At 45.6% G+C, this 50,441-nt stretch carries 38 protein-coding genes and 4 pseudogenes; 10 read left to right on the top strand and 32 right to left on the bottom strand.

Translation table 11 applies throughout. The features are described from left to right. On the top strand, positions 1–188 hold a 188-nt coding region (locus FGT79_RS31705), incomplete at its 5' end, for a hypothetical protein (RefSeq protein ID WP_212758659.1). A 271-nt stretch (positions 189–459) separates the two neighbouring features. On the opposite strand, the gene FGT79_RS29775 is transcribed toward FGT79_RS31705, so the two are convergent. From FGT79_RS29775 to FGT79_RS29735, 9 genes are all read right to left on the bottom strand, one after another. Continuing rightward, positions 460–921 (bottom strand): SMI1/KNR4 family protein, encoded by a 462-nt coding sequence (locus FGT79_RS29775; protein WP_138756446.1) that lies wholly within the window; start codon positions 919–921, stop codon positions 460–462. A gap of 600 nt (positions 922–1,521) precedes the next feature. Beyond that, positions 1,522–1,893 (bottom strand): hypothetical protein, encoded by a 372-nt coding sequence (locus FGT79_RS29770; protein ID WP_138756445.1) that lies wholly within the window; start codon positions 1,891–1,893, stop codon positions 1,522–1,524. Positions 1,894–2,113: 220 nt separating this feature from the next. Further along, complete coding sequence (locus FGT79_RS29765) at positions 2,114–3,727, bottom strand: ABC transporter substrate-binding protein (protein ID WP_138756444.1); 1,614 nt, start codon at positions 3,725–3,727, stop codon at positions 2,114–2,116. A gap of 38 nt (positions 3,728–3,765) precedes the next feature. Beyond that, positions 3,766–4,674 (bottom strand): carbohydrate ABC transporter permease, encoded by a 909-nt coding sequence (locus tag FGT79_RS29760; RefSeq protein ID WP_138756443.1) that lies wholly within the window; start codon positions 4,672–4,674, stop codon positions 3,766–3,768. Between the two features lie 19 nt (positions 4,675–4,693). Further along, positions 4,694–5,662, bottom strand: coding sequence for an ABC transporter permease (locus FGT79_RS29755; protein WP_138756442.1), 969 nt, complete (start codon positions 5,660–5,662; stop codon positions 4,694–4,696). A 166-nt stretch (positions 5,663–5,828) separates the two neighbouring features. After that, on the bottom strand, positions 5,829–9,095 hold the full coding sequence (locus FGT79_RS29750; protein WP_138756441.1) for a glycoside hydrolase family 9 protein: 3,267 nt from the start codon (positions 9,093–9,095) through the stop codon (positions 5,829–5,831). Positions 9,096–9,308: 213 nt separating this feature from the next. Further along, positions 9,309–10,733 (bottom strand): ABC transporter substrate-binding protein, encoded by a 1,425-nt coding sequence (locus FGT79_RS29745; protein ID WP_138756440.1) that lies wholly within the window; start codon positions 10,731–10,733, stop codon positions 9,309–9,311. Positions 10,734–10,783: 50 nt separating this feature from the next. Next, complete coding sequence (locus tag FGT79_RS29740; RefSeq protein ID WP_138756439.1) at positions 10,784–12,400, bottom strand: response regulator; 1,617 nt, start codon at positions 12,398–12,400, stop codon at positions 10,784–10,786. After that, positions 12,375–14,189, bottom strand: a complete 1,815-nt coding sequence (locus FGT79_RS29735) for a cache domain-containing sensor histidine kinase (protein WP_171056521.1) — start codon at positions 14,187–14,189, stop codon at positions 12,375–12,377. Before FGT79_RS29735 ends, FGT79_RS29740 begins: the two co-directional genes overlap by 26 nt. Positions 14,190–14,306: 117 nt before the next feature. Here FGT79_RS29735 and FGT79_RS29730 point away from each other — a divergent pair, with 117 nt between their 5' ends. Next, positions 14,307–15,089 carry a VOC family protein gene (locus tag FGT79_RS29730; RefSeq protein ID WP_138756437.1) on the top strand — a complete coding sequence of 261 codons (783 nt, stop codon included), beginning with the start codon at positions 14,307–14,309 and terminating at the stop codon, positions 15,087–15,089. 1,227 nt (positions 15,090–16,316) lie between these two features. Here FGT79_RS29730 and FGT79_RS29725 read toward each other — a convergent pair. The 3 genes and pseudogenes from FGT79_RS29725 to FGT79_RS32350 form a co-directional block, all read right to left on the bottom strand. Beyond that, the gene (locus FGT79_RS29725; protein ID WP_138756436.1) at positions 16,317–17,774 is read right to left on the bottom strand and encodes an MDR family MFS transporter; all 1,458 of its coding nucleotides are present in this window, start codon (positions 17,772–17,774) and stop codon (positions 16,317–16,319) included. Between the two features lie 311 nt (positions 17,775–18,085). Continuing rightward, the gene (locus FGT79_RS29720; protein WP_138756435.1) at positions 18,086–18,325 is read right to left on the bottom strand and encodes a hypothetical protein; all 240 of its coding nucleotides are present in this window, start codon (positions 18,323–18,325) and stop codon (positions 18,086–18,088) included. Positions 18,326–18,816: 491 nt separating this feature from the next. Beyond that, positions 18,817–19,276, bottom strand: a pseudogene (locus FGT79_RS32350) (IS66 family transposase); the annotation flags it as partial. Between FGT79_RS32350 and FGT79_RS32135 the strand changes: the two are divergent. Together FGT79_RS32135 and FGT79_RS31700 are read left to right on the top strand one after the other, a co-directional pair. After that, a pseudogene (locus tag FGT79_RS32135) lies at positions 19,236–19,634 on the top strand (NucA/NucB deoxyribonuclease domain-containing protein); the annotation flags it as partial. The pseudogenes FGT79_RS32350 and FGT79_RS32135 overlap by 41 nt on opposite strands. After that, entirely contained in the window at positions 19,620–19,919 is a 300-nt protein-coding gene (locus FGT79_RS31700) for an excalibur calcium-binding domain-containing protein (RefSeq protein ID WP_246096691.1), read from the top strand. The pseudogene FGT79_RS32135 and the gene FGT79_RS31700, both read left to right, overlap by 15 nt. 439 nt (positions 19,920–20,358) lie before the next feature. Here the strand turns inward: FGT79_RS31700 and FGT79_RS29705 are convergent, their stop codons facing one another. From FGT79_RS29705 to FGT79_RS29680, 6 genes are all read right to left on the bottom strand, one after another. Continuing rightward, positions 20,359–21,888: an extracellular solute-binding protein gene (locus tag FGT79_RS29705; protein ID WP_138756434.1), complete on the bottom strand. Its 1,530-nt coding sequence runs from the start codon at positions 21,886–21,888 to the stop codon at positions 20,359–20,361. A 37-nt stretch (positions 21,889–21,925) separates the two neighbouring features. After that, positions 21,926–22,804, bottom strand: a complete 879-nt coding sequence (locus FGT79_RS29700) for a carbohydrate ABC transporter permease (RefSeq protein WP_138756433.1) — start codon at positions 22,802–22,804, stop codon at positions 21,926–21,928. 13 nt (positions 22,805–22,817) lie between these two features. Next, positions 22,818–23,774 (bottom strand): ABC transporter permease, encoded by a 957-nt coding sequence (locus FGT79_RS29695; protein WP_246096689.1) that lies wholly within the window; start codon positions 23,772–23,774, stop codon positions 22,818–22,820. A gap of 349 nt (positions 23,775–24,123) precedes the next feature. Continuing rightward, positions 24,124–25,926, bottom strand: coding sequence for a cache domain-containing sensor histidine kinase (locus tag FGT79_RS29690; protein ID WP_138756432.1), 1,803 nt, complete (start codon positions 25,924–25,926; stop codon positions 24,124–24,126). Continuing rightward, positions 25,923–27,437 carry a response regulator gene (locus FGT79_RS29685; RefSeq protein WP_138756431.1) on the bottom strand — a complete coding sequence of 505 codons (1,515 nt, stop codon included), beginning with the start codon at positions 27,435–27,437 and terminating at the stop codon, positions 25,923–25,925. The genes FGT79_RS29690 and FGT79_RS29685 overlap by 4 nt, the downstream gene beginning before the upstream one ends. A gap of 142 nt (positions 27,438–27,579) precedes the next feature. Beyond that, the gene (locus FGT79_RS29680) at positions 27,580–28,347 is read right to left on the bottom strand and encodes a phytanoyl-CoA dioxygenase family protein (protein WP_171056520.1); all 768 of its coding nucleotides are present in this window, start codon (positions 28,345–28,347) and stop codon (positions 27,580–27,582) included. Between the two features lie 137 nt (positions 28,348–28,484). On the opposite strand from FGT79_RS29680, the gene FGT79_RS29675 reads away from it, so the two are divergent. Both FGT79_RS29675 and FGT79_RS29670 read left to right on the top strand, forming a co-directional pair. Then, entirely contained in the window at positions 28,485–29,366 is an 882-nt protein-coding gene (locus tag FGT79_RS29675) for a helix-turn-helix domain-containing protein (protein WP_171056519.1), read from the top strand. Positions 29,367–29,442: 76 nt separating this feature from the next. Then, a complete protein-coding gene (locus FGT79_RS29670) occupies positions 29,443–29,652 on the top strand; it encodes a hypothetical protein (protein ID WP_138756428.1) in 210 nt (69 codons plus the stop codon). A 369-nt stretch (positions 29,653–30,021) separates the two neighbouring features. Here FGT79_RS29670 and FGT79_RS29665 read toward each other — a convergent pair whose 3' ends face one another. The 7 genes from FGT79_RS29665 to FGT79_RS29635 form a co-directional block, all read right to left on the bottom strand. After that, positions 30,022–35,835, bottom strand: coding sequence for a golvesin C-terminal-like domain-containing protein (locus tag FGT79_RS29665; RefSeq protein ID WP_138756427.1), 5,814 nt, complete (start codon positions 35,833–35,835; stop codon positions 30,022–30,024). A 1,298-nt stretch (positions 35,836–37,133) separates the two neighbouring features. Continuing rightward, complete coding sequence (locus FGT79_RS29660) at positions 37,134–37,964, bottom strand: SDR family oxidoreductase (RefSeq protein ID WP_138756426.1); 831 nt, start codon at positions 37,962–37,964, stop codon at positions 37,134–37,136. Positions 37,965–38,148: 184 nt separating this feature from the next. Then, complete coding sequence (locus FGT79_RS29655; RefSeq protein ID WP_246096688.1) at positions 38,149–39,102, bottom strand: zinc-binding dehydrogenase; 954 nt, start codon at positions 39,100–39,102, stop codon at positions 38,149–38,151. Positions 39,103–39,136: 34 nt separating this feature from the next. After that, a complete protein-coding gene (locus FGT79_RS29650; RefSeq protein ID WP_138756425.1) occupies positions 39,137–40,117 on the bottom strand; it encodes an aldo/keto reductase in 981 nt (326 codons plus the stop codon). A gap of 12 nt (positions 40,118–40,129) precedes the next feature. Then, on the bottom strand, positions 40,130–40,525 hold the full coding sequence (locus FGT79_RS29645; protein WP_138756424.1) for a cupin domain-containing protein: 396 nt from the start codon (positions 40,523–40,525) through the stop codon (positions 40,130–40,132). 38 nt (positions 40,526–40,563) lie between these two features. Further along, positions 40,564–41,322, bottom strand: a complete 759-nt coding sequence (locus FGT79_RS29640; protein WP_138756423.1) for a carboxymuconolactone decarboxylase family protein — start codon at positions 41,320–41,322, stop codon at positions 40,564–40,566. 116 nt (positions 41,323–41,438) lie between these two features. Continuing rightward, positions 41,439–42,026: an NAD(P)H-binding protein gene (locus tag FGT79_RS29635; RefSeq protein WP_138756449.1), complete on the bottom strand. Its 588-nt coding sequence runs from the start codon at positions 42,024–42,026 to the stop codon at positions 41,439–41,441. Positions 42,027–42,234: 208 nt separating this feature from the next. On the opposite strand from FGT79_RS29635, the gene FGT79_RS29630 reads away from it, so the two are divergent. Both FGT79_RS29630 and FGT79_RS29625 read left to right on the top strand, forming a co-directional pair. After that, positions 42,235–42,783, top strand: a complete 549-nt coding sequence (locus tag FGT79_RS29630; RefSeq protein ID WP_138756448.1) for a TetR/AcrR family transcriptional regulator — start codon at positions 42,235–42,237, stop codon at positions 42,781–42,783. Between the two features lie 136 nt (positions 42,784–42,919). Then, positions 42,920–43,192 (top strand): annotated as a pseudogene (locus FGT79_RS29625) (Gfo/Idh/MocA family protein); the annotation flags it as partial. A gap of 140 nt (positions 43,193–43,332) precedes the next feature. Here the strand turns inward: FGT79_RS29625 and FGT79_RS29620 are convergent. The 4 genes from FGT79_RS29620 to FGT79_RS29605 form a co-directional block, all read right to left on the bottom strand. After that, complete coding sequence (locus FGT79_RS29620; RefSeq protein ID WP_138756421.1) at positions 43,333–44,496, bottom strand: MFS transporter; 1,164 nt, start codon at positions 44,494–44,496, stop codon at positions 43,333–43,335. A 54-nt stretch (positions 44,497–44,550) separates the two neighbouring features. Beyond that, a complete protein-coding gene (locus FGT79_RS29615) occupies positions 44,551–45,069 on the bottom strand; it encodes an FAD-dependent monooxygenase (protein WP_171056518.1) in 519 nt (172 codons plus the stop codon). Between the two features lie 71 nt (positions 45,070–45,140). Continuing rightward, complete coding sequence (locus tag FGT79_RS29610; RefSeq protein WP_171056517.1) at positions 45,141–45,434, bottom strand: FAD-dependent monooxygenase; 294 nt, start codon at positions 45,432–45,434, stop codon at positions 45,141–45,143. Positions 45,435–45,472: 38 nt separating this feature from the next. Further along, positions 45,473–45,610: an FAD-dependent monooxygenase gene (locus FGT79_RS29605; RefSeq protein WP_138756418.1), complete on the bottom strand. Its 138-nt coding sequence runs from the start codon at positions 45,608–45,610 to the stop codon at positions 45,473–45,475. A 179-nt stretch (positions 45,611–45,789) separates the two neighbouring features. Here FGT79_RS29605 and FGT79_RS29600 point away from each other — a divergent pair, with 179 nt between their 5' ends. Further along, positions 45,790–46,338, top strand: coding sequence for a TetR/AcrR family transcriptional regulator (locus FGT79_RS29600; RefSeq protein WP_138756417.1), 549 nt, complete (start codon positions 45,790–45,792; stop codon positions 46,336–46,338). Between the two features lie 1,302 nt (positions 46,339–47,640). Here the strand turns inward: FGT79_RS29600 and FGT79_RS32435 are convergent. Both FGT79_RS32435 and FGT79_RS29590 read right to left on the bottom strand, forming a co-directional pair. Next, a pseudogene (locus FGT79_RS32435) lies at positions 47,641–47,763 on the bottom strand (CPCC family cysteine-rich protein); the annotation flags it as partial. Positions 47,764–47,969: 206 nt separating this feature from the next. Beyond that, the gene (locus FGT79_RS29590) at positions 47,970–48,533 is read right to left on the bottom strand and encodes a polymorphic toxin-type HINT domain-containing protein (protein WP_246096690.1); all 564 of its coding nucleotides are present in this window, start codon (positions 48,531–48,533) and stop codon (positions 47,970–47,972) included. Here FGT79_RS29590 and FGT79_RS29585 point away from each other — a divergent pair. Beyond that, a complete protein-coding gene (locus FGT79_RS29585; RefSeq protein WP_138756415.1) occupies positions 48,513–49,706 on the top strand; it encodes an IS256 family transposase in 1,194 nt (397 codons plus the stop codon). The genes FGT79_RS29590 and FGT79_RS29585 overlap by 21 nt on opposite strands. Positions 49,707–49,772: 66 nt before the next feature. Here the strand turns inward: FGT79_RS29585 and FGT79_RS29580 are convergent, their stop codons facing one another. After that, the gene (locus tag FGT79_RS29580; protein WP_138756414.1) at positions 49,773–50,156 is read right to left on the bottom strand and encodes a DUF7674 family protein; all 384 of its coding nucleotides are present in this window, start codon (positions 50,154–50,156) and stop codon (positions 49,773–49,775) included. Positions 50,157–50,441: the final 285 nt, after the last annotated feature.

Raw genomic sequence — 50,441 nt, 5'->3', positions numbered from 1 at the left:
GCACGCGTTCTGGTTGCTATGGCACAGAGCGGCGAAGCTTACGAACCGAATCGAATCTTCCCTATGAAACAAGCTGCCTAACCGCTTCTCAATTAGCACGAATACTGGCTTATTCGCGGGATCTCAAGACTGCACGGAGTACCGGATTGCATGGAGCAAAAGGGCACAGACCCGTACCGTTAGGATAACCGGCCTCCACCCACCGGATAGGCGTAACGAAGGAATAAAAGGGCATCGACCCGTCGAGAAATGGGAGTGAAAGCCTCCGGAAATACGTGGAGAAGCGTGCAACAGAACAGTAAAAAAGGAGCGAAAACTCGCCCCTTCTGTTCCCGCATGCGCTTCCGTTGCCGAATTTGACGCTACACCCCTCTTCTATCCGAATAGCGATTTATCTATTGGGAGAGATCCTGCGAAAAAGCGAGCATTCGTGAGGAAACTACATTTTACCGTGGGAGTTCAATCAAGCCACTTTGTAGCTGCATGCTTATAAATTGAATCAGAAAGAAACTCTTCAAACGTATCAAAGATCGTAACTATCCCATTTTTGCTACCCTCGTACCATTCTAAAATTGGTGGATTATCCCCTGCTCTTAATTCAAAAAATCTAATTTCATAGCCCTGATGCATTGAGAATACAAAAGAACTCTCAGGCATCAATATCGGTTGATTATTCTCGTGCAATAATTCCTTGGTTGCGTATTGAAGTTCCTTTAATTGTGAAAACCCCATATCTGTGCCTTGAAACAATCTTCCCGAATTATGACCAACAGCAAGCAAGTAATGCCGATAAGATGCTGGTAACTTGATTGCCATTTCTTGCTCAAGTAACGTTATTTCTTTTTCGCTACACCCTTGAAATGGACGAACGGTATGTAATTTCTTATCATGTAGAAGTTTTAACAAATGATCACTTTTCATATATAAACCTGCTTCCTAGTGGTATAGCTCATAATTCGGGAAGAACTCCTATAATTCCTTCATTAACGTAAGCTGCCAGTTCGTAATAACGTTTAAATAAATCTTATTCTTAGCCTTCAGCAGACAAAACAATTCATGAGCAATAAAAAAAGCCACCCAACGGGTGGCTGCACTCAAAAAGAGTGCAAAAGTATAGATAGGAGTGGAGAGTCTTATCCTGAAACTGTAGATTTTATTCTTCTAAAAATGTAATTGGGGTTGTATCTTTAATTGAGTTCCTGAATTCATCGTTGCCAGTGATGACATGGGCATCTGATACCATAAATTTAAATCCGATGACTTTTCGCTTTCCGGTCCGTTTTGACACCGTGTATTGGTTGGTGACGAAGTTTGTTCCTATTTTGTCCCAATAGAATAATATTGTGTTTCCTCATACTACATGTGACGAGGTGACAGGGAGTACAATCAAAACATAGGAATGACATTTGCTCTTAAATTGGGAAGGGCGACTCGAAAGAGACGTCTCTCCTTGCTTTTATCAAGGGTCTCATCACTGGAATTTGAATTGATCCTCATCTGCTGTTCCTAATACGTGCCCTCTCAACCGCTCTTTATTTTCTTCGTCACTGAAAAAAAAGCTGCTAAAAAATTAAGACACCCCTTCTTACTCCTTCTCACTCTGTTTGACATTCCTAACAATTCACCGATTTGTTCAAGATCTATATTGTAGAACCCTTCCAAGTCGGGAGTATGTATTACTAGCTTTATCTCACTTTTAGCTTCAAACTCTTTAAGAAAGTGTGTTATAGCGGCTGCATGCTTTAGTGGGGTACCTTCTTCAACAGGAAGATCCTCATCAATAATAAAAACAACTTCTTTTCTTAATTTTATCAATAATTCCACAAAAAAGGGTATGAATGCCTTTCCATTCGGATTATATATTTCAATTGAGCGATCAAAGTCATTTTTCATAGATTGTGGCTCTTTCCATTAACATCGTGGCTAACAAGGTAGCTCTGACAGATTAACCGAGCGGCTCTACCGCACCGAAATATTCAACTTCGAGTATGACGATAAATTTCACCATGTAAGTCGACTTTCTTTTAATAAGAGCACCCTATCAAAAAGCAGGCTCCTACGCCCACGGAAGGAATGCGGCAGGAGCCTGCAAGTATTCAAAGCATCTCTCTCGTTACTGAGCAGCCAGCCACTCGTCGATCTGACGCTGTTTCTCGGCAATGATCTTGTCCAGCCCCGCCTTCTTCAGCTTGTCGATCAGCTTCGACAAGTTCTCGTCAGGGTCTACCGTACCTGTCGCGATGCTGGGCCATAGCTCATTCTTCACATTGATGACGGCGGCGATTTCCGTTTTGACAGGCTCCGCGTCAAAGTTAAAGCCCAGGATCTTGCTTGGTACGCCGGAATCGTTGTAAGCCTTGAATTGCTCCCACTTGGCGGTATTCTGCCCGACGCGGAAATAGTTCAGAAATTGGTTGCCGAATTCCCAGAAGGCATTCGGGTTATAGCCCGTATTCTGAGCATCGACGCCTGGCGCAAAATCGATGACGTTATCGCCCTTTTTCACGTAATGCACATTCTCTACGCCGTAGTTGAGCGTGTTGTTGACGAATGGATCGCTATTCACCAATTCCAGGAACATCAGCGCCCGTTCCGGATTTTTGGACGTCGTAGCCACGGCGTTCATGGAGCCTTGCGTATCGTTAGACGTAATGAAGGGCTTAGATACGGAAAATTGCTTCATTTGATAGCCGTAAGATGAGCCCAATTCCTCGTTGGCCAGCGGCTTGGTCACACCGGAAATGAGGAAAATCTTCTGTCCCTTCTTGAACGGGGATTCATCCTTGACTGAGATCGCATCCTGCCGGACATACCCTTCCTTGTAATATTTATGAACCGTCCGCAATAAGGCCAGATATTCCGGCGTCTCCAGTTCATTGATGACCTTCGTATCGCTGTTGGGATACAATTTGCCCGGGATATTCTGATCGCCCACCGGATCAAAATCGGTGAAAATCGCCGCATAATCCTGCGACACGCTACCGCCCAGCGGTGAGATGGAGGAATCCTGCTCCTTCACCTTTTTCAAAATTGGTTCCAAATCCTCCAACTTCGGCATTTGCGTTTCAAATTTCTGCAAATCCTCTGCAACGCCGAATTTCTCCGCCAGCTCCACGCTGTAACCGAATCCGTAAGTATGGGCAATTTCCTTGCTTGTCGGCAAAGCATAGAGCTTACCGTTCACGGTTGCTCCGTTCAGCAGCGGCTTGGGTAAATTGGCATACGTGTTCGGGGCATACTTCGGCAGCAGCTCAGTCAGATCGGTGAAAAACCCTCTGGCTACGCTTTGGGCGAACTGGCTCCAGCCCGCAGTGAACATAATATCCACGTTATCGCCCGAGGCCAGCAAGACGGGAAATTTATCCGACCAGCTGCCCCAATCAACCAGGTTCAGCTTGATCGTGGCGTTAATCTTGTCTTTCAGGTATTCATTCAAAGCTTGTTCCATCTGCTCGGTGTCCTTCTGCGGGGTCCCAGGCAAATACCAGTTTAATTCAACCGGTGGCAATTCGTCGACCGGTGTCGCCGCCTCGCTGGACTTTTCTTCGCTTGCCGTCTCCGATGCCGGAGGCGTTGTTACCGCCGTTTTTACGGCATTGTTCGTGCTGCATGCCGCCAGCGCCATAGCCAATACAGCCATTAAAATGACGGCCAATCCCGCACGTTTTCTCGTGCCCTTTTTCCCGATGCTGTTCATACTTGCCCCCCTAATTTTAAATTCTATCACTAACCGACCGCTCCGCCAGACAGGCAGACCGGATGGGATTAGCCCTTGATTGCGCCTATGGTCAAACCTTTGACAATATATTTCTGGAAAAACGGGTATGCCATAATGATCGGGCCGATAGCGATTACGCAAAGCGCCATTTGGGCACTTTGTCCGGGCAAATCCGCCATGCTCAGAGAGCCTTGTCCCGTCTGGGCCGAGATCTGAATCAGATAAGCCAGCGACGATTGCACCCGGAACAACAGAAACTGCAGAGGCATCAATTCATCGCTGGTGATATACATAAGTGCGGTAAACCAGTCATTCCAATAATGAAGCGTATTGAACAGGCCGATCGTTGCCAGCGCCGGCGTTGACAGGCGGATAATAATGGAGAAAAAGATTCTGAAATCGCCCGCCCCGTCTATTTTGGCCGATTCCACCAGCGAGTCGGGAATGCTGGTGGCGAAAAACGTCTTCATGATAATGACGTACATCGGCGTCATTAACGAAGGGAAGATCAGCATCCACAACGTATCGCTCCAGCCCAGCAGCTTCGTATAGACCAGAAAGGTCGGCACGAGCCCGCCGTTGAATAACATAGTGAAAAAGACAAGGAAGGAAAACCAGTTTCTGTATTTGAATTCCTTTCGCGAAAGCGTATAAGCATACAACGAAATGATAAGCAGGCTGAGCAGCGTTCCAGCAATCGTAACGAACAGCGACACCCCATAAGATTGAAAGATCTGGTTCATGTCGCTCAAAATATATCGGTAAGCGAGGAAGCTGAACTTCTCCGGGAAGAAGCTGTAACCGTTCACGCCCAACGTTTGCTCATCCGTAATGGACACCATCACAACCAATATAAGCGGGCTGATGCATAGCAAAACAATAACGATAAACATCAGATTAAATGTGGCATTGGCTCCTGATGAGATTTGATTTTTCATTTTTCCCGAATGCAACATCGGCTCTAACCTCGCTTTGCTAAAATAACACATGATCCGAATTGATTTTTTTGACCACCCAGTTGGCGGTCAGCACCAGTACCAATCCCACCACGGCCTGATAAAGTCCGACGGCCGTGGACATACTCGTATCCCCCGTTACTTTAAGCGCGTTGTAAACATAAGTATCGATGACAAGCGTTACCGGATACAAGGTTCCCGAGTTTTGCGTAACCTGATAAAACAACCCGAAATCCGCGTTGAAGATTCTGCCCAAGGACAGAAGCGTCAAAATGATCATCAGGGGCATCAGCATTGGAATCGTGATGCTAATCGTTTGCTTCCATTTGCCCGCGCCGTCTATGACTGCCGCTTCGTACAGCTCCACGTCGATATTGGATATTCCGGCAATGTAGATGATCGTATTATACCCGAGCGACTTCCAGATACTGACCAGCGGCAGGATGAAAATCCAGTATTCAGGATGGGTATACCATTGGATAGATTCAAAACCGAGCGGATTCATAATAAAGCGGTTTATGAAGCCGGCGTCAACGCTGAAGAAAGCAAAAGCGAGAAACGCGACAACGACCCATGACAAAAACTGCGGGAAAAACATCGCGGTTTGGTACATCTTGGCCAGCCGGCGGTTTTTCAGCTCGTTTAGAACGATGGCAGCTGGAACCGCGGTCACTAACGTTAGTACAATAAAGAGCAAATTAAACAGAATCGTGTTGCGCGTAATTTGAAAGCCGTATGAGGAATCCATGAAGAATTTGAAATTTTCCCACCCCACCCATTCGCTTGTAAACAGGCTGTTTATAAAGCTGCTGGACGACATTTTGAAATCCTTGAACGCCAGCACCACCCCGAACATCGGCAGGTAGTTGTTAAGGAGCAGCACCACCAGCCCGGGAACGAGCATGAGAAACAGCGTTCTGTTCTTTATTAATTCATGTAATAACGGCCGTGATTTCAATCGGCTTTGCAGGCTGCTAATTGTGATCATTCCTCCCCTCGTTTGTACCTTTATTATCTTTCATAGCCTTAATAGGGTAAATGGACTGATCTATACTCAGGTGTAAAATTCTATGCACATTGAAGTCAGGATCTACTGCACATTAAAACGGCAAAAGCCCGCCGCAGCTACCGGCGGGCTTTTGCCGCAGTCAAGGTTACTGGACGTGAATATAGTCCAGATTAACGCCTCCGACATCGCCGGAATCGTATTGATATTTGATCGTATTGCTGCCGGCATTCAAAGAGACGGTTTCATTGGCGGCATCTGCGTACACATTCCAGCTTCCCGTGCTTGCGTAGCTTTTTTGGCTGATTTTAACCCCGTTGACATAAAGGCTCATCGTCCTAGCGGTACCATTGGCGTTCGAATAGTGCGTCTTGAGCGTATAGCTGCCTGCGGCAGGCACGCTTACCGTCGAGGTTACGCTGTCGCCAACAGCATTAAATCCCGCGGCGTATCCGGTGCCGGAGAATCCGCTGCCGCCGCCTGCCGCCCATGCGCCGCCTGTACGCGTTCCATGCTCCGACTCGTACCTGATCCCGGCGGTATTGCTGACCGACGGCCCAGACACGCTGGACGTCGTAACTTCGTTCGAAGTCGTATCCGTGGTGCGGAAGTAATAGACATGCGTCCCTGCAGGCAGGTAGGTGGAATAGGCGTAGCTTTTTCCGTCCGAATAGACGGTATCTGCCGCGTTCACTTCTGTCATATCCTTGATAACGCCATCGATCACGACCTGCATTCTGTACGGCTTTTCATTATTCGCATCCGTATAATCGGCCGTATACGTAAACAACGTTCCCGGAGTGCCGCTGGAAGCGGACACCGCGTTATTACTGATGACAGGCGCGCTTCCGCTGGCCGTATTCACCGCCTGGATATCATCCACATACATTTCCCCGTACACCCCTGTCGCCTGCTTCAGCCAGATGACCAGATGTATTTTCTTCTTGTTTATTCCGGGAATCGCATTGAGATCAAAACTGTAATCGGTATAAACCGTCGGCACGTTCAGAAAACCGCCGCCCAAATCGCGGGTTAAAGTGCCGTCATTGATTTGGAACAAAATCCGCGAGTTGCCGTAGCCGGGATTTTTGACGCTCACCTTCAAATAGCGGTACCCCGACAGATCGATTTCGTCATGCCAAGGCTCGAATTTCGCTTGGGAGCTGCTGCTTGCCGGCGTTTGGGTGAACTTTCCGACCGTTCTGGTTCCGTCGGTGATTTTCTCGTAACCGGCTGTCCCGCCGTTTCCGGTATACCAATTGATCCAGTTAAAGCCCTTCTGACTTCCCCATGATCCGTTGCCGCCGAAGTCATCGTAGAGCAGCGGAGTACTCGGATCGGGCAGCGGGGCCGCAATACTGAAATGGGTGGCGCTATAGCTCTTATTCCCGGACAGATCGGCAGCCCTGACGACGACGCGTTTGTTGGCGAATGCCTTCTCGCTGCTTGTATCGATCGTTGCCGTATATATGCCATTGACCGCAGTCATCGCGTTGTAGGAAGAGCGTTCGCCGCCGAAAGCATAGTTTACTTCCGACACATTCGCTTCAGGCTGGGCGAATATCGTGACATTGCCGGTCACCTTATCGCCGATCACGGGCCAAGTTACCGGTACTTTCACAGGATCGGACCCGCCGACAGGATTGGTATTGAGCCGGGTCAGCGCCATAATGGAGTAGAGCAGGCCGGCCTGAATGCTAATACTGTGCTCGTTGTACCTCCACTGGCTGGCTCCGTCCGCCGCTACTCCTCTGTCTACATACCACGGACTTGTACCGGTGTGAATGCCCGGTTCCGTAATATTCGGCCCGCTCACCATTGCTCCCGGGAATACGATCCCCGTGTTGGTGCTTAAATACGCCTCTTCATCTAGACGGGTGTGCGCGAATTTCACGAAATCCGTACCGATTCCCGACACCCAGCTCTTGTTGTACGGATTATTGCCCATAATCCAGTAGAGCGCTTTTTTGGAGGCACGCAGCACCGCCGGGTCGTTGAAAAGTTCGTAATACCGGATGGCGTCTCCGATGTAAGAAGCGAGCGGCTCATTCACGCCGAAATCGCTGAACTCATTCAATACTCCGTAAGGCGTATCGTCCGCGGAGGAAAGAAAATAGTCCATTCTTTGTTTCAGCAGACTCTTGATCGTATTCTGGGTCGCCGAGTCGGCTACAGGATGAAATTCCGCAAGTGCAAGCGGTCGTACATCCCAGTAATTCGTCGTCCGTACATCGTTGAAGGTTAAGGAAGCGATCCGGCTTGTTGCCGACGTTTTGTAAGCGGGGTTTCCAGTCAATAAATATAATTCTACTTCGGCGAATAGCAGGGAATTCGCCAAGCCGCCGATCGCCTCGTAGCTGCCTTCGGGACCGCTGCTGTTGGCGACGGCATAATTGTAATCGGTCTCAGCCGCTGCTAGACAATCGGCGGCGAAGGCTTGAAATTCCGTCACCTTGCTCGGCGTGATATATCCGCCCGCGATCGCGCTGTTAATGGCCCGGGCAGTGGCGGCTAGGGTAGCCGCTCCTTTGGAGGAACCGCCGATGCTCAAGTTGGAAAGCACCCAGTCATCCGCCGTACCCGGTATATTGTCGGTCAGTTTGTCCGGATGCAGCCAGCTTCCGCTGCTCGGTTTAATATTGTAGAAGGCCCCGCCCAGCTCGTTGGCGAATTTGATTAGATATTCCGAACCGAATCTCGCCTCGTCAATCAGATCGGGCACGCCGTTGGCATCGTTATCGTAGCGAACCAACGACGATGATGCGTTACGCACGTAAGCAAGGGCAATCTCCGCGCCAACCCATTGATTGCCCGCATATCTGCCATAATCGCCCGCGTCGTACCAGCCGCCGGTCAGATCTCTGAATACGCCGGTCGTATCCTTCGCACTGTCCAAATTGCCGGCTGCGTGATAGGCCTTGGCGGACAACGCGGTATTCGTATAGCCGGGCGGCAGCGCATCGATCGTTGCCGTAGCCGAGCGCTGAATCCGGTAGTACGCGGTCATTTCATCCTTATAGCCGTCCCAAATATTCGTCTGAACAGGAAAAGTGTAGGAAGAGATGCCGTTCGACCTCAACGTGAAAGCGGTACCGGTTGCTGTCGTGGACGAAAAGTTAATCGAATAGACATGGTCCCCCCACGTTATTCCCTCATAAACCATCGTTCCGGCGGCGATTTGCGTTGCGCCGTCGTACACTTGATACGTTTGATCCGCCAATATCCCGTCCGAAATCACGTAAGCCACCTTGTAATCGCCCGAGCTGTAACCGGCCTGGGAGACAACGACTTTCGACACGACGGCGGCATCCGCCTGTTCGGGTACGGAAACCCCCGAAAGCAGCAAGACGACCGCCAAAGTTAATGCTAATACCTTTCTCGACCCTTTCTTAACCCACTTATTCCCATTCCCCATTAATCCGCATCTCCGTTCCTATCGCGATTGGTTTGCAACGTGCTTGATCCCGATCCGATTTTCCGTTTTGGTGCGCCCTCCCTCCCTGAACCTTTTCATGAATGCGATTACATTTCTCAGTTTAATCTTTGCCGCACGGACGGTAAATGTAATGATCTATAGTCTGGTGTAAATTTCTATGCTCTTTGGCCGGCTGAACGGATTCATGCGAACTTATTTCATCGGATGGCGCGGATCGAAATCCGGATCGAGATAGCGGTTGATATCCACGGTTTTCGCCGTCACGGCAACGTCCAGAATGGTATTGAGCCGATTGCTCTCTTCAAGCAACGAGGCATTCCCGGGAGTATCTTCAAGAACCGTCATATAAATATCCTTGCGAGACCATTCCTCCATGGCCAAAGGGGAGTTCGGATAGATGGAATCCTGACTGCCGGGAAAGAAGCTGCTGAACTTGGCGGTCACAGCAGTTACAGCGTCAGCCTCGTCTTCCGGCTGCTTCATCAAGCCGCGGCTGACCGGAAGCATGGCACTCCGGTCAAACAGATAACCCGTATACGCATCCGAGTACAGAAACTGCCACACCTCTCGTGCCTCGACGGCATTTTTGGAGCTTGCGTTCACGATATTCCAGCCGGCCGTATTGATTTTCACCGCACCATTGCCTGAACTCGCCTCATCGATGGCAGGCGGCAATGCAATGCCCCAGCTGATCTTTGGCGCAAATGAATCGAAAAGCAGCGAAGCTTGCCAACTGGCCACGATCATCATGCCGATATTGCCGTCGGCAAATTGCGCCATGGCCTGGCTGGTCTTCATATTTTCCATACCGGGGAAGAACCCCCCGGTTTTATTCAACTCTCCGATTGTATCCATCCAAGGCTTATATACCGTCAAGTCGTATTTCCCATTGGCAAAATCGTAATAATACAGCCCGCTGTAGCTGTTGAGCGCCTCCATCGGTTGCACGAAGCCCATCCATTGTTCTCCCATAGGCATGGCCATGCCGTACTTTCTTCTGCCTGTTCCCGCTTTACTGATCGCATTGGCGTACGTCTTCAACTCGGCAAACGTTTCGGGAGGTGCTTCGGGATCCAGCCCCGCTTCCCGAAAAAGCTCCTTGTTATAAATTAGCCTGTAAGTGATCTGGCTGGAGGGAATCGAATAAAATTGTTTGTCGCTGTCGATCGGCTCCCGGCTGAATGCAACGGCCCACTCCGGGAACGGCTCCATGAACGACGTGTCCGCCGTTGCGGAAAGATCGGCAGCCCACCCCTTAATGATGTAGCTGTTCAGCCATTCCCGCGGCAGCTCGAAAACATCCGGCCCCTTGCCGGAAGCGTTCAACATATTAAGCGTCTCGATATACCTCTCGAGTGGGATATTCAGCAGATCGATATGTATGCGGTCGTGAGCTTCATTAAATCGGGAGATCGTCTCCTCGACCTGCTTGGTCGAAGGAACGGACCATTGGGCAAACTGAATGTGAACTTTTTCCGGCTTTGGCGCGGAAGAAACCTCCGTACCGGCCCGTTCGGAATCTCCGCCCTCAGGCTGGACACCCCATTTAATCAAGAGAATGATTAGCAGGGACAAACCCGCGATTAAGGCGATCCGCCTGCTGCGCCGCCCAGTCATTATTGGTCCAACTCCTTTCCTTATCAGATGCTTTAAGCGCCTGTACTTGTCTACATGCGGTGCTTCTGTGGATGGATCCCCGTATATTTCTTGAAAACCTTGCTGAAATAATGCGGATCTTCGTACCCGACCTTTTCGGCAATTTCGAGAATTTTAAGATCGGTCGATTTCAGCAAATGCTTGGCTTTTTCCATTCGGACCTTCGTAATATATTCGGTTATCGTTTCTCCCGTGGCCTGCTTGAAGATCATACTGATATAGTTGGGAGTCAGGTACACTTCTCGGGAAATTTTGGCGGCACTAATATCCCCATTGTAGCTTTGATCGACGATTTCCTTGATTCTGCCGATCACCTTCGCGTTTTTCTGATTGTACTTTTTCAGAAAATATCGCGCCATATCCGCAAACAGATTCAGCATATATTGCCGAAGATCCGTTACGCTTTCTTTCTTGTAGATCGTCTCGATCAGGATGGAACGTTTCTCGCCCATCCCGTTCAAATTCTCGCCCAGATCCTGGACCGTTCTTGAAGCGATATATATCAGTTCGACGCACATGCCTTGGATGTAATCGACCGGTGTGCTCCTGTCCTGGCCGAGCGAATCGAATAGGCGGGAGATCGCTGTCGAGGCGCCATCAACGTCCCCCAGCTTGATGCTGTTCATTAGCTCACCCTCCTCCGCATAGAAGCCGGAGGAATTGCTGTTGCCGCTGCCGGTTTCTGTCATCACATGAATGTCGCCGATGTCCAGAATGGAATTTTTGCCGGTGTAAAATTTATATTGCAAAGCGGTGCGCGCATCCTTCAACGAGGAGTTGACGGCCGATAGATTGCCGATCGGCCTCCCGATACCAATAGAGACGGATATCTTGAGGAATTTCTCCAGACACAATACGATTTCAGCGCTTATTTCGGAATATTTCTTGTTCAAAAGCGCACTTTGATTATAGATTTGGATGAATTCATTTTCATTGCTGCGGAAGCTTACGCCTGCCGCCGCATTGGTCACGATCTCCTCTACGATATTGGAGACACTGAAGCTCAGTATTTGTTTATCTTCTTCGGACATATTTTCGGTTTTCCGCTCATAATCGTCCATTTGCAAAATCGATACGAGAAAGCTTTCGTCGGGCAATAACGGAATCTGGAAATACTCCAGCTTGCCGTGAATAACCACGTCATTCACATAGACGCCGCCCGCCAGATTACGCAGGAAGTTTTCCCGGATAACCGGAAAATTCTCATGGATTTGACGTTTCAATTGCTGCAGCTCGGTGTGCTGCTTGCGCCCGAGCTTGATCCGGTTTACGACCTTGCCAATCACTTCGTTAAGCTCGGTTACGACAACGGGCTTCAGGACGTAACCGTCAGCATTGATATCGAGCGCCGTCTTCGCGTAATTGAAATCCTGGACGCCGCTGATGAAGATCACTCGGATTGGGCTGCCCAGCTCTTCCAGCTTCATAGCCAGTTCGAGCCCGTCCATAATAGGCATCCGGATATCCGTAAACAAAATATCGGGCGCCAGCTCTTTGCATAATTCCAGCGCTTCCATGCCGTCCTGCGCTTCAGCAACGACTTCAATTCCGAACGTTTCCCAATTGATCACGTTCCTGAGCCCGCGCCTGACGATTGATTCATCATCCGCTATAATCATTCGCAACATGTAATCCCTCCATTGTTTTCACCGCTGGAAATCTTAGGGTTACGGTAACGCCCGCATCTTCATTGCGGCTGAAGTTGAGTCCGTATTCGCTGCCAAAGTAATGTTTAATTCGGTCATTCACGTTTCGGATGGCGAAATTCGTCGAACTTTTCTTGTCCGTAAGCACGCTGTTTAACTCTTCCACGTCAGCACCCGCTCCGTTATCGCGTATGGTAATTTCGATTAGCGAATCGGATTGAATGCCCGTGATGGCAATGATCCCTTTGCCCCGCTTCTTGTTAATGCCATGCAGAATGGCGTTCTCAACGAGCGGCTGCAAAATCAGCTTGACCGACAAGCAATCGAGGATGTCGTTGGAGAAATCGATCGTATAGTCGAGCTTCTCCTGAAACCGTATTTTCTGAATGATGAGATAGCTCTCCACCTGCATTTTCTCTTCGCGAATCGAAATAATCGTATTTCCCTTGCTCAGGCTATATCTGAAGAAGTTGGACAGGGAAGTCACCATCGTACTGATATTCGGCGCGTTAAGCTCCAGTGCCATCCAGTTGACCGAATCCAGCGTATTGTACAAAAAATGCGGATTGATCTGGGCCTGTAACGCCTTGAGCTCCGCTTCTTTCTGCGTAACCTCGCTGATGTACAGCTTGTCGATCAACTCCTTAATTTCATGAATCATCTTCGTATAGGAGTGAAAAAGATAGGCAAACTCATCGTTCCGTTTATATTTCAGGCTTATATCGAAATTTCCGCGCTGCACGACCTTCATGGAATTAACCAGCTTGCGAATAGGATAGGAGATATTGTCCGAGAGCAGCAGCGCCATCAGCAGCGCCACGATGCCGCAAATGATCATGACTGTATAAATGACCCTTCTGAAGGAGACGAGCTCCCTGTTCAGTTCGCTGAAGGGAGTTAAAGTGACGATGGTCCAATTGAACTGCTCCATTTTTTCTGACGTCACAAGAAAATCCGGGTTCACCTTGGCCTCACTCCAGGTTCCGAAGGGGGCGTTACCGCTTTCAAAAACAGCTTGCATGTCGGCTTGGTGCGAATTGAGAATAATATTGCGGTTGCCGTCTATGATGAAGGTTGAGCTGCCCGATGTCGGCTTGGAATTGCTGAGGATGGAATTGAAATAATCCTTTCCGATATCCACGGTCAGCACGCCGCTGAATTGAATGCTCATATTGTCCAGTCCGTATAGTCTTCGGGCTACTTTAATCGAATTCATGCGTGTTGAGTAAACCGATATTTCATCCGTGCCGACCAGTGTATATTCCGCATTGGAGGGCAGTCTCTTATACCAATCTTCCTTCTCGATTACCGTAAGATCGGACACCTTATCCGTGAAGCTATACAACAAATACTCGGGTCGGTTAAACATATAAATGCGGGGCAGAAACAAGTCCTGCGCGTTATTCGTCACGGAGTAGTTGGAGAGCAGCTTGTCCAGCATGGACATTTCGCTGATAATCTCCGTGGGATCAGCCGGATGCTGCGAGGAGAGAATATCGATCACGTCGCGGTTTAAATAGATTTCGGACGAAATATTGCTTATCGTTTCGAACTTCTGAATGATATTGGCAGCAATAATATGCAGCTTCTCTTCAACGGAAGCATTGATTTTCTCGGTAATGATTTCCGAAGATTTATTATAGATCGTAATGGAAATGACCGAAATCGGAAGCAAAATAAGAATGGAAAAATATAGAAGAATTCTGTTCCTGATGCTTATCGTAAACAGATAGCGGTTCAGTATTGCCGGCCTGATTGTATTCCAAGGCATAGCAGCTCTCCTTATTGTCAGTCTCCCCACAACTATTGATCTATTATAATTCAGTAGCGTTAACCGCCAGGATAGGCTCTCATCAAAGTACACCAACATCAGGAGGAGGATGAGCGTATGGGCAAATTTGCAATTGGTCACGTTTTAATTAAAACCAGTCAACTTGCACGGGCAGTAAACGATTTTGAGAAGTTAGGTTTTACTGTATCCTATCGGACTGATCCGTCTAAGGCGCATAATGCGATGATTTATTTCCAGAATGGATCATTTCTAGAGATCTATGATCCCAAGCCGATTAACTTGCCGAATAAGCTTATTCTGGGGCTGCTTAAACTGCTTCGTCCACTGCACCGGGAAATGATTAATCGCCTCATATACTATATCAAGAGTGAGGATGGGATTAACGATTATGCACTGGACAGTGTGCCTAGCGGTCAGGCTGAAGCGAATGTTGAAGAGATGCGGCAGGCTGGCGTGAAGCTGTCTAAGAAAATTAATATAAGTAAAAGGTTGCGAGATGGCAACAAGCAAACCTGGTGGATGGCGATGCCACAAGCAACTAGCATTCCTTTTTTTATGAGTGACTATATTCCTCACACTAATGGACATGCAAATGAGCATACTCATGCCAATGATGCGCTTGGTATTGATACGTTAGTAATCGATGTGCCTGATCTTGAACGATGGGTTGCAGCCTATAGGCTCATTTTCACCGACTCTACTATTTCCAAACAAAACGATCAATGTCAGTTTACACTTGAGAAGCAGTACAAGATTGTCCTTCGAAAAGCGCAGTGGCATCGGATATCTGAACTCCATTTATTATCCGCCAATAAGAATGAAGATAGGTTAACGATAGCCACTAATCTTGCTTATGGCGCTGCTATTTTTATCAACTGAAGCTGCACGTTGCATGTGGCGAAGAGTCGCTAATTTTCTTGAATCGGTGGGTTTCAAATGCTTTATCGAGGAGGCCGGACTACGGTTTCTTGAACAGGAATATAACTTCTTCGAACCATGCTCCACGCGTGAATGACGCCTGACAACGTAGAGATTTTTTTCTTCCAAGCGGTATGGAATCGCACCAGCTTAGATTCACAATGTGGGCAACTGCTTAATTCTGATTTGAAGTATATCTTTGGTACAGTGCAGAGGCGATTTTTCGAAAGCATAAGGGTCATCTCCTAGCAAATTCTTCTCCCTTATCTATTCGACAAAGAACGGGAAAATCCTGTTATATGATTGTGCCGTCGTAGATAAAAAAAAGCCACCTGGAAAGGTGGTTAGCACTCAAAAAGAGTGCAAAAGTATAGATAGGAGTGGAGAGTCTTGTCCTGAACCTGTAGGTTTTTTTCTTATAATAAACGTAATTGGAGTTGTATCTTTAATTGAGTTCTTGAATTCATCATTGCCAGTGATGACATGGGTATCTGATATCATAAATTTATATCCAATTCCTTTTGGCATTCCGGTCCGTTTTGACGGCGAGTATCGGTTGGTGACGAAGTTTGTTCCTATTTTGTCCCAATAGTATAATATTATGTTTCCTCATACCACATGTGTCGAGTCGACAAATGGAATAGCATTTGCCCAAACTTTATAGGTGCCTTTTATGGGCTTATAAGTAAGCGTCAAACTCTCCACACCTTTGAATCACGAATACGCTATGAGATAATCCTCCTCAGATGCCAAACAGAGGATATTCTATGGCCAGAGAAGAGATTCGAATGAAGTGGGAGATGCGCATCGCGGCTCTTCGTGCAAGTGGTAAAAGGCAACTAACTTGCAAAGCGAATTCAAGTCACTCGTCATCAGTTTTACTCTTGGATGAAGTAGTTCATCGCTAGCGTCGTGGTAGCTTCCCTATTTCTTATTCGAATAGGGGTGTTTGCGTTTCAATTATTAGTTAAATGAAAACGGGGGCTAACTAAACAATGGACTTGGAAAAGCAGCAAAGAATTTTGTACTTTCTAAAAACATCAATTGACCCTGACGGTACTTCGCGCGGCACACTTAGTCGGATTTTTCTCCGATAGACCCGTTAAGCTGAACCATATCACAAGTAGGGCGAAAAATTTTGTTGTGGGTATGGTGGGGGAATGCTGTGGAATAAGTGTTTTGAGACCCCTAAGGCAACAGGTTTTTGGGGTCTTTCGTTTGAGAAGAATCGACACAAAGACGACCATTTATAAACCAAGCCAGCACCAAAACAAGCATCGCGAGAATAAATTCAATCCAAAAAACCGTTTGTAGACCAGCAACCATGCTTTGTGTTTTCTCATGCATTGCAGTGGGATCGAGCGAATGGTGAAGATAACGATTGGCTCCGGATGACATGATGCCGATGAACAATGCGATGCCAATTCCCCCAGCAATCTGTTGGAGCGTATTGTATATGACTGTGCCATGGGGGACCAGATGACGCGGAAGTTGATTCAATCCTGTTGTCTGAGCCGGCATGACGACGAACGATATGCCTAAGAATAAGAGGACATGATTGAATAGAACGGAACCTTGCGCAGTATTACTGTCGATGCCGGCAAATTGCCATAACGATATGGCGATCAAGAGCAATCCGGGCACTATGACGAATCTCGGCCCGAATTTATCGAATAATATTCCCGTCACCGGCATCATGATTGCGTTTAAAATGCAGCCTGGCATCAGAAGTAAACCTGTCGCGAATGCTGTCAACTGCATCACATCCTGCATATAGATCGGCAGCAATGTCGTGGTGGCGAATAGAACCATCATCAGGACTACTACCAATACCGCAACCAAAGAAAAAGTGGGATGCCGGAATACTGAAAGATCAATCAAAGGCTCTTTGATCTTGAGCTGCCGCCATACAAGCAAGAGCAAGAAGAGGCTGCCTATGGCAATCAAACTGTAACCCTCAGGCTCAGACCAGACATTTGTTCGGCTGAAGCCGAAGATGACGCAACCGAAACCGATGGTTGACATCAAAATGGATAAAAGATCGACCCTTGGCTTGGTTAGTTCTGTCACATTCTTTAAGTACATGAATGCATAAATAATCGAAAACAATGCGAAAGGAATCACCATATAGAATAGCCATCGCCAGTGTAAGGTATCGATGACCAGACCCGACAAAGCTGGCCCGATGACAGGGGCGACCATAATGACCAGCCCCATGAGACCCATGGCCGCACCTCGGCGTTCCGGAGGATAGAGGGCAAGAATCGTATTCATCATCAACGGGATCAATAATCCTGTCCCGCAAGCCTGAACAACCCTGCCCATCAGCAAGATTTCGAATCCAGGGGATACTGCGCACAAGCAGGTACCGGCTAAAAATAACGCCATCGCAGACATAAACATCTGGCGAGTCGTGAACCATTGCTGCAGCAATGCGGTCACCGGCACCAGTACGCCGATTACGAGCATATAACCCGTCGATAACCATTGTATGGTCGAAGCAGCAACGTTGAATTCCCGCATCAATCCTGGAAATGCATTTGTAAGTAAATTTTCGTTAAGAAATGCAACAAATGCACCGATGAGTAGAGCGGCTAACATCGCCCCTCTCTTCAATCCACTTGCATCGTGAACCTGCTCGTTCATCTTCTACCTCCCGAATGTTCTTTTCGTTCTGTTGTTTGTATATCCCATATTGTCCAGTCGGCCTAAGAACATTTTACAAGAAGCTGGCTGAATTGGAAAAAGCGAAATCGCTCTTTATACTCGGAAATTCATTCATATTTCGAAACCATCAGGGGGGATCCCCCGCTATGTCGCTCATTTGCACATTATCTCTTGACAGGATGAGATTTTGGGATTATGATAACGTGCCGGTTAACTCAACAAGGCAAATAAATTAAAAAGGCCGACTTTTCATAGCGCCTTGGCACCGAATCGTCAGCCTGTCGTGCAGATTATCCTACACCATCACTTTCTAACAAGGAATAAAAATTGTCACGGTCTTCGTTATCAAATTTGCCAAGCGTCCGTACCCTAACAAATTCATGTCCACCATACATGTCTATTTCCTCACCATACCTATTGTAGAGCACGAACCTATTGCCATCCTGATTCAACTCCATGTAACCATAACATTTTGCTTCAGGCACTTCACCGTAAAAGAGCGTAAAATTGATTTTGTCCACTCTGTGCATACAGCTCCTCCTTTTCTGTCTTTCGTATTGGCTTCAATTTTTCACAGCATCTGCGATCAATTGTCAAGAGTTTTGAACCTTTGGACGACAGATAAAGTAGCCTCTGAGCTGAAAAAAGGAGAAGGGATGAAGCAAGGTTAATCTTAGCCCCGATGATGGTGAGTGGGGTTTCTACCAACCAGCCATACCGCATCCTTAGTAGAAGTATTCTTAATCTAAAACTTACTGCCAAAGTGGAAAAAGCTCTCCGTCATTCAAACAACTATTTTTCTTAGCAATTAATAATAGGGCAGTATCAAACTCGACCAGCGAATTCGATACTGCCCAAATTATGTTGATTTTGATCAACTTAAATTCCAGATCATTTCCTTGTTTCTCGTAACATTCTGCTTGAAGAAGTGTCTTGCCGTTCTGATCGTAGTGTCAAATAACCCCCACCTTGTTGAAGGATGAGGGGTTGAACTATGCTGGTATTAAGATGTAAACACTCGTCAGGTTAGCGGTAACGATACCGACCAAGGAAGCAAACGATCTAACGCTTCCGAATCTTTCGGATCCTTGAGATGCGGTAGTTGCTCAAACAAATAGTTTAGATATTTGTTTGGATTTAGCCCGTTTTCTTTTGCCGTTTCGATTACACTATAGATAATGCTACTGGCCTTCGCGCCGCGAGGTGTATTCGCGAACAGCCAGTTCTTTCTCCCGATCACAAACGGCTTAATGGACCGTTCGCTTCGATTATTGTCGATTTCCAAACGTCCATCTAAGCAGGAACGCCGATAGCTTGTCCCATTGATTGAGGCTATACGTAATCGCTTGCCAGAGCAGGCTTTTGGGAAGCGTACGCGATCGCTGCTGGCGAAGCCAACTTAAATAAGCCTCCAGAATCGGCTGGCTTTTCGCCTTCCGAGTGCTATGGCGCTCATCCGGTGTCTTTTCCTCCAGTTCTCGTTATTCTACGCCTGAAGCTTCACAAGGAACTAGTCATGCTGCTGAGGTTACATTAGAGTTCCCTTCTGATCGTTTCCCCGAAACGGCAGCTCACATACTCAATGCAAAAAAGATGGAAAATCAGCTGTATGTACGATTAATAGAGCCGGAGCAGAAAATAATCGCGCAGAATCCTTAAAAGGGATTGATACAAAAAAAAGGTTTTGACCGTGATGAATGGCCTATGGCTTTGTGCGCTGAAGGTGGTACAGGTGCAAATATCGCTTATGTTACTCCCTCTGACAATCGGGGCGCTGGCTCATGGGTAGGTAATCAACTCAAGGATTTGAAGGATGGAACAAAAGTGTTGTTTGTCATAGGAAAATCAGACGCAACAGTCATTTCAGCTATACCCAATACAGCCGAGGTTGAGGTCGCGACAGAAAAGCCATTAGCCACTAAGAAACCTGCTACAACAGAAAAACCAATAACTACAAACACGCCTACTGCAAAACCAACTGAAAATCCAGTTGTGGTTGAGGAAACCGTTTATTATGCTAACTGTACTGCTGTTAGAGCTGCTGGTGTTAATCCGATTTATGAAGGTGATCCTGGCTATAGTCGTAAGCTTGATCGTGATGGTGACGGCTTCGGATGTGAGTAAATTAAAAGGAGTTGTATAGTTCAATCCCTATTTTTCTTTTCATTCTACTAGCATTAAATTCCTGACTAAATTGGTATAGATCATCCATAAAAAAAGCCACCTTGAAAGGTGGCTCGCACTCAAGAAGAGTCCAAAAGTATAGATAGGAGTGGAGAGAAACCATACTGTACCTAATAGCAAACGAGCCCCTTCAGCAGCTTACTAACCTACCATTTCTTCATAATAGGAATACTGCCCGTCAGGATACATGGGATCGGCAAATCTTTTAACAAGCTTTTCCCTTAGCGGTTATCGTTTGCAATTCCGATGCTCGACTAGTATATCGTCTTGGCCCACCCTCACGATTCGACTGAGTGGCCGAAAGCTTATTCGACTCCCTAGGCCGCATGAAAAACGAAGTGGTATCCTGCAAGCTGCAAGATACCGCTTCGTTTGTGTTTTAGTTGCCGTTATACGCGGTGTTCAGTGCTTCAATAACCGCTTCGCCGCCAAGCTTCTTGAATTTTGTCACATACTCGTCATAGGCTGACAACGGTAGCGCTCCTGTGATCATTTTCAAGAAATATTCGTTGCGCAAATCAATCAGCTCTTGGTTCGTCTTGTCGACCAATTCGACCGGCGGAACAAGATTTACCACGTTTTCGTGTTTAGCCGTTTTATTTACAGCCTCGAAGTAAGGCGCAAATCCCTTCTGCTCAAGGCGCTGCAATCCAAGCTCAATCGTGTCGAACATATTGTAATATACGCGGTAACGGATATTCTCCTGCTCTGGAAGTGCGACAAGCTTGCTGTCCTTCAACTCGTAATGCGTGCCTTCGAGGCCGAACGAGATCAAATTGATGATTTCGTCATTCGTTACTTTGTTCAGGAATTGCATCACTTCCTGTGCATGTTTACTCGCCTTCGGAATCATAAAATATTTGGCAGTTGTGGAGTTGCGGGAGAATCCTGCAGCACCGTTATCGCCAACCGGTGGCGCCATAAATACCATCTCTGCACCAGGCTTCTTCTCCGCCAACGCTTTGCTGATCGATGGCTCTTCGTACCAGCCCACCGTACTCATGGCCGCTTGTCCGCTAACCAGCTTTTCCTTCAAATTTTCTGATTTCGATACAATCGCTTCTTGATCGATCAGCCCTTCTGCATACAGTTTGTTCGCGAATGCCAGGAACTCCTTAGCGGCAGGCAATAGCGGCGTATACACTACCTTGCCATCCTGCTGGACATAATCAACCGGCGGGTAGAACATGCTTGCGATGGCATCCAGGGAGGATAATCCTTGCGCCAAATTGGCGGCGTACGGGATGATCGACGGATCCTTCGCCTTCAATGCTTTTAGAGCTTGGTAAAACTCCTCTTGCGTCTTGATCTCACCAACACCAGCTGCCGCAAGCAGATCTTTCCTTGCGAGCAGTCCGTTGACTGCACTGGAGAAATTGACCGTGCGGACCGCGTAAATTTGGTCTTCGAAGGTAGCCGACTTCCATTGTTCCTCCGTCAATGTGCTCTTAATATCGGGTCCGTCGGATTCGAGCAGATCGTTCAGTGGCGTCAGCAAACCTTGCTGCACGAAGTTTCCGAAAATCCCTTTGTTACTCAGGATGATCAGATCCGGCGTGTCTCCGGAAGCCATAAGCACGTTCAGCTTCTGCCTGGCCACTTCAGGGTCCTTCGGCATCAGCTCCCATTGAATATCGAATCCGGTCCGCTCGCGAAGCTCATTAATAATGACGTTGTTATTCACATCGGAACCTGCCGGAAATTCCTCCATATTGTTTTCGCCGAGAATACGAAGCGTTACCTTCTCCTTCGGCGCTTTCGTCGCCGCTGTTGTTGGAGCCGCCGATGCGTCCGCTCCCTTGCCATTGCCAGCATTTTTTGTATTGCCGCAAGCTGCCAACGCACTTGCTGTCAGCATCAGTAGAAGCAGGACAATACCCATTTTCTTTGTTTTTTTGTTCATACCCATCCCTTTTGACCTCCCACAATTTTTTTGTTTGCTATAGTCAGCCTTTGACGGCGCCAAGCACCATACCTTTGACGAAGAAACGCTGCAAGAAAGGATACACGATCACGATTGGTAGTGTAGCCGCTACAACCGTTGCACCTCGAATCGCTTCCTGCGGCACATCGGCGCTCGACAGCATATCGATATTGCTCGTTGCATCCGACACGCTCATCAGCATCTCTCTCAGAAACACTTGCAGAGGCAAACGTCCACTATCGTTAATGTACATTAACGCATCGAAGTAGCTATTCCAATATTCAACCGCGCAGAAGAGCGCTATAGTGGCGATAACTGGATACGCGAGTGGAATCATAATCTGGAACAAAATGCGTAGGTTACCCGCGCCATCCATCTTTGCAGATTCCTCCAGGCTGTCAGGTATGCCAAAGAAGTACAGCCTCACAATAATCATGTTAAATGGACTGACAAGTGACGGTAAAATAAGCGCCCATAATGAATTCAACAAACCGAGTTCTTTTACAATCAGATACGTAGGAATAATACCTGCACTGAAGAGCATGGTAAATACGTACAGCATCATAATCGCCTTGGCACCCCGCAGCCTTGAACGGGACAAGGCGTACCCTGTGAATATCGTCAGCAGCACGTTGAGAATTGTACCCAACACCGTGATGATAACCGAGTTTTGGAAGGATACCAGAAATCTCTTGCTATTCAACACAACCTCATATGCGTCCACATTGAAGTTGATTGGCCACAAGAACACGTCTCCTGCTAGTATGCTCGCTTCATCGCTGAACGACTTGGCCACAAGATTCACGACGGGAATGAGACAGATCAGAATGACGAGCAGCAACAAAATATAGTTCGTAACGGAGAACACTGTTTCTCCTTTGGATTGCAGCTTGGTGTTCATTTATACAGCCTCCCTACCATAAGCTTCTCTCGCCGAATTTCTTGCTTAACTTGTTGGCACCGAATATCAATGCCATGCCAATCAAGGATTGGAAGAGACCAATCGCCGTCGTGAAGCTGTATTTCATCTGACCAAGCCCGATCCGGTATACATACGTTCCGATAACATCGCCTACACTGTATACGAAAGGACTGTATAACATCAGCACCTGCTCTAGGTCGTTGCCAAGTGCCGTTCCGATACGCAGCATAATAATGAAGACAATTACACTGCGGATGCCTGGCAAGGTGATATGCCAGATCTGTCTAAGCTTGCCCGCTCCGTCGATCTTGGCCGCCTCGAACAGCTGTGGATCAACAGCCAGAATCGCCGACAGATAAATAATGGAGGACCATCCGGTTTCCTTCCAGGCTGACGAAGCCACAAGCACTCCCCGAAAAAACCGCTCGTCCGCAATCATCATGATATGGCTCATACCAAAGAAAGCGAATACATTTTTGAGAATACCCGTTTGTGGCGACAGCACATTTATGAACACCGCGCTAATAATGACCCATGACAAGAAATGTGGCAAGTAAGTAATCGTCTGTGCAAACCGCTTGAACATCAGATTCCGCACTTCATTAATCATTAGCGCCAGCAGAATAGGCAACGGGAATTGAAAGACCAGCTTGTAGAAATTAATAAGCAATGTATTCTCCAGCACGCTGTAGAACTTGGGGGCCCTGAACAATTCCTCGAAATGCTTGAACCCTGCCCACGGGCTCCCCCATATGCCGCTGATCAGATTAAAGTCCTTGAAGGCGATCACCACGCCGTACATCGGTAAATATTTGAAGAGCAGCAACGCAGCCAAACCTGGCAGCAACAGCAGGTACAGCACATAATCTCTCTTCAGGTCCAGCAGCCACCGCGCGCGCGCGGGATGCGCTCTCTTCTGTGTTAACTCAACTTTCTCCATCCTCTGCATACCGCAACATCACCTCTTTCGTATGTCCGTTATCTACTTCCTATTGTTATTGTAAGTGTTCTGTGGAAGAACGGAAACGGGACAGAGTTACGGTTAGGTGGCTGTTATTACGCATTTGCAAGCGGTTACAAGGTTGTGGCATTTAACGCTTTATGATTTACAGCACAGTTTCAACGAACAATAACGTATAGAGTTGTTGATTAAGGCTCAAAGCAATCAAAACCATCGTCAATCCCTCATTACGAGTTATATCACGGATCTTTCATTTAACTATGAATCCACTCTCAGTAGATTAGAGGGTAAGAGAAAAGCCCTGTTAACAGGGCTCCTCTCCAATTTGGTAATCATTTCATAGATCCAGAACTTTCTCTGTATCCAATACAAGCAGAAGTCTTACAGATGTCCCCTGCCCTTCCCTACTACGTATTCTGACCCCACTGCCTTCTCCAAAATAAAGCTTGAGCCGCTCATGCACATTCCTAACGCCGTATCCTGCGCTGCCCTCCTGGAGCAGCGAAGACATTTGCTCCGTGCTCATACCGGCCCCGGTATCCGTAATGTAGAATACGATGGCATGCTTGCGAAGCAGCCCGCGCACGCGAATTCGTCCTTGCCTGGAAGCGCTTTTATTAATGCCATGCAAAATCGCATTTTCCACAATCGGCTGCAGGATCAGCTTTATGATTTCTTTGTGCAACATCGCGGAATCCACTTTTGTCTCGTATCGGAGCTTGCCACTGAATCTGGTCTCTTGTATCGCCACATAAGCCTGAACATGCTCCAACTCCTTCTCCACAGAAAGTCTTGCATGCCCTTTGTTCAGGCTAATCCGATAAAACTTGGATAAATTCGTAACGATTCTAGCAATCTCAGGTGCATTGGAAGAGAGGGACATCCATTTCACCGTATCCAGCGTGTTGTAGAGAAAGTGGGAGTTGATTCGTCCTTCCAGCACCTTCAGCTCCTCCTGCTGCTGCTTTCGGGTCATCGCATATACCTCTCCTATAAGAGACTGGATCTGTATGGACATATTATTGAAGCTTTGTTGCAGCACAGCAATTTCGTCCTGGCCGCTAACATCCACCACCTTGCCAAATTGCCCTCGCTCCAAATCCTTCATCTTGTGAATCAGATGGGAGAGCCTGCTCGTAATCCGGTTCGACAACAAATAGGCAAGTCCGATGCCAAGTGCAATTAGCGAAACGGATAGGAGCAGAATATACAAACCAAGCAGCGAGCTTTGATCTGTAATGCGCAGAGAGGGAATAAGCACAACCAGCTGCCAATCCAGATCTTCCATCGGTTGTACAAGATGTAAATAACGTTCGCCGTGTATTCGAACGCTCGTATAAGCCTGCCGCTCTCCGATTTCGTCGCCCAAGGCGGCCTGAAGCTCGTCCGAATCCATTGGGATACTGTCCATACCCTGCGAATAGGAGGCGATCATCTCTTGACGGTTCATTAATACAGCCTGATAAGGCAGGTTTAGATTCATATCGCGCAATACGGCGCTAATCGTCTCTTGATCCACATCAATCGCTAGAAGTCCCAACAAATTGCGAACATTTTTTAAATCCTTGATCGTCCGGTACAGAGATACCGTCTCCTTGACGCCAATACCGGGATAGGTCGTACCTGGGCTGTAAATCCATTCCATCGATCGTTTCTTGGATGAAAGTCTCGTATTCCAATCCTCTAGCAAGTGGGATTCAATATTCAAAATATTGATACCCTCCATCGCGTACATCGGATTGCTTGCGACCATAAGCCGGATACGGAATATGGTTCGATTTTTCTCCGAATTTTCCAATATCTCAATGATTGTGTTGTAATCGTCAATGACCTCGCCTACCGATAACTTCTCCTGCTGTGATTTGCGAAGCAGCTTCTGCAACGTTTCGTTCGCATACACCATCTCGGAAATATTCTCGATTTCGTCCAATCGGTACGAAATATTAATTGTCGTCTGACGGAGCGCCTCCAGATAGGCGTGACTGGTCTGCTCACTAATGATCGCCGACGATTTCTGATAAGAGATGAAGCCGATGCATACCGATGGAATAAATACCATCAATACAAAAGAAATCAACATTTTATTGCGCAGCTTCATCCTTGAATCGATGAGGAGAAATCTGCCAAGCAGCTTCTTCATCCATATCGCTCCCTATATTCGCTTGGACTCAAACCAAACTCCCGCTTGAACAGCTTCGTAAAATATTTGCTGTCCTTATAGCCAATCCGCTCTGAAATATCGTGAATCAAGAGCCGATTGTCCTCCAGCAGCATACGCTTCGCTTCCTCAAGTCGAACTTCGGTCATACAGGCGTTGATCGTCATACCCGTATCCTTCTTGAACAGATTAGCCAAATAATTTGGAGAAAGATGCACGTGCTCTGCAATCTGCGCCAGTGTAAGCTCCTCGCCGAAGGAGCTGCGGATATAACCTTTGACCAGCCGGACGACGCTGCGTTGATCCGCCCTACTGTTAATCGCTTCCATAATCTGCATGATGGCGATATTGAAGATCCGAATTAACGTATCCTGCTCGCGTGCTGCCCCGATCTCCTCCAGCGCTTTCGATGCATGCGCTGAGGGTTCCAGCAGAACAGCAAAATGCCGGTTCGCTTGCGCGAGAAACATGCTGAAAAATGCTTGCAGATAATCCGGCTTAGCCTGATCGAAGCGGCGGACAAGTCCGGTATATGTCTGAAGCCCCTCTTCAAGTGCCCCCTGATTGCCCCGCTCCAGCGCATCCAGCATCACCGCCTCACATGTTGCCATCTCCGAGAGAATCCATTCTTTCTTGTCGCTCGCATCCGACTGATAAGCGACTGTTATGGTGCTCTCACCACTTTCCTTCGCATCAATAATTGAAATCCTGGCTTGCTGGAAGGAATGATGCAGCTCTTCCGGCCGCTCAGCCACCGAGCCGATGCCGACGGTTGCCCCCGTATCAGCCAGCCAGGCTTGAACGCTGGCGTCTTCGAGCCAATCGCCACCGGATATGACGCCGCCGATAGCGCCTTGACCCATAGGGAATATCGCCAGAACTCCATCAAGCGCCCGCAATTCGGCCTCCCGCAGCATGCTGCCTTCGATATATGCGGCGCGGCAGCCCGGATCGATGGAGAACTGCTCCCCGGCATAATCGGAATAAATAGATATTTCCTCGGCAGAGAGCGGCCTGTGGCACAGCTCATGGAGCAGCCGTTCCCGCGCGAGCTGCCGCGAGCGATCCGCCTTCTCCTCCAGCTCGGCGAGATGTTCAGCCTGCCTCCGATCCGAATCGCATGCTTCCACAACCTTCCGCAGCACATCCTCCAGCTCCTCCGTATGGAACGGCTTCAGCAAATAATCAACAACCTGCAGCTTAAGTGCTGATCTGACGTATTCGATATCCTCATGACCGCTTATAATGATCACACGAATCAACTTGTCTGTAATCTCCTGTCGCATTCTACGCACAAATTCGATACCATCCATCTCCGCCATCACTACATCCGTTATAATAATGTCCGGTTTCATGCGCAAAGCAATCTCCAATCCGATTCGGCCGTTCTCTGCTTCCTCCAGCTCGTAGATGCCATATGACTGCCAATCCACACAATTCCGCATCCCATTACGGATTACCTCTTCATCCTCTACCAGCAATAACGAATACATAATCGTCCACCCTTCTGTTGATAGGAGCGTTTACATTCAGCATACTCGATTCAATATCCAATTTCAGCTAAAAGTTAGGGCGAGCAGTGCAGAAAACCTTCCCCTAACAATTAGGAGAAGGTTTTCTACAGGGCTCATGCGATTACAAGAAATAATATTTGCTCAAATCTTTGCCCTCGAGTGAATAACGCTTGAAATGCTGGTAATGTGCATTATACAACTGGCCGTTCTTTGATGGAGAATAGGTCAAATAAAGCTGTTTGCGGCTATTCTCCGAAGTATTGGCTCCACTCTGATGCGGCGTGAAGGAATGGAAGATGATGACATCGCCAGGATTCGTTTCGACAATCTCGCCTTTCTGCAGATCAATCTCTGCGATTTCGTCCGCGTTCATGTTGCGCAGCTCGCCTGGCTTCGAACGGAGACGGTCATGATAGCCAGGGAACAGCTCCAATCCACCGTTCTCTACCGTCGCGCCGTCGATGGCAATCATGACGCTGATTAGTCCTTCGATCGGGAAGCCTTGCCACCATGCGGAGTCTTGATGCATGCTGTACCCGTTCGCTCCCGGCAGCTTGAAGATCAGCTTATCCTTGAACAGCAGCGGCTCATCCATATAGATGTCGCGCAGCGGCGATAAGATTCGCTCATCCTTCACCAGCTCTGCGAACAATGGCGATATATCATGTACCGGGTCCATTCTTTCAATCTTTACATCTCCATTCGCGTAGCTCTTATAGCCGGCACGCACATTGCCGCGATCCATGAACCGCTCCGTCGTCAGTAGTTTGTCACATTCCGCTTGCAAAACATGTGCTTCTTCCTCGCTGAATACGTTGCGAAGCACCAGATAACCTTGCTCGTTATAACTTTTCACTTGCTCGTCTGATAACAGCTTAATATTGCTCATTTTCATTTCCCCTTCACTTTTTTTTGCAATCAACTTCTTAACACTTATATTAAACGCCTTTATTTACTTTTGACATGCACAGTCTTATACTATTCCATATACTTTTTTGCTTATTACCCATGAGAGGAGATCGCTGCTTGAGGACGTTGGAAATTAAGAGAAGCTACATCAGCGGAATGCGTACAGAATTTAAGCTGGAGGAAGATCAATACCAGAACTGGGTCATGCTTGCCGCGTTGTCGGGACGTTTCGCCTTCGCAATGGAACAGGGAAAAGAAGGCGATGATGGGGACGGGTATGACGGGGAGAACCTGCCTATGAACTACGCGCCTAAGGAAGCTTACTTCAAGGAGAATGCATCCAAGAGCAGTCCAGCCAAGGCCATCCCCTTTGACGAAGCAGGCTACGGTGAGCTTGTCCTCTGTCCGCCCGGCATGAAGCTGAAACGGAGAGTGGTGGAGCCTCTCTCCTTCCTGTTCATCGAGTTCGCAACCGAGCTGGCATTGCCGCAAGGTAAGCTGGCTGTTCGAGACTTGCAGCGGCTGGAATCGACCTATCGTTATATGCGTATCGCATGCGCGCGTTCGGAGGGAGGCGAGGACAAGGAATATATCCGACACTTTGTCAGCGACCTGCTCGCTATTTTGTCGCTTGAGCTTGCGTCGTCAGCAGACAGAAGCCGCAGGACGAAGCAGGACCCTGTCATGGCCAGAGTCTTGCTGTATTTGGAGCAGCACGCCCTCGAATATGGCTGGAATATAAGCCAGTTAGCCGACGAACTGGGCATTGGCCCCTCGCATTTGACGAGACGGTTCCAGCAGTATTTCAGCCAATCTCCAATCGAATATGTGACCTCTCTTCGGCTGCAGAAGGCGAGATCGCTACTGGTCGAAACCGATGATACGCTCGATCATATTGCTGAGCAATGCGGGTATCAGAACGCCTTTTATTTCAGCCGCATGTTCAAAAGCAAATGTAAAATCAATCCGTCCGATTATCGCAGAAATCATCGTTTCTGAAGATATTCGACCATAATTAGGTAGGAGACATAGCGATAGATTATTTCATATTAAAATCAAAGGATGGGTAGCTATTATGATTGAATCTTATGGATTTCTTCATACAGAACAGCAGGAAAATTTATGCATAATCCATTCCATTGGCGTTCAAAAAGTTACTCATGATTCCAGCTATGACTTTTGCGGCTTAAAAAGAGATGGAGCAGGATTTCTTTTCCAATACACATTATCTGGCCGCGGCTTTCTGGAGTTGGATGCCAGCCTTCACTCTGTACTTCTCACATAGTGTAATGACCTTCTCGAGATTTATCCGAAGCCTATCTACCGATTTAAGATATCCCTCTTCATGTGAAATGTCAGGCATAATCCGAATCGTAGATACTCCTGCCTCCGCACAAGCAGAAAAAATCCGTTCATCCATTTGACTAGCAACACTAAAAATCTTTAAGCCATGGTCGGCAAAATAGGATGCGAGCTTCGGCAAACCTTTTTCCCCACTCCTCTTCTATTCGAAAATTCAATTTATCTGCTTTCATTCTGAGCCATTTCAGACCTAAAATGATAATCCCTTGAATCAATTAACTCTTAATAATGAAAAAAGGAGCTCCGCAAAATTGCGAAAGCTCCTTATACCTAGCTTTAATACATGTACAGATTACTTCGACACATGGACACTCATCACATCGCTTGAGACCGCCCCTACATAGTTGATTAGCTCTGCTCGATACTCATAGGTACCGATACCTCGATTCGTTAAGATTGTTATTGCAGTTTGAGCATTTGGCGTTCCATTCGTGAGTTCTTGGGAATCAATGAGGATACTGTTCTCATATAAGTTATATGTGTCTCCATTCGTCCCCCACCATAGATTCATACTTACTTTAAAGCTTCCGTCACCATCCCAGTTGTCGTTGGCAAGTACCGGCTTGGCAGGTGCGGCTTGGGTTACTGTAACAATATGCGTATCACTCCTGGTAGTACCGAATGCGTTAGTCAACTCTACATAGTATCGATAGGTGCCGTTTGGCTTGCTGCTAATCGCAGTTGTCACCATTTGGGCATTTGGTGTATAGTCCGCCATAGTTCTCATATCGATTAATACATCATTTTCATAAAGCTTGTAAGTGCGGGCATTTTCTCCGTACCATAGATTCATCGTTATATTATATTTACCGTCTTGCATCCCGTTATCAAAACCATTATCGTCAGAAATCGTCGGTTTACCCGGTTTGGCTTTACTTTTGGATATCATATTATCAACTACAGCCGTAGCTGAACCATGATGGCCAGCGGCATCCATGAACGTAAAGGTAAATTGGCCATTATAGTAGAATGTGTAGCTGCTTGAACCTCCATTATTTGTAATTGTAACTGGCTCACTCATGGATATCGTGGCTACTACATCCTGTGTGGTTGTCGATGTCATACTGTAAGATACTGTTGCAGTAGGTGCCACTTTATCAATCTTAAAGGTTCTCGAATGCGATTCCTCGTTAATACCCGCGTTATCAGTGGCGCGGTATTGCACCTTATTGACACCCTCCTGATCCAATGTGAAGGGTTCCGTATAAACATTCCACTCTTCATCGTTCACCCGATACTCTATCTTGGCTACGCCTGACAGCCTATCCGACGCCGCCAATGCTACCGTGATATCCGAGGTGTACCAGCCGTTGCTTCCGTTCGGTTCTGCAGGGCTTACTGCTGCAATAGTCAGAGGGGGACTATTGTCTACCAGGATGGCGACACTGGACTCTAACGTTTTTGTCCCATGTTTGACGCTCACGGTAAGCTGTACTGTACCTTCTCCTGCTGAAGTTGCCGTTACTATCCCTTGCCCATCTACAGCAGCTAGCGCACTGTCGCTCTTATAAGTAGCGGCCACTTCGCTAAGATCTGCCTGTGTTCCATCATTCAATATGCCCGAGACAGTCAAGACTGCTTGATCTCCATTCCTCAGGATGGTCTTATTTACACCAAGCACAACGTGATCCAGTTGGATCACCTTCACTTGCAACTGGTCTTTCACTCCTGTATGGTCTAATGCTGTAGCCGTTACAAGGACAGTGCCGGTATCTAGTCCTGTCAACACACCGGTTGTCGGATCAATCTCCGCTTTACCTGTTCCATTTACTACACTCCAAACAACAGATTTATTCACAGCATTAGTTGGCATGACAGTCGCATTCATAGTAAGCGTGCCGCCTTTCAACACGCTGGCATTAGGATTCCCATTGACCGTTATACTTTCAACCGGTACGTAGGGTCCTGTGCGTACAAATCGTATGCCATCTGCTAGAATAAAGTTGCTCGTATGGAATCCATTGGTTATGACGACACTTCCCGTTGAGCCCTGTATAAACGGGAAGGTTCCTATTTTGTTCCATTTGGCACTATTCTGAGATTGATCCACAATTACTTCTTCAGCGCCCGTTACATAACGGATTGTGAATGGTGCATCAGTCGTTCCGGTTGTACGATGGTGCCATTCATACACATCGTACATGCCGGTTTGTGGTATGTTTGGGGTGTAGGTAGCAGTCGAGCTGCCGCTTTTGGTTGTATTGACTGCAAAATTTCCATTGTAAGCGGTTGAGTTGCTTCCCGTATTCGACCATGAAGAGTCGGAGAACGTCACACCATCAGTATCCTTGTTGTCCATAATGATCTCCACGTTATCCGGTACGAGGGTAAATGCCACGTTATCAAACACAACATTACCTACTCCAGACAAAATACCGATCTTGATGGTAATATCCATTTTATGGGGAACAACGAAACTATTCGCATAATAAGCATACTGGCTCGTCAGAATGACAGGTTGCATGTGATGATCGCTTACTCCGTCCCACACACTCAGTTCAGGCTGAACTTCCGCCCCGCCATCAAGCTTCTTGATATAGGCAGACAGAGTATAGGTTCCCGGCTCCAAGACAGTGAACTTCTGAGACAGACCGGTTCGACCGCCCGTTACCCCTGCCGAATCGAATTCAGCAGCGAATTCTCCTTGATATGGATTTGCTTGATTCACATAGGCATTCGTGCCATAGACACCCGTTCCCTTGCTCCAGTTATCGAAAGTCGTCGAGACTGGCCCGCCAAGCGGGTCCACCATTACGCTCTCGAAATTACCATTCGAGAATATCGCAGGTAAATTACCCGTCCGTACAAATTTGATGCCATCCGCAAGCATAAAGTTTTCGGATTTGAAGCCGTTAGTAAGTACAACGCTTCCTGTGGAACCTATATTAAACGGGTAACTTCCAATTTTATTCCACCTCCCTCCGAAGGAGTATGATTGATTCACCTCGACCTGTGTCATACCACCTGCATGATTGATCGTGAACGGAGCAGTCGTAGTTGAGCTTGTCGGATGGTGCCACTCGTACACATCATACATGCCCGCAAGGGCAATCGATGGGGTGTACGTTACACTGGCATTGCCATCCTTGCTTGTATTAAGCGCGAAGTTGCCCTTATTAGCAGCGGTATTGTTCCTTGTGTTGTCCCAAGCATTGCTTGTTGTACTACTGGTAAACTTCACACCTGCCGTATCCGAATTGTCCATCACAATTTCCACATTATCCGGCACGAGCTCGAATGATACGTTGTCAAACACCACTTTCCCAACGCCCGATAAAATCCCAATATTTACCGTAATACTCATCGTCTGTGATACGGTAAATGCTTTCGCATAATAAGCATATTGGTCAGTAAGCGTCACTGGAGCAAGCTGATGGTCAGTGTTCCCTGCCCAAATGTTCAGCTCAGGTTGAACGTCTGCTCCTCCGCTTAGCTTCTTGATATTAGCGGCAAGTACATAGGTTCCCGGCTTCGTGACAGTAAACGTCTGGTTCATAAACGTCCGATTTCCCGGCGCTCCCGCAGAATCGAACTCCACGGCATTCACACCCTGGAATGGGCTTGTTTTGTTCACATAAGCATGCGTCCCATATACTCCAGCGGACATAGCCCAGTTATCGATGGTGACAGCCGCCGCCCCCCCGAGTGAATCGCCTGACAACTTCTCAAAGCCGCCATTACGAATCGTTGTAAGCACCAAATCACCAGTTACACTGTTAATTTGGAGTGGCTCATTGCTGACAATAAAGATCGTATCTTTTTTTAGAATATCGCCATCAGTTGAAAGCGGAATAACATTCCCGTAGTTATCTTCCACGCTAACAATTTTATCTGCATTCTGAATGTTGATATTAAACGATTGCCTATCTGCTGACAAGACACTAAGATAGTTGCCGTCTGTACGGTGCATATAGTGATTGACCGTAAGGAATACTTCATTAGCAAATCCAGTATACGATCCGATGTACTGATCCACTTTACGAATGTGATTTTGCATAACAGCAATCGTTTGGAACAATTCCGTAGGAGACTGTGAATGACGAGTAACGAACGTATCCTCCGCCGGAATACCCATATTAAAATATCTTGCGGCACCATTCGCGAGGAAATCCATATACCTCTCAACGGTTCCATACAATTTTGCAGGAATGGTCGGATGGGTCTCATTAAAAGGAAAAAATTCGGTCTGCCACAGTTTCAAATCCGGATAATCGCTCTTGGCTTGATTAAAGGCAGGGAGAATATCGTCTTTAATAGATTTCGTTCCGCCGTAGCCATGTATATTATAAATATCATAGTATCCAACATACGGCTCATTCAATGCGTCTACGGCCATCTGACGATCAGCAGATGTACCCGAAACATCGGTGAATCCGCTTGTTGTAACATATAACTCCAGTTCATTGCCCGTTTCCACTTTATATTCCAATTTGACCCTTTGAGCCTGCTCATGAGCGATCTTTAGCATCAAGAAATATTCTTCCTTCGTGCCTGAGAAAGCGGCTGCTTTGTATGGTGGATGGAAGTTAACCTCATTGACGATCTCGTAGTACTTGACTTTGCCCGCGTAGCGTTTCATGGTCTCGTAGACGTAATTGGTCCAATCTTCTCCAGTGCCAGGAACTCCATCCTGATATTGAATATCCTTGGAAACCCAGCGTTCTGCCTTGTATTGAAAAGCAGGCATCTCAAACCCAGCCGCAGGAATGGCGCTAACTGGCGGACGCGCAGATGCCCAGTTGGAAGGGTATCCTAGAACTGCCAGCACATCAATGTCTGCTGCATGAGCAGCACTTACATATTGATCAGCGTGCTCCCAAGTAAAGTTCCCCTTGGTGGGCTCGACTTTATGCCAGAGGAATACTCTGGCATCCTCCCACGCACGAGTAGTGCTCGTGTTGATTTTGCTCCAAGGAGACATATCGAAATTGTAGTTTGAATGTGTACCATAATAATCCGCATATGTTCCGTCAGTGACGATAGTATCGTTAGTAGGTACTTTAGATATTCCGCTCTTATATACGATAATATCCGACAGGCTAGAGCTTACGGTTGTCTCTAAATACCAGAAGCCCACTCGATCAACTAATTGCGGAAGGGTCAACTCCTCAACCCGGTAAGTGCCATCCGCTGGTACAATAACTTCCTTCACTTCGGTAAAAGCCGTAACCCCATAAGGATCAGTAGCCTTAATACTCACTGAGTAGGTCTTGGATGTATCCCCGTAATTCACCGTCATTATCGGATAGACGGCTGCTTCATCTTTGTAGAATACTTGCTTTTCATTGCTAAATATCGGTTTAACAACGCTGTATGCCGAAGAAGTATGCCAAGGCGTATTAAATTTCTCTGATTGAATATTCTGACCGAGCGCAATATTGGCAAGCAGCGAAGTATCCGTTCCGCTCGTAAATGCGGTTGTACTTTGCTCCAGCTCATTCTCCTCTAGCGCCTTAGTAGATATTTTCACATTAGTGATGTTGTAGGGGGAAGCTCTCTCTACCATGAATTGATAGGGCATGAACTTCTCCATCACCGGAGCCAATGATGTCGAAACACGTTGCAATTGAACACCGTTTTTGTATATGGCGACATAACCACCGGGACCCATTTTCCAAGAAAATGCAAGGTTAAACGACTCGCCAACAGTATAATTGAGAACGCTGGACTCGGCTTTGACTCTAGCCTCATTGGTCCCGTTACCGTTCCTGACGAAAAAGATAAGCGGCTGATCATAAGTCAAACCCGTCGGTTTCATTTCCGGTGGTGGAATGTGAGCATTAATCAGCGTATTACCCGGTCCGCCCTGCTCAGGTATGATTTGGAATAGAAAGTCATAATCGTTGCCGAACTCCGCATGCGGCTTATCGATACGTGTTGTCAACTCAATCGTCCCTTCATTCGGGTTGACTATTCCCGGCGCGAAATCACGGTACCATGTTTCGTTATCAGTGAAATAATCCGTATCTCCAGCAGTTGCTTCAGCTGTGAGTACCTTAACTACTGTGAAACTGACTGTCAACAATGCGACTGCCAGCAACAGGCATAACATGATTTTGAGTAGCTTACCTCTACCGGCATGAATCGAAGTCATTCTGATCTTCATTCAAATCCCTCCATCAATTTTGTTATTGTTCTACAGTAAAGCGGATGACAATCTAGACACCAACTATCGAACCCCCTCCAGACACCACTTTAGCAGACTGTTTTGAAATCGCTTTCAATTTAACAGTTTTAATATAATCAATAAAAAAAGTCCCGGAAACGGGACAGGATTACGATTAGGTGGTTAAAGCTACGCTGATCGGGCATCTGCCTGCTTGTTCAATAATAATAGGCGGACTATTGTTTCTTTTCCCAAGATGCTGCGAATTTTCACGCTATTTCCAATGCCATGATATTTAAACAGCTGAATTTATGAATTAGATGGTTTAACTTTACGAGGACTGTAAATCACAACACTAATATTCGTTATCAACAATGTGCAGTGTCCTACAAAACCTAACGAGGAGATCTTATTACTACAACCGGAACTTTCATCGGATAAAGTTGAACAACACGTAGAAGATACCATTCTCAAGATCTTCATGGACAGCAAAAACAACTACCCGATACGCTGTACGATTGAAAGGCATCCAATTATGCCACACGGACAGAGGCAAGGAGTTCGACTACAAGCTTCTTTCTGCAGCGCTGGCAGTTCGAGAAATGGGGGGGAACGCTAAAGTTCAACTAAATGGATTCTTGTACCATAGCCTTTAGCGGACAGGACAATTCATGAACAAAAAAAAACCACCCATAAGGGTGGTCCGTACTCATGATGAGCACTATAGGATTTGGATAGGAGTGGAGAGTCCTGTCCTGAACCTGTAGGTTTGAATCTTGTACTTATACACAGTTCCTGATGCCAAACGAGCCACCTTCAGAAGCTATCTAACCTATTATTACTTCATAATAGGAATGCTGTCCGATCGTTTAATAAGCACTGTCGCTGATTTTGTTGTCTTCAGCTGGCCAAATGAAGAATCTTGTTGGGAATGTTACAAAGTTCATGTCAATCATCGGGATTGTTATCAAGTTCTTGTCACCTGACATAGGCTCACGTCTGGATATAAATGTGTGGACATCAACGACACAAATGAACAGACACGCCTTCTAAGAGTCCCTTCCCTTGTACTCGCTGCAAATCTTGTTTTTAACGTAAGTCATCTCGATTTATTCAAGTTTTCCCGAAAAACAATTAGCGTTGCCGGATTAATGGCAACGCTGATTGTTTTATTATTTTTAATCGAGCTCAATTTGGGGAATCATCTCAATGTTTTCATAAGCTAATTCTAATGTATGACTAATGAAGTTACCATGGGCTTCATTTCTAATTAAGGACGCATTCTACGACTTCTTCAACTATTCTACTGGTTTTAGTGATCCGTAAAAATAAGAAGCTGTCGCTCCACCGTCAACTAGGAAATCAGACCCGGTAATGAAAGCGCCCTGTGGCCTCATCAGCAACTCAGCTACATTTGCAACCTCATCTGCTGTTCCTGGACGTCCAGCTGGGCAATTGGCAAACATATTCTTATAAAACTCTCCTCTTGGACCATTGAACTCGTCAATAGCCAATGGTGTTACGATAATTCCTGGAGAAATGGAGTTGATACGAGCATCTTTTTCACCCCAACGTATAGCTTCAAACATTACACGCTTCACATTGCACCGTTTCGCCATTTGATATGCGTGCAACGAATCCTTAATCTTTTCAGGTTGAAGGACTTCTAAATTAAGGAGCTCCTCAGTTGGTGTCGTAGCAAGCTGCGCATCAATTTCAGTTCCCAGTTCAGGTATTCTATGTCCAGACTGACTGGAAATTGTAACACCAACTCCTCCAGGAGCTATGACCTTACCTACTTCCTCCAATAATACTGCCGTTCCGTACAAATCCACTTTCAAAATCACCTCAATAGGTGCCTGACTAGGTGACACGCCAGCTGCATTGATAAGCGCAGTGATTTCACCATATTTCTGACCTTCTGCAATCAAGTTTAAAATCGATTCTCTAGAGGAAATGTCTGTTTCGACTGGAATCGCATCAAATCCGGCTTCTATCATAATTTTTGTAGTAGCTTTGGCATTATCTAGGTTCTTATCACCAATCATAATTTTCTTACCAAAACCGATTCTTCTGGCTATCGCCATGCCAATCTGTCCGGCACCGGTCCAAAGTACAACTTCTTTCAATCTATGTCCTCCTTATTTTTATTCTAGAATCAACTCTCTTTTCAGTTCGGTAATTGTACATTTTTGATAACCTCTGACAGTCAGGAGAACCAAAACTCGCTTCATTAAGGTCGGATTAATACTTTGAGCGCTTCACGCTTATCCATAGCACGATAACCCTCCGGAACACCGTCCAAATCAACCGTTACATCAAAGACACGACCCGGTTCAATTTTTCCTTCCAAAATGTCGGTAACAATTCTTCCATGTAAGCACGCGTTGGCGCTGGTCCTCCAGTTAACGTAATATTACGCCCGAAAAGACTTGCAAAACCAACGGGAGCATCATCATACTGTGGAACACCAACGCGGCTGATAACTCCACCGGCCCGAACGGCTCCAAGACTCATCTCGTAAGCAGGCATCAGCCCGACACATTCAAGAACAACATGTGTACCTTCACCATTTGTCAGCTCTCGAACTTTCGCGATGCCTTCTTCTCCGCGTTCATTAATAACGTCTGTTGCACCGAATTCAATACCAAGATCGGTCCGTTTCTTATGACGGCCCATAAGAATAATTTTCTTGGCACCGAGCTTCTTCGCTGACAGAACGGCAAGAAGACCAACAGCTCCATCACCTATAACCGTTACCGTCGTATTCTCATTCACTCTTCCCATCACCGCCGCGTGATAACCAGTGCCGTATACATCAGACAATGTTAACAGGGACGGTAACAAAGGAGAGTTTTCATCAATTTCGTCGGGTAGTTTAAACATACTTCCCTCTGCTTGAGGCACTCGCACAAATTCCGCCTGACAGCCGGTCATAAAGCCCCCATGTACACAAGATGTCATTAATCCTTCTTTGCAGAACGGACAGGTGTTGTCACCATATGCAAAAGGAACGATGACCAAATCGCCTTTTTTGAACCCGAAAACTTCCGAACCCATTTCTTCAATCTTTCCAATTACTTCATGCCCCATTGCTTCGCCATCTCCATGCTCATGGGCATGCATGTTGTGATAAGGATGCAGGTCACTTCCGCAAATGCAGGCAGCAACCACTTTTAAAATCACATCCGTCGGTTTTTGCAATCTCGGAACTGGGATTTCTTCTACGCGAACATCACCAGCAGCATACATCATATTTGCTTTCATTTATCAATTCTCCGCCTTTTCTTAAATTTCAAATTTATTGAGCTCCCACAACCGGATGTGGGATATACAATTCTTCCAGGAATGAGATTTCTTCTGTGGTTAATTTCACTGATAGAGCCCCTACAGAATCTTCAAGTTGAGCGATTTTTGTTACACCGACAATAGGAGCTGCTACAGCTTCTTTCTGCAACAGCCATGCAAGCGCAACATGACTGCGGGGTACGCCACGCTTCTTTGCAATGGACGCAACTCGCTCAATGATCAATCGATCTGCATCAGCAGTCGAATCGTACTTTGATTTCTGAATTTGATCCGTTTCTGATCTATGGGTAGTTTCTGACCAATCACGAATCAGTCTTCCCGATGCAAGCGGACTATAAGGAGTTAACGCAATTTTTTGGTCCGTACAAAACGGAATCATCTCTCTTTCCTCTTCTCGGTATATGAGGTTAAGGTGATTTTGCATGGAAACAAAACGAGTCCAGCCATTTTTCTCCGCCACATGTAATGCTTTTTGAAATTGCCAAGCATACATTGCAGAAGCACCGATATATCTGGCTTTTCCAGATTTCACGACATCATGCATGGCTTCCATAGTTTCTTCTATAGGTGTTTCATAATCCCAGCGATGAATGATGTAGAGATCTACATAATCAGTCCCTAACCTCTTCAGGCTCTTATCGATTTCGCTCATGATCGACTTCCGAGAAAGCCCTGCACCATTGGGGCCTTGATGCATACGTCCCCAGACTTTTGTAGCCAGAACCATTTCATCGCGGTTCGCATAATCCTTTAAAGCTTTCCCAATAATCTCTTCACTGGTTCCGCCTGCATAAATGTTCGCTGTATCAAAAAAATTGATACCCAGTTCTAATGCTCTTTTGACGATTGGACGACTGTGCTCCTCATCAAGTACCCATTGATGTCCACCTGGAAGCACATCACCAAAGCTCATGCAACCCAGACAAATCCGAGAGACGTCCATTCCCGTATTTCCGAATTTAATATATTCCATACAGAAAACCTCCTATAGTTTATCAAACCATTCATCATTGACGGCATCAAACCATTCTGTTTCTCCTGGAGTCATAGCCAGATGTACAAACCAACTGTCTTTTGTCGCTCCATGCCAATGTTTCACGTTAGGCGGGATATTAACCACGTCACCTGTTTGAAGCAACCGTGCAGGTTTGTCTTTTTCTTGATACCACCCTTCTCCGCCAGTGACTAATAGAACCTGTCCAACCCGATGGGAGTGCCAGTTATTCCGTGCACCTGGAGCGAAGGTCACATTTCCGATCGCAGTGTTCAGAGGTGTCGGATCTGTAAACACCATTTGTAGGTAGGCGTCACCTATGAAGTTTGCTTTAACCTTTTCTCCTAATGGAAAAATGGTACTGTTGCGAAGTTGTTCATTATTCAACTTTAATTCCTACTTTCAAATGTTATTTGATAAGGGGCTTATTCCGATTTCGCCACAGCTTCATTCACACACCGGAGAGCATTTAGACTGCGCGGATAGCCGATGAAAGGCAAGCATTGAGAAATAACTTTAATAAGGAAACTCTTATCATTTCCAAGCCTTATATTAGCGGCAGCATGGCTGGTCAACTGAAGTTCGCATCCACCCTGGGCCAAAAGAAAGCAGAATGTAATCATCTCTCTTTGTTTGTAGTCAAGCCCTTTTCGCGTATAGTAATCACCAAAGCAGTTAGCTGCGAGCCAGTAATTAATGTGCTTGCTCTCTTCCGGTCCCGACTGCCAGAAATCCTGCATATGTTCTCCAAAGATATCTACCTGTGCTTTAATCCCTGCTTCCAAACGGTTTTCTAAAGTGGTAGTTACTTGCCCTGGTAAAGGCAATTTAACCCCTTGTGAAGTCAAAATCTCATTCACAACATGCAGAAAAGGATAGACTCTTCCTACACCCATATAAGGTACGGATTGATAAACAATCTCTTTTACTTCCACTGGAGTAACGCCAAAGTTTAATGCGGCTGGAACCATAGCTCTAAACTCATCTATACCTTGACAACCAATTAAAACGGACAATATGGCCATCATACAAGTTCTTCCATCCAAGTCGTCCTGATTCACGACTTCATCAAACGCAAAATTATCGAAGCGCTCAATAAACTCCGGATCTGTTTCCAGAACCTTAGATTTGTAGCCTGGAAACATTTTCTCTTGATATTTTTGAGCTGCATCCGTAATATTCATCAATTATTCTCCTTTTTTTCAGGGTAACAAAGTGGACATATCGATAACAAATCGATATATTTCGTTCAAAAACCTTCAATATAATTTTCACATTATTTTTAATAAGAAACCATTTTTTATTCGGGTTTATTGATCCCTAGACTTTGGCCAACTTCTAAACTAGGATTTAATGCCAGCTTAACAACCAGATCTGCAACACTTTTACGTGATACAGAGTAACCTTTAAAGGGTTCCCCTTTAGGTGTGGTCTCGTAATCAATTTCATTATCATTTGTAAACCAGCCTGGTCTTAAAATCGTATAATCGAGATCCGAAGACTCAACGATAGCCGCAGAATCCCTGTAAGGATCCAATATGCTTTTATACTTTGCTCCGGGGACTTCCTCATAAATTCCCATGGAGCTAATAAAAATTAGACGACGTAAGCCTGTTGCGGCCATGGCTGTCACGATGGTTTCAGCCATTTTTTTTAATTGGCCAGCCAAATTGGCGTACACGACATCTTGCCCCGACATAGCTTCTTTTAATTTTTCCTGATTTAAAGCATCACCTTCAATGACCCTTACTCGATTAGATTCCAAATACTTTAACCTTTGTGCATTACGCAAGTAGAGCGTTAATTGTGTGTCTGCTTCCCTTAGCAATAACTCAATGGCTACACGAGCAATTCCTCCGTTTGCGCCAAGGATCAGAACCTTACTCATCATAATCACCTCTCTTTTTTCAAAGTGTATATTCTGTAGTTAACTCACGTTCAAGCTTTCGAAACTTAACCTTGATATATTAATATACTCATGTTTAAAATTATAAACGATGACAATAAAGCTTCAATGGTTAGATCTATTCCATTTGTTAATTACTGAACAATAGATCCTAAATTGTCTACTAATTCACTGAATCGAGGTGTTCCGCATTGGTAAGGCCGATCGAAGAATAAAGAAAACCCAAGATGCATTAAAAAATGCAGTTTTGGAACTTATGGCTGAAAAGAGCTTTGATAGCATTACAATCCAGGATCTATCTGACCGTGCTAATGTCAGTAGAGGAACGATTTATCTTCATTACATGGATAAATATGACTTGCTGGATAAGCTTATTGAAACACATATTAACGAACTCGGTGTTCGTTGCAAGGCAGTAGCAGACTTGGATTTTGTAAGTGGATCCATTATATGGACAGAATATTTCGAAGAAAACCACCTATTTTTTTCAATGATGTTAGCAAGTAAAGGAGCTCCATTTTTCCGCACCCGATTTCTCGATTTTTTACATGAGGAGTTCAAAGATGAGGTTGATGTAACACAGGGTAAAAATAAAGGTCTAAACGAGGATATGGTTATCAGATTTGTAGCATCTGCTTATGTGGGGGTCGTCGAATGGTGGTTTGTGAATGAACGGCCAATTACCCATCAGGCTTTAGCGGAACAATTAGGGGCTTTGATGGATAGGAATTGCAACTAAATCTACTACTGTTACTTAATTGAAAACAGCCGAATTATCTATCAGCCGGTCCGCGAATGGATAAACTCGCTTACGGTCATATTTTAAAAAACCGGCAACGGATGCTCTGATCCGTTCGAACGCGGCGAAATCGATGGAAATCGTCGCCATCAAGGGGACCAACGGCAGCACGGCGCCGAGCGGCTGGTTCGTCGATCGGAAACTGTCAGGTGGAGGAGCTCTCCTCGATCATATCGTTCACGTCATGGATTTGATGCGCTGGATTACAGGCTCCGAGCCCGAAGAAGATTACGCCTATGCCGCTAACCTGTTCGACGAAACAATCGACGTCGACGATGCCGGCATGATTCATGTTAAGTTCGAGAACGGAGCATTCGGCGTCGTGGATACCAGCTGGTCTAGAAACCAACGCCCCAGTGAGGTACATATGGCTCTTCATATGAAGCAATGTCTTCCGGTGTTATTTGAACAGAAAGAGGAGCTATTGCTCCTCGAAAATGACATGTGAATACACTCTCCGTTAAAAGGTCTAGAACAATTAATGAGTAATTAACCTTCTTGACTTCCTGAACTGAATTTGTAGTTTCTAAGCAGGATGGAGAACCAGGCCAGGACCATAAAAGCAATCCCCCCTAGGACGATATATTTTGTACCCATTCCTGATATGAGGTATCCTCCTATTGCGGTTCCGATCGTGACGCCCAAGTTCCCGAAGGAAAGATATAGGCCATTCACGAAATCCGGTGCTTCAGGAGCTGCCGATGTAATCCAATATTGGGCAACGTTATTTCCGATTGCAAAGAAGATGCCCCACAACATAATCGTAATCAACATTGGAATGGGTGATGTTCCGGTAAGGAATGATAACAAGAGAACGATTCCCAACGCGATTGGGAACCACAATGCCGTTTTCGCCGCGTTCTTGGTAAGAAACCTACCGCCAGCCAAATTTCCCAGCAGACTCGCGATACCCAATAAAAATAAAGCAAATGTTAGGGTAGCATCTGATATCTGTGTAACAGTTCCCAAGTATTCCGTTATGAAGCTGTTAATGCTCGCAATAGAGGAATTGATAAACAAAACCGTGACAATCGCGAGCCAAAGAACCGGTTTCTTGAGTACGCTCACCTGAGTCCCAACAGGAAGTTTGTCTTTCACAGGCATTGACGGAACGAAGATCAAAGTGGCCACGAAAGCCAACAGATTCACGATTGCAAAGAAAATCATTGCCCTTTCTATAGAAGTTCCGCTTGCAACGTAGTTTGTTATAGGCACGCCAAGTATCATGCCTGCCGTTACGCCCAATACGACCCTGGACACTGCCTTTGGTGCTTCACCCGGTTTGGCAGATAGAGCAGCCACTGTTAAAGCGAGTGAACAGTAAACAGGATGTAAAAAGGCTGGAATGACACGAGCAAGCAGTAATACGGAAAAGCTTGATGCAAAAATCGATATAACATTTCCTATAACAAAAATCCCAAGCACGAGCAGCATGACTGCTTTTCGATTGATACCAGAAAACATTACCGGCAAAATCGGACCAGATATGGCGACTGCCAACGCAAAAAGGCTTACCATCAGTCCTGCCCGAGGTACGCTAACATCGAATTGCTCCGCAATCGAAGGCAGGATTCCGATAACCCCCATTTCGGTCGTCAAAATCCCGAAAACACCTACTGCTAAAATAAAAATTAGTAACCGATTTGATTTCATAAAAAACTAATACCCCTATCCTTATTATTTTTTTCCAAATGAGCGGCTAAATGATTACCCGGATCTCACCAACTGTCGTACATCATTTAAACGGCGTGCCTGATAAGGCAAGAGAGACTCAATCCCGGACGTGCCTCGTAAGCTTTCTGCAATACATTCGGCTAGTAGTACTGCAGCATCCAGCAGAAAAGCATTAAATCCTGCTGCTGTAATGGGTGTTAGGACATGCGCAGCATCGCCAACGATTGCTATCCGCCCCCTTGAAAGTCGAATGGGTATACATTCGGCAACTGGTATGCCTGTTAGGTTACGGGATCTAATGCTGTGAAGCGTTACAGCCAGCCAAGGCTGCGGCCACCTGACAGATGCTTGTTCCACCAGTTCAATCAGCGTCTGTTCCGAGCTACCGGAACCATTCAGCGAGTGTCGCACAACGTTCCCATCAACGCATCCCCTACGACGCAACAAGTTATTTCGCGTATTATCGTACCAAGCCCAAGCCAAACGCCGGCTCCCTAATTCATAAGAACCATCTTCAGCAGGCACAATAGAACCAAGCAGAAAGTCTCCCACCCCATCATCTGCCATCGTAAGTCTTGGTGCGTGTAAGCTAGGGCGAATTGTTTCTGGAATAACCAACTACACTATACATAGGCTACACAAATCAAGTATCCTGCAAATGTTGCAGGTTTGTGCGGGGCCACGTGATGTCGGACCGTACTATGGTGACCGTCTGCGCCAATCAAGATATCTCCGTGCAGAGTCTCTCCTTTATCCGTTAGCACCCAAGCGGAGCCGTCATCCTGATCAACACTTTGAATACATACGTTGTAGCGCAAATCGATTCTTGAATCAGATTGCGCTTCTATGCGCAATCGACGTTCTATCGTAGACCACGCTTCAGCAGACCGCGTTCCACCCGAAGCCAGTTTTCTCAAGCGTTTCGCAATATCCGTCTTGTCAAACTCTCCGCTATCTACCTGTAATCCAGCCCTCTGAGCCGTTCCTCCCCAGCTCTATCCAAAATCGTTACATCTACTCCAACTTGCGCAAGAGCAATTCTTGTCATGAGTCCTGAAAGCGACGCGCCGACAACAATAACCGATAGTGCCATTTATTAAAAATACTTCTTAACCCCCAAATTTAAAATTACACCTTGATGTAATAATACCCGTATGTGTATTATTGTTGATGAAGAGGATTTCTGCAATTATCAGTCTGGGCAAAATCGTGTATTAAGTAACAGAATTAATAACTTTGTATAATATCTCGTGATGATATGGGGGATTGGTAATGTTAAAAATAGATCGACGAATACTTAAATCTCAGGAAGCCATAAAAAAAGCTGTGGTGGAATTGATGTTGGAACAAGATTTCGACAGTATTACCATTCAGGGTATTGCCGACCGTGCAAATGTCAGCCGTAAAACCATCTATCTTCATTACACGGATAAATTCGATTTATTGGATAAGCTGATTGCCGAACACATTGATGCACTTGAAGAAATGTGCCACTCGGAAACAGAAGGTGTTTCTATAGAAGGAAGCGTAAGTTGGTTCAAATACTTCGAGCGTCACTATTTGTTTTTCTCAGCTCTTTTAGCCAGCAAAGGAGCGTCTTTTTTTCGAAGTCGTTTCCTTGAATTCGTTACGGAGGATATAAGGAAAGGATGGGAAATGTCCGAAGCGAAGATACGCGGCATTCCTGAAGATATCGTTCTTCAATTTATAGCACCGGCTTATGTGGGAATTGTGGAATGGTGGTTTACCAAAGGCATGCCTTATCCACCAGAGGCCATGGAAGAGAAGGTAGGCATGTTGTTAGAAAGTAATTTAATGTAGAATTCGAATATCAGATTTAAATATGAGGAGAGAGTAGCCCATGCTGCTCTTTGTTTTAAATCGTTTGCCGGGTAGCCAATCCAAGCAAAGTCTAGCATTAGTCACTTAAAATTGGAACTATCCTGCCAGTTCGTATTACGGTTCAACTAGTTGGTTACTTTTCTTAGCCTTTAGCAATTAGGCCAATTAACAAGCAATAAAAAAAACCATCTGGAATGGTGGCTTGCACTAAAACAGAGTGCAAAAGTATAGATAGGAGTGGAGAGTCCTGTCCTAAACCTGTAGGTTTTACCCTTAAAAGAATTATCGATTAGTCTCTCATAATATTCGAGACGATTTTAGGATCAAATATGAAGATGAAGGAAGAATCCTCATAAAGTAAGAGATTGATGACTAGTCTAAATGCGGTTGATGTATTAGCTTTTTCATTGATAATTTTTCAAGTTTAGTTGCTAAATCATTAAATCTTACCAACTCGAATTCCCGATTATTTTTATGCTCCTCTTACTTGTCTGTATTTATTGGCCATATTGACACAATTCATAGATATCTGCATCCTTCCAACCTGAGCTATAATAAATCATAGTCGAATACGTCGGTAATTTAATTCCGGTTTCCAATTGATGTTTGCCCATTACAAATCGTGAATCAAACAATAATTTTATTCCTTTATCGAAAGTAATAGAGATTGGTAATTTTTAACAAATTACTATTTCTTACAATTGAGAAACTTGAGTTGACGTAATCATATCAATTGACGCCGCATATAATTTATTTAAATTCCCTCCATTCCTATTGAAGGACTAGTTTTTTTAATATAGTTGGGTCTTCTCCTAAGTAACAGATAACGAACGATGTACTTACTGGAGAGAATGGTTCAAATTAGAAAAAATCGTAAGAAAGCGATGATAACAAAAAACAGGTCAATCATGGTGTTATCTGACCGTAATCAACCTGTTTTACGTAACGGAATAGTGATATTTATGTTATAAAATTAAAGTAATTGATGTGCGTACAACCGAAATGGAGAAATCTTCATACGTGTACTCATAGATTATATGTGTTATTGGTTGAATGACAGGTTCATTCGACACTGGGTAGCCTCCACCAATAATAATTTAACTAATAGTTGTATTTCCACATGCAAAATGTTACTTTGAAAAATCTGCTAAATAAACATTAACCTTTCCCATCTAGCCATTTGTTTGTATAGTACTTATTGGAGTTTATGCAAAGTTCAATGCGATAGTCTACTATGCTCCCTTTATTAATAGACCTATAAGAATTTATGTCCGAAGTTCCATCATCTTCCCACTTGCAATATGGGCAAATATCATAACCTGCTCCTTCAAACGCACCATAAAGTTCTGTTAAAGTTTTAAACCCACAACAAGGACAAGAATATAACTCTTCTACCTCACCAATGACTTCTACTTGATATCCAGAAATAGCATGAACTATTTCTGCTAAAAAACCATTACTAACACCTTGAAAATCAATTTCTACCTCATTTTGTTCCTTATTAAGGATTGACGTTTCTTCTTCCAAATACTCGGATAAATCCATCTCGTTTCCTATTATGTTACGTACTGATTCAATTATTTTAAACGCATTTTCTCTGGTTATATTATTCATCTTATTAGCCCCTGTTCTTTTAATGTCTGAATCACCATATCATCAGGACGACCATCCCATTTATAAAAAGATTTAATTCTACCTCCATTCTCTGTTCCAACAAATATAGATTGAGTGGATGGCTCATATCTATTTACATATCCATTCGTAGTCGTCTGTACAATACTATCAGAAATTCTAGTGCCAAATTCATAAGCCATATCAGAGTATTCTTTAGATGATTTTGCTCCAAACTCCGTACTACCATGTTTGTCAAAATGTGCTTTTAATTTTCCCTTATTCCATAAATCAGCATTCTTCGCTGTTGGTTGCCACACGGAATTACCCGCACCCTTAACAGCACAATTATGCACCCAAACACCAAGATTGGACACAAAATAAGAATGGAAATCCGCAACCTCAAAATTATAAACCGTTGCTTCACGTGGCTCTTTTTCAATCTTAACTATTGCCAGTTTAGTACCGTCACTTGAAACATGCAAATCGCCAACTTTCAGGTCTTTGACGAACGTCCATCCTTTGCTATCGAGCCAAAATGAATGTTCAGCAGTAGCTTCTATAACTTCATCACCGACGTGAACCTTATAGATTTCATCAGCTTGTTATTTGCCGAGACGATCCAAGAGATGCTAGAGGCTGAAATGGATGAGCATCTTGGCTACCAGAAACATGAAACGCAGAAGAAGCAGACGTCCAATAGCCGCAATGGCAAGAGCAAGAAAAACATCATTAGCGAGTATGGGGAGCAGGAGATCGCTGTTCCTCGTGACCGTGAAGGTGAATTTGAGCCGCTTGTTGTGAAGAAGCACCAATCCAACGTGACCGGCATTGAAGATCAAATGATCGCGCTCTATGCCAAAGGTGTCCGTACCAGAGAGATTCAAGATCACCTCCAAAATCTCTATGGCATTGAGGTCTCTTCTACCTTCATATCCAATGTCACGAACAAGATTATTCCCCTCATTAAAGAGTGGCAGAATCGGCCGCTACAAGGCGTCTACCCCGTTGTTTTCCTTGATGCGATTCACTTTAAATTGAAGCAGGATGGTGCTATTGTCAACAAAGCAGCATACATGGTCATTGGGATTGATCTTGATGGTTGTAAAGATGTACTGGGCATGTGGATTGGGGAAAATGAGTCTTCGAAGTTCTGGCTTAGCGTCTTGAATGATCTGAAAAATCGCGGTGTACAAGACATACTCCTTACGTGCGTAGATAACTTAACAGGCTTCACAGAAGCGATTTCAGCCTGTTATCCCCTAACAGAAATACAAAAGTGTATCGTCCATCAGATCCGAAACTCCACTCGTTTCGTCTCTTATAAGGATTTGAAGAAGGTAACTGCTGATCTGAAACCCCTCTACAAAGCCGTTAATGAGGAGATGGCTCTTGTAGAGCTTGATCGCTTCGAGGAAACCTGGGGGAGCAAATATCCGCTCATTATTCGTTCCTGGCGTAATAACTCGGATGAGCTTGCTACCTTCTTCAAATACCCCGCAGAGATCCGTAAAATCATCTATACCACTAACATTATTGAGAGTTACCACCGTCAATTACGTAAGGTAACGAAAGGTAAAAACATCTTACCAACGGACGAATCCTTACTAAAAATGCGTTATCTAGCAACCATGGATGTCACCCGTAAATGGACGGGGCGTGTACAGAATTGGGGTCAAATGCTGCTGCAACTTTCCGTGTTCTTTCCGGATCGCATTGGCCAGTATTTACGATAGATCCCCCCCTCGGGGGGAAGCATTAAGAGAGTTTACACAAAATGTTTGACAGACCCTCATATGGTGTTAGTCGAAGTCGGGGACTTCTCTGCCTATATCTCTATCAGCTTCAATTTGAAGTTGTATCGTTTTAGTACCCATGTATTTTCGTGCAGTCACTAGAATTAATCTGTCATTCCCGAGGACTTCCAAAACCGTAACTGAAAAAAGGTTCATTAAATGAGCATCTTCGTCATTAGATACTTCTTCAAAATATTTAAAAATTTTATCTAACAGATTGATATTTCTTTCCTCACTTAATAGTTTAATTATTTCAGGCATGAAGATGCCCTCAACTATGATAGTTTCTAACACTTCACCGTATGTCGCGATTGATTCTTTATACGCAGCCTCAGTTGATGGTAAGAAATGCAACATTCTTCTAAAGAATTCTTCCGTTTTTATATTCATAACCACCAGCTCCTATATTTCAATAGTATCATCTTCCCTATGTTTATGTTGAACTATCCTACCCTTTCATATTAACGTTTAAATAAATCTTATTCTTAGCCTTCAGCAGACAAAACAATTCACGAGCAATAAAAAAAGCCACCTGGAAGGGTGGCTTGCACTCATAATGAGTGCAAAAGTATAGATAGGAGTGGAGAGTCTTGTCCTGAACCTGTAGGTTTTTTTCTTAAAAGAATTATCGATTCCATTGATTATTACTGATGTCGTATCTTCTTCTCACATGAA

Source organism: Paenibacillus sinopodophylli (assembly GCF_005930355.1).
Classification (GTDB): Bacteria; Bacillota; Bacilli; order Paenibacillales; family Paenibacillaceae; genus Pristimantibacillus; species Pristimantibacillus sinopodophylli.
Note: the sequence above shows the minus strand (reverse complement) of the source record. Positions and strands in the feature narration are given on the sequence as shown.

What these genes read in the sequence shown, in the direction of transcription:
- FGT79_RS29695 (WP_246096689.1), bottom strand. Translation starts at nt 23,774, where the DNA reads ATGCAGAGGATGGAGAAAGTTGAGTTAACACAGAAGAGAGCGCATCCC.
- FGT79_RS29690 (WP_138756432.1), bottom strand. Translation starts at nt 25,926, where the DNA reads ATGAAGAAGCTGCTTGGCAGATTTCTCCTCATCGATTCAAGGATGAAG.
- FGT79_RS29735 (WP_171056521.1), bottom strand. Translation starts at nt 14,189, where the DNA reads ATGCCTTGGAATACAATCAGGCCGGCAATACTGAACCGCTATCTGTTT.
- FGT79_RS29665 (WP_138756427.1), bottom strand. Translation starts at nt 35,835, where the DNA reads ATGAAGATCAGAATGACTTCGATTCATGCCGGTAGAGGTAAGCTACTC.
- FGT79_RS29640 (WP_138756423.1), bottom strand. Translation starts at nt 41,322, where the DNA reads ATGAATATTACGGATGCAGCTCAAAAATATCAAGAGAAAATGTTTCCA.
- FGT79_RS29670 (WP_138756428.1), top strand. Translation starts at nt 29,443, where the DNA reads ATGATTGAATCTTATGGATTTCTTCATACAGAACAGCAGGAAAATTTA.
- FGT79_RS29650 (WP_138756425.1), bottom strand. Translation starts at nt 40,117, where the DNA reads ATGGAATATATTAAATTCGGAAATACGGGAATGGACGTCTCTCGGATT.
- FGT79_RS29775 (WP_138756446.1), bottom strand. Translation starts at nt 921, where the DNA reads ATGAAAAGTGATCATTTGTTAAAACTTCTACATGATAAGAAATTACAT.
- FGT79_RS29750 (WP_138756441.1), bottom strand. Translation starts at nt 9,095, where the DNA reads ATGGGGAATGGGAATAAGTGGGTTAAGAAAGGGTCGAGAAAGGTATTA.
- FGT79_RS29655 (WP_246096688.1), bottom strand. Translation starts at nt 39,102, where the DNA reads ATGAAAGCAAATATGATGTATGCTGCTGGTGATGTTCGCGTAGAAGAA.
- FGT79_RS29600 (WP_138756417.1), top strand. Translation starts at nt 45,790, where the DNA reads ATGTTAAAAATAGATCGACGAATACTTAAATCTCAGGAAGCCATAAAA.
- FGT79_RS29745 (WP_138756440.1), bottom strand. Translation starts at nt 10,733, where the DNA reads ATGACTGGGCGGCGCAGCAGGCGGATCGCCTTAATCGCGGGTTTGTCC.
- FGT79_RS29730 (WP_138756437.1), top strand. Translation starts at nt 14,307, where the DNA reads ATGGGCAAATTTGCAATTGGTCACGTTTTAATTAAAACCAGTCAACTT.
- FGT79_RS29605 (WP_138756418.1), bottom strand. Translation starts at nt 45,610, where the DNA reads ATGGCACTATCGGTTATTGTTGTCGGCGCGTCGCTTTCAGGACTCATG.
- FGT79_RS29740 (WP_138756439.1), bottom strand. Translation starts at nt 12,400, where the DNA reads ATGTTGCGAATGATTATAGCGGATGATGAATCAATCGTCAGGCGCGGG.
- FGT79_RS29705 (WP_138756434.1), bottom strand. Translation starts at nt 21,888, where the DNA reads ATGGGTATGAACAAAAAAACAAAGAAAATGGGTATTGTCCTGCTTCTA.
- FGT79_RS29700 (WP_138756433.1), bottom strand. Translation starts at nt 22,804, where the DNA reads ATGAACACCAAGCTGCAATCCAAAGGAGAAACAGTGTTCTCCGTTACG.
- FGT79_RS29620 (WP_138756421.1), bottom strand. Translation starts at nt 44,496, where the DNA reads ATGAAATCAAATCGGTTACTAATTTTTATTTTAGCAGTAGGTGTTTTC.
- FGT79_RS29720 (WP_138756435.1), bottom strand. Translation starts at nt 18,325, where the DNA reads ATGCACAGAGTGGACAAAATCAATTTTACGCTCTTTTACGGTGAAGTG.
- FGT79_RS29725 (WP_138756436.1), bottom strand. Translation starts at nt 17,774, where the DNA reads ATGAACGAGCAGGTTCACGATGCAAGTGGATTGAAGAGAGGGGCGATG.
- FGT79_RS29580 (WP_138756414.1), bottom strand. Translation starts at nt 50,156, where the DNA reads ATGAATATAAAAACGGAAGAATTCTTTAGAAGAATGTTGCATTTCTTA.
- FGT79_RS29680 (WP_171056520.1), bottom strand. Translation starts at nt 28,347, where the DNA reads ATGAGCAATATTAAGCTGTTATCAGACGAGCAAGTGAAAAGTTATAAC.
- FGT79_RS29755 (WP_138756442.1), bottom strand. Translation starts at nt 5,662, where the DNA reads ATGATCACAATTAGCAGCCTGCAAAGCCGATTGAAATCACGGCCGTTA.
- FGT79_RS29585 (WP_138756415.1), top strand. Translation starts at nt 48,513, where the DNA reads ATGTTCAGCAGTAGCTTCTATAACTTCATCACCGACGTGAACCTTATA.
- FGT79_RS29685 (WP_138756431.1), bottom strand. Translation starts at nt 27,437, where the DNA reads ATGTATTCGTTATTGCTGGTAGAGGATGAAGAGGTAATCCGTAATGGG.
- FGT79_RS29760 (WP_138756443.1), bottom strand. Translation starts at nt 4,674, where the DNA reads ATGTTGCATTCGGGAAAAATGAAAAATCAAATCTCATCAGGAGCCAAT.
- FGT79_RS29770 (WP_138756445.1), bottom strand. Translation starts at nt 1,893, where the DNA reads ATGAAAAATGACTTTGATCGCTCAATTGAAATATATAATCCGAATGGA.
- FGT79_RS29635 (WP_138756449.1), bottom strand. Translation starts at nt 42,026, where the DNA reads ATGAGTAAGGTTCTGATCCTTGGCGCAAACGGAGGAATTGCTCGTGTA.